This window comes from Pseudomonas sp., from assembly GCF_030150285.1.
Taxonomy (GTDB): domain Bacteria; phylum Pseudomonadota; class Gammaproteobacteria; order Pseudomonadales; family Pseudomonadaceae; genus Aquipseudomonas.
In genome coordinates this window covers 1-57671 of record NZ_JASLGE010000071.1, presented here as the reverse complement: position 1 = coordinate 57671, position 57671 = coordinate 1, and the positions used below count along the sequence as shown (strand labels likewise).

Sequence of the window (57671 nt, the reverse complement as noted above, 5' to 3'; positions counted from 1 at the left end):
TGGCTTCAACCCCCGCCAGGCGCACGCCCTTGGCCGCCCAGTCGCGGGACGAGCCCTGACCATAATCGGCACCGGCAATAATGATCAGCGGCTGCTTGCGATCCATGTAGGTTTCAATCGCTTCCCACATGCGCATAACGGTGCCTTCCGGCTCCAGACGGGTCAGCGAGCCCTGCTTGACCTTGCCGTCCTCGATCACCATTTCGTTGAACAGCTTGGGGTTGGCAAAGGTCGCGCGCTGGGCGGTCAGGTGGTCGCCACGGTGCGTGGCGTAAGAGTTGAAGTCCACTTCCGGCAAACCCATTTTCGCCAGGTATTCGCCGGCCGCACTGTCGAGCATGATGGCGTTGGACGGCGACAAGTGGTCGGTTGTGATGTTGTCCGGCAGCACGGCCAGCGGGCGCATGCCTTTAAGCGGGCGAGCCCCGGCCAATGCCCCTTCCCAGTAGGGCGGGCGACGAATGTAGGTGCTCTGCGGGCGCCAGTCGTACAACGGCTCGACTTTCGGGCCGGTGTCTTCGTGAATGGCAAACATCGGGATATAGACCTTGCGGAACTGCTCGGGCTTGACCGAAGCCTTGACCACGGCGTCGATTTCTTCGTCGCTCGGCCAGATATCTTTCAGGCGAATTTCATTGCCGTTGGCGTCCAGCCCCAACACGTCTTTTTCAATGTCAAAACGGATGGTTCCGGCAATGGCGTAGGCCACCACCAACGGCGGCGAGGCCAAAAACGCCTGCTTGGCGTAAGGGTGAATCCGCCCGTCAAAATTGCGGTTACCCGACAGCACGGCGGTGGCGTACAGATCACGGTCGATGATTTCTTGCTGAATCACCGGGTCCAACGCACCGGACATGCCGTTGCAGGTGGTGCAGGCAAAGGCCACGACACCAAAACCCAGTTGCTCCAGCTCGTCGGTAAGGCCCGCTTCGTCCAGGTACAGCGCCACGGTTTTGGAGCCCGGTGCCAGCGATGACTTGACCCACGGCTTGCGGGCCAGGCCCAGCCGGTTGGCATTGCGGGCGATAAGCCCGGCGGCAATCACGTTGCGCGGGTTGCTGGTGTTGGTGCAACTGGTAATGGCCGCGATGATCACCGCGCCATCTGGCATTTGCCCCGGCACGTCGTCCCACTGACCGGCAATGCCCTTGCTCGCCAGGTCGCTGGTGGCAACCCGGGCGTGCGGGTTGCTCGGGCCGGCCATGTTGCGCACCACCGATGACAAGTCAAAGCTCAGGTTGCGCTCGTACTGCGCACCCTTGAGGCTGTCGGCCCACAGGCCGGTGACCTTGGCGTACTGTTCGACCAGTTGCACTTGCTGGTCTTCACGGCCAGTCAGCTTGAGGTAGTCGATGGTTTGCTGGTCGATGTAGAACATCGCCGCCGTCGCACCGTATTCCGGGGCCATGTTGGAAATGGTGGCACGGTCGCCCAAGGTCAGCGCCGCTGCGCCTTCGCCGTAGAACTCCAGCCAGGCACCCACCACTTTTTGCTTGCGCAGAAACTCGGTCAGCGCCAGCACCATGTCGGTGGCGGTAATCCCCGGTTGCAGTTTGCCGGTCAGTTCCACGCCGACGCTTTCAGGCAGGCGCATCCAGGAAGCACGGCCGAGCATAACGCTTTCGGCTTCGAGGCCGCCCACGCCAATGGCGATCACACCCAGCGCATCAACGTGCGGGGTGTGGCTGTCGGTGCCGACACAGGTGTCCGGAAAGGCCACGCCGTCACGCACTTGAATCACCGGCGACATTTTTTCGAGGTTGATCTGGTGCATGATCCCGTTGCCTGGCGGGATCACATCGACGTTTTTAAAGGCTTTTTTGGTCCACTCAATGAAGTGAAAACGGTCTTCATTGCGGCGATCTTCGATGGCGCGGTTCTTTTCAAACGCCTGCGGGTCATAACCACCGCACTCCACGGCCAGCGAGTGGTCGACGATCAATTGGGTGGGCACTACCGGGTTGACTTGCGCCGGGTCGCCGCCTTGCAGGGCGATGGCATCACGCAGGCCTGCGAGGTCAACCAGGGCCGTCTGGCCAAGAATGTCGTGGCACACCACGCGGGCCGGAAACCACGGGAAATCAAGGTCGCGCTTGCGCTCGATCATTTGGCTCAACGAGGCCGTGAGGGTGGCCGGGTCGCAACGCCGCACCAGGTTTTCAGCCAGCACACGGGAGGTGTAAGGCAGCGTGTCGTAGGCACCGGGCTGGATCGCCTCGACCGCCGCGCGGGTGTCGAAATAATCCAGCCGGGTGCCCGGTAGTGTTTTGCGAAATTCAGTATTCATGGCAGGGGTCTCGATCACGGTTAGGGCTGAGAGTGCCTCCCCGTCTTCTGTAGACGCTTACAGATCGCGAGCAAACTCGCGTCTACAAAGGGCGGGGCGGCACCCTGCGGATCAGCGACGCTCGATTGACACGAACTTGCGCTGCTCAACGCCGATGTATTCAGCGCTTGGACGGATGATGCGGTTGTTGCTGCGCTGCTCAAACACGTGAGCGGCCCAGCCGGTCAGGCGCGAGCACACAAAGATCGGGGTAAACAGCTTGGTCGGAATACCCATGAAGTGGTACGCAGAGGCATGGTAGAAATCCGCGTTGGGAAACAGTTTCTTTTGCGCCCACATGGTGTGGTCGATGGCTTCAGACACCGGGAACAACACCGTGTCGCCCACTTCATCGGCCAGTTTCTTCGACCAGCCCTTGATCACTTCATTGCGCGGGTCGCTGTCTTTGTAGATCGCGTGGCCGAAGCCCATGATCTTGTCCTTGCGCGCCAGCATGCCGAGGGTGCCTTCAACCGCAGCGTCAGCCGAGGCAAAGCGCTCGATCATTTCCATCGCCGCTTCGTTGGCACCGCCGTGCAACGGGCCACGCAGCGAGCCAATGGCCGCGGTAATGCACGAATACAGGTCGGACAGGGTCGATGCGCACACCCGGGCGGTGAAGGTGGAGGCGTTGAACTCGTGCTCGGCATACAGGATCAACGACACGTTCATCACTTTGACGTGCAACTCGCTCGGCTTCTTGCCGTGCAGCAAGTGCAGGAAGTGCCCGCCAATAGACGCTTCATCGCTTACGCAGTCGATGCGTTTGCCGTCGTGGCTGAAGCGGTACCAATAGCACATGATCGCCGGGAAGGCGGCCAGCAGGCGGTTGGTCTTGTCCAGTTGCTGGGAGAAGTCTGTCTCTGGCTCCAGGTTGCCCAGGAACGAACAACCGGTGCGCATCACGTCCATGGGGTGGGCATCGGCGGGGATGCGCTCCAGCACTTCTTTCAGCGCTTGCGGCAAGTCACGCAGGGTTTTGAGCTTGGCGGTGTAGTCTGCCAGCTCGGTTTGGCTTGGCAGCTCACCGTACAGCAACAGGTAAGCCACTTCTTCGAACTGGGCATCGGCCGCCAGTTCACGTACGTCATAGCCACGGTACGTAAGGCCTGCGCCTTCCTGGCCTACGGTCGACAGGGCCGTTTGCCCGGCCACCTGGCCGCGTAAACCTGCACCACTCAATACTTTTGCTTCGGCCATTGCGGTCTCCAATCTTGAATTTTTTAGGGATTCGGCAACTACGGGTTCGGTCTTATCTGTAGGCGCGAGCAAACTCGCGCCTACAGGATCACGGTGTTCTGTTACTTCTTCGCGGCAAACACGGCATCAAGCTTCTGCTCGAAGGCGTGGTAGTTGATAGCGTCGTACAGTTCCATGCGGGTTTGCATGGTGTCGATCACGTTTTGCTGGGTGCCGTCGCGACGAATGGCGCCATACACGTTTTCGGCCGCCTTGTTCATGGCACGGAACGCCGACAGCGGGTAAAGCACCAGCGATACATCAACACTGGCCAGTTGTTCGGTGGTGTACAGCGGGGTCGCGCCAAACTCGGTGATATTGGCCAGAATCGGCGCTTTAACGCGGTCAGCGAACAGCTTGTACATCTCAAGCTCGGTGATGGCTTCGGGGAACACCATGTCAGCGCCCGCCTCGATACAGGCCGCCGCACGTTCCAGCGCCGATTCCAGGCCTTCCACCGCCAATGCATCAGTACGCGCCATAATCACAAAGCTGTCATCGGTGCGCGCATCAACGGCTGCTTTGATACGGTCGATCATCTCTTGCTGCGAGACAATTTCCTTGTTCGGGCGGTGGCCGCAGCGCTTGGCACCTACCTGGTCTTCGATATGAATGGCGGCCGCGCCGAATTTGATCATCGATTTGACGGTGCGCGACACGTTGAAAAACGAGGAGCCAAAACCGGTGTCCACATCGACCAGCAAAGGCAAGTCGCACACATCGGTAATGCGGCGAACATCGGTCAGCACGTCATCCAGGCCGGTAATGCCCAGGTCCGGCACGCCCAAAGAGCCCGCCGCCACACCGCCACCCGACAGGTAAATGGCCTTGAAGCCGGCACGCTGGGCCAACAGCGCATGGTTGGCGTTGATCGCACCGACCACTTGCAAGGGATGTTCACTGGCGACTGCATCACGGAAACGCTGACCTGGACTGTTCTTATTGCTCATGACTCACCTCGTGGAGTGGCTGTCTGCTGGGCGCTGTCTTGGTAATGACGCGCGATATTGCGTTTCGAAGCGCCGATATGTCGGCGCATCAGTAACTCGGCCAGTTCGCCGTCGCGATCGGCAATGGCATCGAGAATGCGGTGATGCTCGGCAAACGCCTGATGCGGGCGGTTGGGGGTGGCGGAAAACTGGATGCGGTACATGCGCACCAATTGGTACAGCTCGCCGCAGAGCATTTGAGTCAGCGTGCGATTACCGCTGCCCTGGATAATCTTGTAGTGAAAATCGAAGTCGCCTTCTTGCTGGTAGTACCCGACCCCGGCCTGAAAGGCCTCATCGCGCTCATGGGTTTCGAGCACACGGCGCAGTTCGGCAATGTCCTCGTCACTCATGCGCTCGGCGGCCAAGCGGCAAGCCATGCCTTCAAGGGACTCGCGAATTTCATAGAGTTCGATCAGCTCGGCGTGGCTCAAGGACACCACCCGCGCCCCGACATGCGGGACCCGCACCAGCAAACGCTGGCCTTCAAGACGGTGAATGGCTTCGCGTAGCGGGCCACGGCTGATGCCGTAGGTGCGGGCCAATTCAGGTTCGGAGATCTTGCTGCCAGGGGCGATCTCGCCCTTGACAATGGCCGCCTGAATGCGCCGGAACACGTTCTCGGAAAGGGTTTCGGAGTCGTCCGGGGTGAACACGTCGGGGGCCAGGGCTTGCAGCATATTGTCGACACCTTTGAAATCAATGGTGTCAAAACTAGCCATTTAAGCCGTTGCAGTCAAAGGATAAATATACATTGTCGACAATCTACCGATTAGACCTTGGTTTAATCGACACACCAACAAGCCGGGCAAAACCGCCGCAACGCTGGCGCCATAAAACCATCATGTTAGAATGCCGACCGCATCCGCCCTGCCCTGTTCACCGGGCAGCCGCACGAGGAAACTTGCACCCCTGCCAGTCGCCTTGAACTGAAGTTTGCAAGAGACGTGCCTCGATTTATGAAATGTTTGCCCCTCTTTACCCTTCTCTGCCTACTGGGCTTGCCCGGCTTGAGCTTAGGTGCCGAGAAGACTGTTTATGGCCTCAATGAATACGCTGAACTGACAGGTATCGACCTGCAAGTAGCGGCCAAACTCGACACTGGGGCCAAAACCGCCTCACTGAGCGCCCGCGATATCAAACGCTTCAAGCGGGACGGCGAAAGTTGGGTGCGCTTCTACCTGGCCATTGATGATGCCCACTCGCACCCCATCGAGCGCCCGCTGGCCCGCGTGAGTAAAATCAAGCGCCGCTCCGGCGATTACGACCCTCAGGCCGACAAAAATTACACCTCGCGGCCGGTCATTTCTCTGGAAATTTGCATGGGCAAAGCTTTACGAACAATAGAAGTGAACTTGACTGATAGAAGTGCGTTCCAATACCCGCTGTTGATCGGCTCCGAAGCGTTGAAACGCTTTGATGCGCTGGTCGACCCCAGTCTTAAATACGCTGCTGGCAAACCTGCCTGCGTCGCCAACGCTAAAACCGCAGAGTAATTGAAATGCGTGCGCTAACCCTTCATCTGAAAATCTTGATCACCGTGCTGGTGGCATTGGGCCTTTCAATTACCGCGTATCAGATTTTTGTTATCGGTATTCCGGTGACCGAAGACGCCACCGACGACCTGTGGAACATTGATGCCAAGGTCGAGTTCGTTGCCAACTCCAAGGATCCGGTCAAGATCCAGATGTTCGTCCCGCCGCTCAACCGCGACTACGTCAGCCTGAACGAAAGCTTCATCTCCAATAACTATGGGGTGAGCGTCAACCGGGTGGATGGCAACCGCAAGGTGACCTGGTCCGCGCGCCGCGTCAGCGGCAAGCAAACCCTGTACTACCGCCTGGTGTTGACCAAGCGCTACTCGGGCGACAAAACCAAGGTTAAAGGCCCGGTTTTCCGCGACAGCATCGCGGTAGAAGGCCCTGAGAAAATCGCCGCTGAAGCATTGCTTGCGCCTATTCGTCAGCACTCGGCTGACGTTGAAACCTTTATCAGCGAAACCATCAAGCGGGTAAACAACCCCAATGATGACAACGTGAAATTGCTGCTGGCAGGCGACCCCTCGACGGCCCACAAGGCGCAGGTCATTGAGCTGCTGCTGTCGATTGCCCACGTACCGATGGAACGCGTCCACACCATCCGCCTGGAGGCCGATCAGCCACAAAGCCCGGAACTGTGGCTGCGCAGCTTTAACGGCAACGACTGGCTGTACTTCAACCCGGAAAGCGGTGCACAAGGCCTGCCGGAGGATCGCCTGCTGTGGTGGATCGGCGATGAACCCATGGTCACGGTCGATGGCGGTAAAAAAGCCAATGTGACGTTCAGCCTGAACAACAGCGAGATGAATGCCATCCGCCTGGCCAAGCTGACGGACGAGAACACCGACGCCAATTTCCTGGAATACTCGCTCTACGGCTTGCCGCTGCAAACCCAGCAAACCTTCATGATCATGGTGATGATCCCGATTGGCGTACTGGTAATTCTGGTGCTGCGCAACCTGATCGGCCTGCAAACGCTGGGCACATTCACCCCGGTACTGATTGCGCTGGCGTTCCGCGAAACCCAACTGGGCTTCGGCATCATCCTGTTTACGGTAATCACGGCGCTCGGGTTAATGCTGCGGTCTTATCTGGAGCATCTGAAGCTGCAGATGCTGCCGCGGCTGTCCGTGGTGCTGACCTTCGTGGTGATACTCATCGCCGCCATCAGCCTGTTCAGCCACAAACTGGGCCTTGACCGTGGGCTCTCGGTGGCCTTGTTCCCGATGGTGATTCTGACCATGACCATCGAGCGCCTGTCCATCACCTGGGAGGAGCGAGGGGCCGGGCATGCGATGAAAGTCGCCATAGGCACCCTGTTTGCCGCCACGTTGGCCTACCTGGTGATGAGCATCCCGGAACTGGTGTACTTCGTGTTTACGTTCCCGGCCGTGCTGTTGGTTCTGGTAGGTTTCATGCTGGCCATGGGTCGCTATCGCGGGTACCGCCTGACCGAACTGATCCGCTTCAAAGCCTTTTTGAAGGCTGACTCCTGATGTTTGGCTTCTGGAAGACCTGGAAGGCCCTGGAAGCCAGGGGCATCATGGGCATCAATCGGCGTAATGCGGACTACGTACTCAAGTACAACAAACGCAGCCTGTACCCGATCGTGGATGACAAGATCATCACCAAGGAACGGGCGATTCAAGCCGGCATCGATGTGCCGGAAATGTACGGCGTCATTTCCACCGAGAAGGAAATCGACAAGCTTGATGAGATCATCGGCGGCCGCAGCGACTTCGTGATCAAACCCGCACAAGGTGCGGGCGGCGACGGCATCCTGGTGATTGCCGACCGTTTCGAAGACCGCTATCGCACGGTGTCGGGCAAGATCATCAGCCACGAAGAAATCGAACATCAGATCTCCAGCATCCTCACCGGCCTGTACTCCTTGGGCGGCCACCGTGACCGGGCGCTGATCGAATACCGGGTCACACCCGATCAGATCTTCAAAAGCATCAGCTACGAAGGTGTGCCGGATATCCGCATTATCGTGCTGATGGGCTACCCGGTAATGGCCATGCTGCGCCTGCCCACCCGTCAATCCGGGGGCAAAGCCAACCTGCACCAAGGCGCGATTGGTGTCGGCGTTGACTTGGCAACCGGCCTGACCCTGCGCGGTACGTGGCTGAACAACATCATTAGCAAGCACCCCGACACCACCAATGCGGTGGACGGCGTGCAGTTGCCCAATTGGGACGGCTTTATGAAGTTGGCCGCGGGCTGCTATGAGTTGTGCGGGCTGGGTTACATCGGTGTCGACATGGTGCTCGACCAGGACAAAGGCCCGCTGATTCTGGAACTCAACGCCCGCCCGGGGCTGAACATCCAGATCGCCAACGACTGCGGCCTGACCTTGCGCACTCACGCGGTGGAAGCCCACCTTGAAGCGCTCGCCGCCAAGGGCATCAAGGAAACCGCCGAAGAACGGGTGCGCTTTGCCCAAGAGCTGTTCGGGCATATCCACCAGGACACCTGATTCGCCCTGAACCTCATGACAACACCGAAGGCCATGCCCTGTGTGCCAGCGCCGTATTGGGTACACGGGCACAGCCTTCGGCAATTACGACAGCATTAGCGTTGCTGTCCTACACAAGACTACAATCTGCACCCCGCCCCACTGGCTGACTGGCTTCGCATGTTGACCTGTTCTGTACATCCCCTGCCTTACTTCGCCAACCCCGCCGATTACTTTGCGCAGATACGTCATGCGCCTGGTGCTGTGCTGCTGGACAGCGGCCGCCCCGCTGCCGACCGCGGGCGCTACGACATCATGAGCGCGTGGCCAAAGCAGACACTGGCAGTGCAACCGGATGAACCGGGCCGCGCATTTTTGCAGCGCTTGCGCGATAGCCTCCAGCAACTGGGCAAAGCAACGCTCCCGGAGGGTCTCGAACTGCCATTTGCCGGCGGCCTGATCGGCTACTTGAGCTACGACTTCGGCCGCACACTCGAACACCTGCCAGCCCTGTCAGAAGACGATATTCAACTGCCTGCAGCCCGGCTCGGGCTATATGCCTGGGCATTGGTCAGCGATCACCGGCTCGCCACCTCGCAACTGGTATTTCACCCAGCTCTGTCAGCGGGCGAACGTGAACGCCTGGTTCAGTTATTCAGCCAGCCACAGCCGTGCGTGAACACCGCCTTTCACCTGAAACAGCCGATGCAACCCGACATCAGTGCCAACCGTTACGAGCAGGCGCTGAACCGCATTCACCAGTACATTCAGGCGGGCGACTGTTATCAGGTCAATTACACACAGCGCTTTAGCGCCGAATGCGAAGGCGATGCCTGGTCCGCTTACTGCGCGTTACGTGCCGCGTGCCCCACACCCTTTTCCGGGTTTATGCACTTGCCGCATGACAACGCCATTTTAAGCCTGTCACCCGAACGCTTTGTGCGCGTCAGCCATCGGCAGGTCGAAACCCGCCCGATCAAAGGCACCCGCCCACGCGGCAAAACGGCTGGCGAAGATGCGGCGAATGCCGCCGAACTGCTAGCCAGTGCCAAGGATCGCGCCGAAAACCTGATGATCGTGGACTTGCTGCGAAATGACCTGGGGCGCACCTGCCGCACCGGTTCAGTCCGGGTACCCGAGCTGTTTACCCTGGAAAGCTACCCCAATGTTCATCATTTGGTCAGCAGTGTCACCGGCGAATTGGCTCCCGGCAAAGACGCCCTGGACTTGATCGGCGATAGCTTTCCTGGAGGCTCAATTACCGGCGCGCCGAAGATCCGCGCCATGCAGATCATCGACGAGCTCGAACCCACGCGCCGCAGCATTTACTGCGGTTCGCTGCTATACCTCGACGTTCGCGGCGAAATGGACAGTTCCATTGCCATTCGCAGCCTGCTGGTCAAAGACCGGCGCATCACGTGCTGGGGCGGCGGCGGCATCGTGGCCGACTCTGACTGGCAAGACGAATATCAGGAATCCATTACCAAAGTGAAAGTGCTGCTCGACACGCTGCGAACCCTGTAGCCCGCGGTTTTTGCTAACATCCCGCCCACTAGAGAGCGCCCAGCGCCATTCACTGTAGGAAGCCGCCTGATGAGCCACCCGTTCGACGTCGCCGAACTCGCCGCGACATACGCCAGCAAATCCCCGCAGGACATTCTCAAACTTGCCTTTGAACACTTTGGCGATGAACTCTGGATTTCATTCAGCGGTGCCGAAGATGTCGTGCTGGTGGACATGGCCTGGAAACTTAACAAAAACGTCAAAGTGTTCAGCCTCGACACCGGGCGCCTGCACCCTGAAACGTATCGTTTTATTGATCAGGTGCGCGAGCATTACAACATCCAGATCGAACTGATCTCCCCGGACCACACGCGACTCGAGCCGTTCGTGAAGGAAAAGGGCCTGTTCAGCTTCTATAAGGACGGGCACGGCGAATGCTGTAGCGTGCGCAAAATTGAACCGCTGCGACGCAAACTGTCGACCGTCAAGGCATGGGCGACCGGCCAACGCCGTGACCAGAGCCCCGGCACCCGCAGCCAGGTAGCGGCCCTGGAAGTCGACGCAGCGTTCTCCACCCCCGAACGCCCGCTGTACAAATTCAACCCGTTGTCGCAAATGACCAGCGAAGAAGTCTGGGGTTACATCCGCATGCTCGAACTGCCTTACAACAGCTTGCATGAACGCGGTTTTATCAGCATCGGTTGCGAACCGTGCACCCGCCCGGTGCTGCCTAACCAGCACGAGCGCGAAGGCCGCTGGTGGTGGGAAGAAGCCACGCAAAAAGAATGCGGGCTGCATGCCGGCAACTTGATCGCCAAACACTAAGCTCGCCTTTTGCAGGAGCGAGCTTGTAGGAACGAGCTTGCTCGTGATCTTTTGATCTTTAAAACGAAAGATCGCGAGCAAGCTCGCTCCTACAGGCCTTACGCCGTGATCGGCCCTTCTTTTTAGATCAAAAACCAGGTCAAAAGCGCGTAGCCGTTCACCTGCCACCTTGCGTTTACCCAGTACTTGCGTACAGAATTAGCAATAATTCTCAATAACATTTGAGTTACGGCTAATGTCTACAGCTGAACCCGCCTTTCAGTCCACGATTACTGAACTCTACAGCGAGCATCACGGCTGGTTGCATGGCTGGTTGCGGCGAAAACTGGGGTGCACACACAACGCGGCCGATCTGGCGCAGGACACGTTTGCGCGAATCCTTAATGCCCGCGAATCGGTGGCGACCCTGCGCGAACCCCGCGCTTTTTTGAGCACCACTGCGCGCCGCTTGCTCATCGATCAAGTGCGACGCAAGAAAATCGAAAACGCCTACTTGCAGGAGCTGGCGCTGACTGCCGAAGCCTTGGAGAGCTTCCAGTCGCCCGAGCAAATCCTGACAACCCTTGAAGCCCTCGAACAGATTGCGTTTATGCTGGAAGGCATGCCGGAAAAGGTACGCCAAGCCTTTGTGCTGTATTACCTGGACGGCACGGCCCAGGCTGAAATCGCTCGGCAGTTGGGACTTAGCGATCGCACCGTGCGCAAGTACCTGATTCAGGCTTTATTGCATTGCAGCCACAGCCTGGACACCTAATGCCTACACCGCGCAGCATTGACGAACAAGCCGCCGAATGGATGCTTCGCCTGCATGAAGAAGGCTTCAGCGAAGCCGTTCGCCTTGAATTCGAACACTGGAAACAGCAAACCCCGCAGCACGCTGCCGCAGCCATACGCATGCAAGAAGCGATTGGCCGTCTGCAAGCCTTGCGCGGGCAAGCGGCACCTGCCAAAGCGGCGCTGAATGCCGCTTTTAGCACACGAAAAAGCCCTCGCCACAAACAGGCCTTGCGTGCGCTGGCAATCGCTTGCGCTGTGGCCTTACCCTCCGCACTGTTCCTGCAAAGCCATTACCCGCAGTACCTGATGGCTGATATCAGCACAGGCCCCAACGACTGGAAAACATTACGCCTGGCCGACGATTCAAGCATTACCCTCAGCGGCACCAGCGCGGTCAATGTGCATTTTGATGATCAACAGCGGCGCATCGAACTCCTGCAGGGCGAAGTGCTGGTCGACGTGGCGCACGACAGCGCTCGCCCCTTTGTCGTGCAGACAGAGCAGGGCAGCATGCGGGCGCTGGGCACCCGTTTTGTAGTGAAACGCGAACAGGACGTCACCGTACTCAGCATGTTGCAGTCACGGGTTGCGGCCCAAAGTGCGGACGAGCAGCACACGCTGGAAGTCGATGCCGGCTCCCGCGCAATGATTACCCAAAACACCGTTGAACGGGCGGGCACCGTCGACCCCGCCGGAGTGAATGAGGCCTGGAAGCACCATCAACTGGTGGTCGATAACCAACCCCTGCCCCATGTACTCGATGAAATTTCCCGCCATCGTCGTGGCTATATCCAGTTCGACCCCGCAGCCCTGGCTCACTTGCAGGTCTCAGCGGTACTGCCGCTGGACGATACCGACCGCGCCCTGCAACTCATCGCCGAAACCCTGCCGCTGAACATCAAACGCTTTACCCCTTGGCTGATCGTGATCAGCACCGCACCGCCTGCTGAAAAATAATTATTCGCATTGGTTCCGCTTTTTCCAGGTCAACCGTCAAGAAAGGTAACAGACCTACAAAGGATTGCGACTCCATGCATACCCCCCTTCACGCCCACCCACGAATCAGGCCCTTGACACTGGCCATCCATCTGGCAGTCGCCTCGGCGGCCGGCCTTATGGGCACCTCATTTGCCCAAGCGCAAACGCAGGCGGCGGTTAAAACCTACGATATTCCAGCCGGCCCCCTGAGCAGTGCCTTGAATCGGTTTGCACAGCAAGCGGGGGTGGCGTTGATTTTCCAATCGCAAAACCTGGAGGGGCTGACCACGCCCGGCCTGCATGGCACCTACAACGAACAGGGTGGCTTCGAAGCACTCCTACGGGGCAGCGGCTATAGGGTCGTCAAAGGTGCCAACGGCTATAGGCTTGACGCCTTGCCCAGCACCAGCGGCAGCCTTGAACTGGGTGCCACCCAAATCAGCGCTAACCAGTTAGGCACGATCACCGAAGGAACCGGCTCTTACACGCCCGGCAGTATTGCCACCGCGACGCGCATGGTGCTGACACCACGCGAAACGCCGCAGTCGATTTCTGTGGTGACGCGCCAGGCCATGGATGATTTCGGCCTCAATTCCATCGACGATGTGATGCGCCATACCCCGGGTATCACCGTGGCTACCTATGACAGCGACCGCACCAGCTATTACTCACGGGGCTTCGCGATCAAGAACTTCCAGTACGATGGCATTCCGATCCTGCAAGACCCGCAATATTCAGCCGGGCATACCCTGACCGATACCGCCATTTACGACCGGGTCGAGATCCTCAAAGGCGCGACCGGCTTACTCACCGGCGCCGGCGGACCGGGCGGCACCATCAATATGGTGCGCAAAAAACCGACGAGTGAATTCAAGGCCCACGCAGAGCTGGGCGCGGGTTCGTGGGACAACTACCGTTCGCAAATCGATGTCAGCGGCCCTTTGACCGAAAGCGGCAATGTACGCGGGCGGGCCGTGGCGGCCTATCAGGACAAACGCTCATTCATGGAGCATTACCAGCGCGACAGTTCGGTTTACTACGGCATTCTGGAAGTGGACCTGACCCCCGATACGTTGCTGACAGTGGGCGCGGACTACCAGGACAACAACCCCAAGGGGTCGAGCTGGTCGGGCAGCGCCTCACTGTTTAACTCCGAAGGTGAGCGCATCAGCACGCCACGCTCCTTCAACAACGGCACAAAATGGAGCAGTTGGGAACAATACACCCGCACCGTTTTTACAACCCTGGAGCACAACTTTGAGAACGGCTGGGTTGCCAAAGCGCAGTACAACCATCAGATCAACGGTTACAACGCCCCTCTTGGTGCGCTGCTAGACCCTGTTGCGAGTACCGGCCTGGCCCCTATCCTCGCTCGCAAGTACACCGGCGAGTACGTCAGCGACAGCGGCGATTTATTCGCCACCGGCCCGTTCAACCTGCTCGGGCGCGAACATGAGTTGGTCATCGGCGGCTCGGCATCCAAATCGCACTGGACCGGCAAGGACTACACCAACGCCAATATGGTCGACAACGCTTACGACTACTACAACTGGAAAGGGGATGCCCGCGAACCGGAGTGGGGCAACGTGACATCGTACAATGATGAGACCACCCGCCAGACGGGCGTTTACGTAACCGGCCGCTTTAGCCTTACAGACGATTTGACACTGTTACTCGGCACCCGCGTAGCCGACTACACGCTGACCGGTACCAGCCAAGCCAAAGACACCGGCAAAGTACTGCCCTATGCCGGGCTTATTTACGACCTCAACGAACACATTTCCGCTTACGCCAGCTACACCGACATTTTTTTGCCGCAGTCCTACTACCGCAATCGTGACAACAAGATGCTCGAACCTGATGAAGGCAAGAATTACGAAGTGGGTTTAAAGGGCGAATTCTTGGATGGACGGCTGAATTCAAGCCTGGCTTACTTTGAAGTCCATCAAGACAACCGCCCTGAAGCGGATACCTCTTACAACGCGCGCCCAACCAACCCGGACATTCAATACGCCTACAAAGGCGTTAAAGCCACCACCAAGGGTTACGAAGCTGAAATTTCCGGCGAACTGTTGCCTGGCTGGCAGTTACAAGCGGGCTATACGCACAAGATCAGTCGCGATCACTCCGGTAAAAAAGTCTCCACTTGGGAGCCTGAAGATCAAATCAATTTGTACACCACCTACAAACTGACAGGGGATCTCGATAAATTGACCCTGGGTGGTGGGGTGCGCTGGCAAGGAACAGGCTGGCAGGTGCTCACCAACTGGGGCAAAGGCGGTGCCCAAGAGAAATTCTCGCAAGACCCGTACTGGCTGGTTGACCTGATGGCGCGTTACCAGATCAGCAAAAACCTCTCGGCCACGGTCAACCTGAACAATGTGTTCGACAAGTCGTACTACACCAACATCGGCTTTTACAACTCGTCGTACTCCGGTGACCCGCGCAATGTGATGGTAAACACACGCTGGGATTTTTAGTCGCATCGGTGTAGCCGCTGCCGCAGGCTGCAAAAAGGGCCGCAGGAGCTTCGTTTTTTTACAGAACAATAACGGGGCGCTGTGCAACCCATCGCAGCCTGCGGCAGCGACTACTGCGTTTTTACGGATGCACAAAAAACACACGCGCACAAAAAAGCCTGCACAAGGCAGGCTCTCTGTGGATCACAAGCGTTCAAGGGGCTTGTATTCCGAATATGGCGCAGCGGACGGGACTCGAACCCGCGACCCCCGGCGTGACAGGCCGGTATTCTAACCGACTGAACTACCGCTGCGCGTAACATTGAAAGCGAATGGTGGGTGATGACGGGATCGAACCGCCGACCCTCTGCTTGTAAGGCAGATGCTCTCCCAGCTGAGCTAATCACCCTTTCACTTCACTCTCGTTGCGGAGCGCATTCTCTCACAATTTTCTTGTAAGTGGTTGTTTTTATTAGGTTTTTTTCAAAACTTTTTAAAAACTTCCGTTTCCTGCACCCAGCCCTTTGACTCAACAGAAACTGTAGAATCGAAGCCTTTCAAGAAAAAGCCCGCATTCAGCGGGCTTTCCCCAACCACAAGCGTTCAAGGGGCTTGTGGCAAAAATATGGCGCAGCGGACGGGACTCGAACCCGCGACCCCCGGCGTGACAGGCCGGTATTCTAACCGACTGAACTACCGCTGCGCGTAACACTGTGAGCGAATGGTGGGTGATGACGGGATCGAACCGCCGACCCTCTGCTTGTAAGGCAGATGCTCTCCCAGCTGAGCTAATCACCCTTTCACTCTCGGTGTGGCGCGCATTCTACGGAGCCACCCAAGGTCTGGCAAGCACTTTTTAAAATAATTTTCCCAAGCACACCAAAGGGTTAGCGCAGGGTTGGCCTATCGCGCCATGAAGCGAATAATGCGTCTTTGTATAAAGGAGTGATTCACCCCATGTGGTTCAAAAACCTGCTTATCTATCGCTTGACCCAAGATCTGCCTTTTGATGCGCAGGTGCTGGAAACTGCACTGGCCACCAAGCTGGCCCGCTCCTGCGCAAGTCAGGAAGTCTCCACCTATGGTTTCGTCGCCCCTTTCGGTAAAGGCGAAGACGCTCCACTGGTACACGTCAGCCAGGACTTCCTGTTGATCGCGGCCCGCAAGGAAGAACGCATCCTGCCGGGTAGCGTTGTGCGCGATGCCTTAAAGGAGAAAGTCGAAGAGATCGAAGCCGAACAAATGCGCAAGGTCTATAAGAAGGAGCGCGACCAGCTCAAGGATGAAATCATCCAGGCCTTCTTGCCTCGCGCCTTTATTCGACGCTCCGCAACCTTTGCCGCCATTGCTCCCAAGCAGGGCCTGATTCTGGTTAACGCTTCCAGCCCGAAACGCGCCGAAGACTTGCTGTCCACGTTGCGCGAAGTGATCGGTTCGCTGCCTGTGCGCCCTCTGGCCGTGAAAGTCGCGCCGAGTGCAATCATGACCGAGTGGGTTAAAACGCAAAAAGCCGCTGACAACTTCTTCGTTCTCGACGAATGCGAACTGCGCGACACCCATGAAGATGGCGGGATCATCCGCTGCAAACGTCAGGACCTGACCAGCGACGAGATTCAGTTGCACCTGAGCACGGGCAAAGTTGTGACCCAGTTGTCACTGGCGTGGCAAGACAAGCTGTCCTTTGTGCTGGACGACAAACTGGTGGTCAAACGCCTGAAGTTTGAAGACTTGTTGCAAGACCAGGCGGAACAAGATGGCGGTGACGACGATCTGGGCCAGCAAGACGCCAGCTTCACGCTGATGATGCTGACGTTCGGTGAGTTCCTGCCGCAGTTGTTTGAAGCCCTGGGCGGCGAAGAAACCCCACAAGGCATTTGATTTAGCCCTTGAGCCGTGCGAGCTCGACCGCGATCAGCGCGATAAAGCCGGTCCGATAAGTGAAATAAACCCTTAGCCGACTGAACGTTCGGGGTTGTCCGTCAGAATAATCTTGTGCACTATAGTGCGCACAGTGAGGACGACCTCGCGACTCATCGAGTGATTATTCTGGGGACGACCCCATCAATTGATGGAGACAATCATGTCCTGGATTATTCTGTTCTTCGCGGGTTTGTTTGAAGTGGGCTGGGCGGTCGGTTTGAAATACACCGACGGTTTCACTCGGCCCTTGCCTACCGCCCTTACGATTGCCGCAATGGCTGTTAGCTTGGGCCTGTTGGGCCTGGCCATGAAAGAGCTGCCATTGGGCACCGCTTATGCCATCTGGACCGGTGTCGGTGCCGTGGGTACCGTGATCGCCGGGATTATCCTGTTCGGTGAGTCCATGGCTTTGTTCAGGCTGGCCAGCGTTGCGCTGATCATTGCCGGCCTGGTCGGGCTCAAGATAAGCGCCTGAATGTAAACACGTAGTCGCAACTGCCGCAGGCTGCGGGCCTTGATTTCAGATCAAAGCCCGCCGCTTCGCTGGTTACAGGTTCTCCCCGCGCAATTCGGCGACCCGCTCGCGCAACCGTTTCTGCGTCGCTTCAGTGGCCGCTATCGGCTCCCCCGCCACCAACGTCACACGCGACCACAACCGGCGAAACACCCCCTTGCCCGGATCGCGACTGAAAAAACTGCCCCACAGCCCTTGCAGCGCCATCGGTACAACGGGTACGGGCGTACGCTCCAGGATCTTTGTTATTCCGGCCTTGAACTCATTGATCTGACCATCTCCGGTGAGCTTGCCTTCAGGGAAGATGCACACCAACTCGCCATCGTTCAGGTACTCGGCAATCTTGCGAAAGGCGCGATCGTAAATAACCTCATCTTCAGCACGCCCAGCGATCGGAATCGTGCCAGCGGTGCGAAAGATAAAATTAAGCACGGGCAAGTTGTATATTTTGTAATACATCACAAAGCGAATCGGACGACGCACTGCGCCGCCGATTAATAACGCATCCACAAACGAAACATGGTTGCACACCAGCAACGCCGCACCCTCATCAGGAATATTGTCCAGGCCTTTGTGCTGCACGCGGTACATGGAATGGCTGAGCAGCCAGATCATGAAGCGCATGGTGAACTCAGGGACAATTTTGAAGATGTAGGTGTTGACCGCGATATTCATCAACGACACCACGAGAAACAACTCGGGGATCGTCAACTTGGCCACGCTTAACAACACAATCGTGAGGATGGCCGACACCACCATAAACAGCGCATTGAGAATGTTGTTGGCCGCGATAACCCGCGCTCGCTCGTTCTCGGCGGTACGCGACTGAATCAACGCATACAGCGGCACAATGTAGAACCCGCCGAACACCCCCAGCCCCAAAATATCGAACAACACCCACCACGCCTGGCTGAATCCCAGCACACCCAGCCAATCGTTGGCCTGAATGTTCTGCGGCATATGCCCCGAATGCCACCACAGCAGCAGGCCAAATAGCGTCAGCCCGAACGAGCCAAACGGCACCAGTCCGATTTCAACCTTACGCCCCGAGAGCTTTTCACAGAGCATCGAGCCCAGCGCGATACCGACGGAGAACACTGTCAGAATCAGGGTCACAACCGTTTCATCACCGTACAGCCACTCTTTGGCGTATGCCGGAATCTGCGTCAGGTAAATAGCACCGACGAACCAGAACCAGGAATTGCCCACGACAGAGCGTGACACCGCAGGCGTCTGATTCAACCCCATGCGCAAGGTGGCCCACGACCCACTGAAAATGTTCCAGTTCAGGCGCAAACCCGGCGTGTCGGCCGGCGCACTCGGTATGGCACGGCTGGCCAGGTAGCCCAACACGGCAACCGAGACGATAACCACCGACACCGCCACTGTGTAATTGCTGGACGACAGCATGATCCCGGCCCCAATGGTACCCGCCAGGATCGACAGAAACGTCCCCGTTTCGACCAGGCCGTTACCACCGACCAGTTCTTCTTCGCGCAGGGTCTGAGGCAAAATCGAATATTTGACGGGCCCAAAGAGCGCAGAGTGCGTGCCCATTGCAAACAGCGCGATCAGCATCAGCACCAAATGATCGAAAGCAAAACCGATGGCTCCGACCACCATGATGGCGACCTCGCCCAGTTTGATCAGGCGAATCAACCGGTCTTTGGCGTATTTCTCACCAAACTGACCGGCCAGGGCAGAGAACAAAAAGAAGGGCACGATAAAAAGCAGTGCGCATACATTGACCCAAATCCCCCGATCCCCTTCGATACTCAACTTATAAAGGATGGCGAGAATCAGCGACTGCTTGAACAGATTGTCGTTGAGCGCCCCCAAAGACTGGGTCACAAAGAATGGCAGAAAGCGACGCTTGCCCAACAGGCTGAACTGCGAAGGGTGACTCATCATCCAGGTACTCACGTTGCGCCAGAGGCTTTTTCATTGGAATGCTGTTTTAACACTCAAGACACAACCTTACTCAAGTTCTGCAACTGAGACTGCGATGCTCAGCACTTTCGTACAGCCCATGACGTCAGCGCCCTACTTCTTTAGCCCCGCAATGCAAGGCGACACAAACAGCTCACCGCGCCAGGCCCCTTTAACGGTTCGTACCCCCACAACCAGCCACATCAGCGTCAGCATTATCACCAGCACACAGCCGACGACCTCAAAGAAACCCAAGTGCAACACCTTACCCAGATGCAGCGTGGTCAAAGCGTAGACCCCCAATGGGAAGGTAAACCCCCACCAGCCCAGATTGAACGGGATGCCTGCGCGAAAGTACCGATGGGTGATGAGCAGGGCCATCAACATCCACCACAAGCCAAACCCCCACAGAGCAATACCCGAAATCAACCCCATGCCCTCGGCGATCTCACCGACCCGGGCAAACCCATTGGCGGCAAAAATGGCCGGCGAATCGGCCCCCAACAGCAATAACCCCAGCGCACCCGTACCAATCGGCCCCAACGCCAGCCAACTGGAAGCGGCCATATTTTCATGGGGCAGTTTATGCAGCGCCATTCGCAGCATAAGGATGGTCAAGATGCTGAACGCGACCGGCACCGAGAACGCCCACAGCACATAGCTGGTAATCACTACATGGAACTGCGCCACCGGATCGCTCAGGTGTGGAGCCAAGAGCCCGCCACTGGCTGCCGCCACCTCGGCCGCCACCACTGGCAGCAGCCAAACCGCTGTCATTTGGTCAATACTGTGTTCCTGACGGGTGAACATCATGTAGGGAATCATCACCCCAAATGCCAGCGACATCGCCACGTCCAGCCACCACAGCACATGCGCGACCTGCACCATGTCACTGCCCCAGCGCTCGACGCCAAACAATAGAAAGCCATTAATGATAGTCGCTAGCCCCATCGGGATGGTGCCGAAAAACATCGACACGATGGAGTGCCCGAAAATGCGCCGCGCTTCATCGAAGTACAGCACCCAACGCAAGCCATAGAGCACGCTGAATAAAATGAACAGACCGATGTTGAACAGCCACAGGCCTTCGGCAACGGCGTGTATGCCAGGGATGAACACGGGCAACTGGGCCAGCGCCAATGCCAGAACTCCGGTGCCCATCGTTGCGGCAAACCAGTTGGGCGTGAATTGACGGATCACTTCGCGCGGGTGCTGCAACTGGCTAAAGGGCCGTAAACCGGTGCGGGATGTAGGGGGGCAAGTCATGGGTTCCTCCTGTTCCTCGTATGAGGTAAAAACAGCATAGAACCCGAACGCATATCTATATAACGGGTAATATCTCTAACCATAATCTATTTTTCTTATATACAAGGGGTGTGACGCCCGGTCGCGCTCAGACCATCGTCGACACTGACGGCGTACAGACATCATGCGAGACTAGTCCTCCAGAGCGGGATTGCTCGGGACTCATTTATTCAGGAGCCTCCATGTCGTTGTCCAGCGGGCTAATCGCCGCCGTCGCCCTGGCCTATATGGCCATTATGTTTGCCATTGCCTTTTATGGTGACCGGCGCAGCAAACCGCTGCCGCCGCGGGTGCGCGCGTGGGTATACAGCCTGTCGTTGGCGGTGTACTGCACCAGCTGGACGTTCTTCGGCGCTGTAGGGCAAGCCGCCGAACAGTTGTGGGCATTCCTGCCGATCTATCTGGGACCCGTACTGCTGCTGGTGTGCGCACCGTGGGTCTTGCAAAAAATGGTGATGATCAGCAAGCAAGAGAACATCACCTCGATTGCCGACTTTATTGCTGCGCGTTACGGCAAATCTCAATCGCTGGCGATTGTCGTGGCACTGATCTGCCTGGTGGGGGTGCTGCCTTATATCGCCCTGCAGCTCAAAGGGATTGTGCTTGGTGTCAACCTGCTGATCGGTGCCGGCGCAGATGCGACCGGCTCGCGGGTTGAAGACACAGCCCTGATTGTGACGCTCATTCTGGCGCTGTTTACCATTCTGTTCGGCACACGCAACCTCGACGCCACTGAACACCACCGCGGCATGGTACTGGCCATTGCCTTTGAATCGCTGGTCAAGCTGCTGGCCTTTCTTGCTGTCGGGGCCTTTGTAACCTTTGGCCTGTATGACGGCTTCGATGATTTGTTTAATCAGGCCATGCTCGCCCCACGGCTGGAGGAGTACTGGAAAGAAACCATCAATTGGCCTTCGATGGTGGTGCAAACCGGTGTTGCGATGATGGCGATCATCTGCCTGCCGCGCCAATTCCATGTCACGGTGGTCGAGAATATTGAGCCCCAGGACCTGCAACTGGCCAAATGGGTGTTTCCGGCGTACCTGATTCTGGCAGGCCTGTTTGTGGTGCCGATTGCATTGGCCGGCCAAATGTTGCTGCCCAGCTCCGTACTACCCGACTCGTTCGTAATCAGCTTGCCGCTGGCCCAAGCTCACCCTGCCCTGGCACTCCTGGCCTTTATTGGCGGCGCATCGGCCGCCACCGGCATGGTGATCGTCGCCAGCGTGGCACTGTCGACGATGGTGTCCAACGACATGCTGTTACCGTGGTTATTGCGCCACAAAAACGCCGAGCGCCCGTTTGAAGTTTTCCGTCACTGGATGCTCTCGGTGCGACGCGTCTCGATTGTGGTGATTTTGCTGTTGGCCTACGTGAGCTATCGCCTGCTGGGGCCTACCGCCAGCCTCGCCACCATCGGCCAAATCGCGTTTGCTGCCGTCACGCAACTGGCCCCGGCCATGCTCGGGGCCCTGTACTGGAAACAAGCCAACCGTCGTGGCGTATTCGCAGGGTTGGCGGCAGGCACTTTTATTTGGTTTTACACCCTGGTACTGCCACTGGCAGCCCATGGCATGGGCCTGACGCTGGCGCATTTCCCGGGGCTGAGCTGGTTGCACAGCAACCCGCTGGGCTTGCCAATCACCCCCCTGACCCAGGGTGTGGTGTTGTCACTGGCGGGCAACTTCACCCTCTTTGCCTGGGTGTCTGTGCTGTCACGCACCCGCGTGTCGGAACACTGGCAAGCTGGCCGGTTTATCGGTCAGGAAATCAGCAGCCACCCCAGCTCCCGCTCGATGCTCGCCGTGCAAATCAATGACCTGTTGACCTTGGCGGCGCGCTTTGTCGGTGAAGAGCGCGCCCATCAGAGCTTCATTCGTTTTGCCTACCGCCAAGGCAAGGGTTTCAACCCCAATCAGAACGCCAATGGCGAGTGGATCGCTCACACCGAGCGGTTACTGGCTGGCGTATTGGGCGCATCGTCGACAAGGGCCGTGGTGAAAGCGGCTATTGAAGGCCGTGAAATGCAACTTGAGGACGTCGTCCGCATCGCTGACGAAGCCTCGGAAGTTCTACAATTCAACCGTGCCCTGCTTCAAGGCGCGATCGAAAACATCACCCAAGGCATCAGCGTCGTCGATCAGTCGCTGCGGCTTGTGGCGTGGAACCGCCGCTACCTGGAGCTGTTCAACTACCCGGACGGGCTGATCAGCGTGGGCCGGCCTATTGCTGACATCATTCGCCACAATGCAGAACGCGGCCTGTGCGGCCCGGGCGAAGCTGAAGTGCATGTCGCCCGTCGCTTGCACTGGATGCGCCAAGGCCGCGCGCACACTTCCGAGCGCCTGTTCCCCAATGGCCGCGTGATCGAGCTGATCGGCAACCCCATGCCGGGCGGCGGGTTTGTCATGAGTTTCACCGACATCACCGCATTCCGGGAGGCCGAGCAGGCCTTGACCGAAGCCAACGAAGGGCTAGAACAACGTGTCGCCGAGCGCACGCACGAGCTGTCGCAACTCAATCAGGCGCTTACCGAAGCCAAGGGCGTGGCCGAGACCGCAAACCAGTCCAAGACCCGTTTTCTGGCCGCCGTCAGCCATGATCTGATGCAACCGATGAACGCCGCCCGACTGTTTTCGTCGGCGCTTTCTCATCAGGACGAGGGGCTTGGCCCGGAAGCCAGAAAGCTGGTTCAGCATCTGGACAGCTCCTTGCGCTCCGCCGAAGACTTGATCAGCGATTTGCTGGATATTTCACGCCTCGAAAACGGGAAAATCACCCCGGACATCAAGCCGTTTGCCATTAATGAGCTGTTCGACACCCTGGGCAATGAATTTACCGCCCAGGCCCATGAGCAGGGCTTGAACTTCCGGGTTCGCGGCAGCCGTTTACGGGTCAACAGTGATATCAAATTACTGCGCCGCATTCTGCAGAACTTTCTGACCAATGCCTTTCGTTATGCCAAAGGCCCGGTACTGCTGGGCGTGCGCCGGCGCAACGGCCAGTTGTGCCTCGAAGTGTGGGATCGCGGCCCGGGCATTCCGGCGGACAAACTTCAGGTCATTTTTGAAGAGTTCAAGCGCCTGGACAGCCATCAGACCCGTGCAGAAAAGGGGCTGGGGTTGGGGTTGGCGATTGCTGACGGCCTGTGCCATGTGCTCGGGCACACCCTGCAAGTGCGCTCGTGGCAAGGCAAGGGCAGCGTATTCAGTGTCAGCGTGCCGCTAGCCAACAGCCAAACGCCACCTCAGCCGGTCGCCACCGAACAGAACGGGCAGCCCGTGAATGGCGCGCAGATACTCTGTATCGATAATGAAGACAGCATTTTGATCGGGATGCAGAGCCTGCTGACACGCTGGGGCTGCAGAGTCTGGACCGCACGCAACCGTGACGAGTGTGAAGCGTTGCTCAATGAAGGGGTGCGCCCCCAGCTCGTGCTGGTGGATTACCACCTGGATGACGGTGAGGTTGGCACAGACCTGATGCGCTGGTTGCGAGCCCGCCTGGGCGAACCGGTGCCCGGTGTGGTCATCAGCGCGGATGGGCGCCCCGAAATGATCGCCGAGGTGAATGCCGCCGGGCTGGAATACCTGCCCAAACCCGTGAAGCCGGCGGTGCTAAGGGCGATATTGAGCCGGCATGTGCCTTTGTGAGGGCCGGTCCTTAAACGCGTGCGCCCAGGAGACGCACGGGTAGTCGGACGTCGACCGGTTGCCCCTACAGAGGGTCGGCGTCTGATTCCGCAGGGTGAGCGACGCCATCCACATCCGTCATTGCCCGCTCCAGCAAATCTGCTGGCAAACTTTTACTGGCGCGCGCCCCCAGCAATTTGAGTTGCTCGCTGCGGCTGACCAGATTGCCACGCCCTTCTGTCAGTTTATTGCGAGCACCAGCGTAGGCCTTGTCCAACTGCTGCAGGCGATTGCCGACCTCGTCCAGGTCCTGAATAAACAGCACAAATTTGTCGTACAGCCAGCCTGCGCGCTCGGCAATTTCCCGGGCATTCTGGCTTTGCCGCTCCTGCTTCCAAAGGCTGTCGATGACCCGCAAGGTCGCCAGCAACGTGGTGGGGCTGACGATCACAATATTGCGGTCAAAGGCTTCCTGGAACAGGTTCGGCTCAGCCTGTAACGCCACCGAAAACGCAGCCTCGATCGGCATAAACAACAGTACAAAGTCGAGGCTGTGTAACCCTTCGAGCCGCTTGTAGTCTTTACCGGCCAAGCCCTTCACGTGATTGCGCAACGACAGCACGTGCTGTTTGAGGGCCGCCTGACCGATCACGTCGTCATCAGCCACTACATATTGCTGGTAAGCCGTGAGGCTGACCTTCGAGTCGATGACCACCTGCTTGTCTCCCGGCAGCATAATCAGCACATCAGGCTGAAAGCGCTCACCGTCAGGTCCCTTGAGGCTGACCTGGGTCTGATATTCACGCCCTTTCTCCAGCCCCGCGTGCTCCAGCACGCGCTCCAGAATCAGCTCCCCCCAGTTACCCTGGGTTTTCTGACCTTTAAGAGCACGGGTCAGGTTGGTCGCCTCATCGCTCAAACGAAGATTGAGCTGCTGCAGGCGCTCCAGCTCTTTGCTCAGCGAAAAACGCTCGCGAGCCTCTTGCTGGTAGCTTTCTTCGACTCTTTTTTCAAAGGACTGGATGCGTTCTTTCAGCGGGTCCAGCAATTGCCCGAGGCGCTCATTGCTGGTTTCGGCAAACCGCTGTTCGCGCTCATCAAAGATCTTGCCGGCCAATTCAGCAAACTGTGCTCGCAACTCATCACGCGAACCCTGCAGGTCACTCAGGCGTTGTTGATGGCTGTCTTGCTGCTCACGCAGCTCTGCGCTCAATGCCGACGCATGGGCGTCCAGACGGCGCAGTTCTGTTTCTTTCAGCCCGCGCTCAAGGTTCCAGGCATGGGCCGCATCGCGGGCATTGTCGCGCTCAACCTGCAGCAACTCGACCTCTCGGCGTAGCGCAGCACGCTCCGCCTGCTTCGCCGCATTGGCCTGCCCCAGGTCGCTGATCTCATCGCGGCACGCATCAAGTTGCGCACTCAGGCCTTCCTGAGCCAATAGAGCCATGCTCAGACGCTCGTTAAGTAGGACGAGTTCAGCACTGTGGCCAGCAGCCCGGCGCTGCAATTGCCAGAGAATCGCCAACAAAGGCACGCCGGCTATCACCAAGCCCAGCAAGAGGCTGTTCACATCCAGGGCCATACCCACTCCGCACCAGGTAAAAGAGCAAGGTTAACCAAGCGGCTGCGCCGAAGACAGCTCAGTCTTCGATCTTGCCCAGTTCCTGTTGCGCTACACGATCTCCAGCACGGGCCGCCTGGCGTAAAAGCTCATGGCCAATGCGCTGGTCGCGGGCGCTGCCACAATCACGGCACATCAGTTGGCCCAAACGGCTTTGTGCCACTACTACACCTTGGCGTGCGGGCTGTTTGAGCAGATGGCCGGCCACTTGCTTGATGCTGGGGTTAGCCCCCAGCCGAGGGTTGTCGAGCAACCAAAGAGCAACCCGCAAGGTAAAACGCTTGGGCGCTTCAACAGGCGTGCTTGGGCGAGTAACAGAAGAAATGGTGGTGCGAAACTTCATACGACACTGTAGGGTAGAACGGAAGGCGCGCAACTCTACTCCTTTTTTCGCTGCCGTAAAGCCGAAAAAAGTCTATACCCGCGTTCTAGTGCAAGCGCGCGGGACAATCCACAGATCCTGTGGATAAGTCAGTGGACAACCCACTATTAACCCGCTCAAACGCCCAGCGCGCGGGGCTCAAGGTCAAACTGGCGCTTTTTTCACCAATTAAAAAAAACGATGTTTTTCATTGACTTAAATTTTATGGACAGGCTAGGCCTTGCTACCTGCTTGCCGCTGAGAAGGCTTTTGCAGCCCTACCACAAATGTGCACAAGTTGGCATTCAGGGCAAGAAACTGTGGCTTGGCAGCCCAAAAAATGTAGGACTGGGCACTGACACGAGCCATCGTTTAGAAGGCTGAACAGCCATGGCGGCGGCGCTTCCCGGCACTGGAAAAGCGCTAATCTTCAGCTAGTGACAGCCTTTAAAAAAACATACATCTGCTTGGCTATCGGCCATTTCCTGTCATGCCCTCTACCTTTTCGAAGTTTTCTGGTTCATACGCTTGCAATTAAAAAGCCAATTCGTTATGATCCACAGCGTTAGTACCAAGCTGAAAGTCAATTCGGGTCGAACACATCCCCCAGCCTTATTCTTCACTATGAAGTCAGGCTGACACATACGGGACCGACCCCCTCGATGGTTTCCAGGTAAATGCCGCGCCGATAAGGCCTTTGAACAAACAAAGGTATCGTGATGCTGCTTACTCTGACCGAACCAACCTGCAGATTGATCAGGATCTTCACCCGGAGCACGGAACCCAAGCTCCTGTTGTGATTGCCTGCCCTCCTAAGTACCTACCTGCCAGCCCAAGCGCCACATACTGAATGCGCAACAACTGGCGGCTTTGTTCCAGTCAGGTTCTTCGTCCCGCCAAAGATGGCTCGACGTCACTGGAACGTTTTAACGCTGCACGGATCATATCCGTGTCATTTGTAGGAACATCTAATAACTATGTCGACTCAAATCCATGCTCAGGATGCCATTCGCACCCTAACCAACGCTTTTGCTCCCATGAACTGCCTGATTATGGCCGCTCGCAAAGGCTGCTTCAGCTTCACACTGGTCAACGAACACGGCATCGCTCGTCACAGCGAACGCCTGTACCCCGATCAATATTCCAGCGCAGAACCTCTGCAAGCTGTGATCGAGCGTACTCGTCAGGCACTCACTGCCTGAACACCCCAGAAGTGCCCACACAAAAAGCCCTGCCTGAATAGCAGGGCTTTTTGCTTTCAGAAGTTTCAGAAATATCCGACATACCTTAAGTGCTTACTGATCTATAACGACTGGATCAAAGATAGAAATGTTTTAAAAACATGATATTGCCATCGATAGATAACACTACACTTCAACTTAAGCGGCATGATCCGCTGCCGGCGTACACACCCCACTCACGGCTGCCAAGCACCGGGGTGTGGCCGGCCACCTTCAGGCTACGCGTGCGACCGGGCATCACTGCCAAGGCGCTGAGGCCGAGAAACTGGCCGTCACCCGCGTTTAATTTGCGCTATTTCAGCGTCATCGCCCGATGGCTGTTTGAACACCAAAAACAAGCCGGCCTGACGCCCAATGGCGCTCCATGTACGGCCAAAGCCTGATGCCAAGCCTTTGAACCACAAGGATGTTTACCCAATTCTGCTAATACGTGGCGTACCCACCTTACTCCCCCCACCTGGTTGGTTTGAGATTCAGTCGCCCCGCAAGAATTTTCAAATGCTTCAATTATGGTCGGATTGTCCTACAAAACATCGCTATCTTCTGCGAATTAGCCTATAGCGCTCTCACAAAAATGTTGGTAGTTTTCGTCCGGTGATCATAAGGAGTTCTAATAATGAAAAAAGTAATGCTCAAGACCACACTTAGCCTCGCTGTCACCCTGGCTTCCAGCCAGATCTTCGCCAGCGGCTTCGCCCTCAACGAACAAAGCGTGAGCGGTATGGGGACCGGTTTCGCAGGTCGCTCATCTTCTGCTGACGATGCAAGTACCGTATTTGGTAACCCTGCCGGTATGTCCCGCCTACAAGGTCAGCAAGTGACTGGCGGTATTGCAGTGATTGATGCAACCACAAACATCAAAGATGCCGATGGCAACGCCTCTGGCACCAACAAAGGTGACATGGTGCCGTTCACGGGCGTACCCATGGGCTTCTACACCAACCGCCTGAACGACCAGTGGGCAGTCGGTGTCGGCGTATACGCACCGTTTGGCCTGGCCACTGAATACGAAAAAGGCTTTAAAGGCCGTGCTTTCGGTAGCACCAGCGACGTGGCGGTTGTGACCATCCAGCCAACCGTCAGCTATGCGTTCAATGACAGAGTCTCGATCGGCTTTGGCCCGACCATTAACCGTATCTCCGGCAAGCTGGAATCGGACCTGTCAGTTATGCCCGGACGACTGCCTGAAACCCATGTCAAGATCAAAGGCGACGACACTGCTCTGGGCTTCAACGCCGGTATTCTGGTGCAAGCCACAGACACCACCCGCGTGGGCCTGACCTATCACTCAAAAGTCAGCTACAAACTCAAAGGGCACACGGACATTGAGCCAGGCCCAGGCACTCCAGCTGGAACGATCAATAGCAACCGCTATGATGCATCGCTGTCGATTGACACCCCGGAATCCTGGGACCTGTCCGTCACACAAGACCTGTCCGACGCCTGGAAAGTCTATGCCGGTTCTACCTGGACCCGCTGGAGCCGCCTGAAAGACATTACCGTTGAAAACAAAGGTGTTAATGCCACCACTGCGGGCAACGTGGGCGCTGTAGCGTTCGGCACCATCAAGGAAGATCAGAACTGGCACGACACCTGGGCTTACGCCATCGGTACCTCGTATCAGTTGAACAAGCAGTGGGTACTGCGTACTGGCCTGACATGGGACCAGTCGCCGACCAACAACACCAACCGTTCGCCACGCATCCCTACCGGTGACCGGACAATCTTCAGCCTGGGTGCCGGCTATGCCGTCACTGATGACCTGACCATTGATGTGGCCTACTCATACCTCAAGGAAGAGTCCGTCAAAGTCAATGATGTAAAAGGTGCCAACCGCTACAGCGCCAAATACGAAAACAGTGCAAACGGTTTTGCTCTGGGCGCGACCTACAAGTTCTAATTCACTACGAGGCTAAAACCCTCGCTGGCTGAATCAAAAAAGCCCTGCGCTCTTAATGAGCCAGGGCTTTTTTATGTCTAGCGTAATCAGCTTTTTGAGGCGATGGCTTTTTCTATTGCCTCAATCAATTCAGGGCTGTCAGGCTTGGTCAGGCTGGAAAAGCTGGCAACCACTTTGCCCTGGCGATCCACCACGTACTTGTAGAAGTTCCACTTCGGCGCGCTGCTCTGCTGCGCCAGCACCTTGAACAAATGCGTAGCATCAGCACCTCGTACCGGTTGTGGCTCGGTCATGGTAAAGGTCACGCCATAGTTGACGTAGCAGACCTTGGCGGTCTCCTCACCGTCCTTGGACTCCTGCTTGAAGTCATCCGATGGCACACCAATCACTTCCAGCCCCTGGCCTTTAAAGCGCTGGTTCAGCGCCTCCAGCCCTTTGAACTGTGGGGCGAAGCCGCAAAAGCTCGCCGTGTTCACAATCAATAAAGGCTTGCCAGAAAAACGCTGGCACAGATCAATCGATTCCTTTGCACGCAGCTTGGGTAATGAACCTTCCAACAAGGCCGGACAATCGGCAGCCCATGCCGATCCGGTAAAGGCCACAAGCAGCATGGGCATCGCAATCCAGCGTTTTAGCATGATTTGAGTCCTTTAAAGAGGGGCAGACACAGAACTTACTCGCCCTGGTCGCGCACTAGCAAGCGCCCATGCCCAACTGCATCAGCGCCAACCCGCCCTGATGCCAGCCCCACCAGGCCAACGCCAGCAGCAAACCGCCGGCACTGACGCCACCTACCCAAGCCCACGTAGAACTCACGCCACACTCCCTTGCGCCTGCAGACGCGCCACAGGACGCTCACGCACCGGCCAATTCAAGGCCGCCGCCATCAAACTCAACAGGATCGAACCCTGCCAGATCAAATCGTAGCTACCGGTTTGATCATAGACCACGCCGCCCAGCCAGCCGCCCAGAAAGGCTCCCAACTGATGGAAAAGAAACACGATACCGCCCAGCATCGACAGGTTGCGCACGCCGAACATGGTGGCAACCGTGCCATTGGTCAACGGTACCGTCGACAACCAAAGAAAGCCCATGGCCATGCCAAACAGGTAGGCACTGAACTGTGTTACCGGTGCCCACAAAAACAGCACAATCACCACTGATCGCGCCAGGTACAACCCGGTAAGCAAGCGCGGTTTGGAGAACCGCCCTCCCAGCCACCCCGCCGTGTAGGTCCCAAAAATATTGAACAGGCCAATCAAGGCCAGCACCGTTGTGCCCACCGTGGCAGGTAGATGCTGATCCACCAGGTAAGCCGGCAAATGAATACCGATAAACACCACTTGGAACCCGCAGACAAAAAAGCCGAACGCCAACAGCCAAAAGCCGGAATGCGAGCACGCCTCGTGCAGCGCCTCTTTAAGGCTTTGCTCACCGCCCAGGCTGGGCAGTGGGCGATCCTTGAGCAGCCCCACCAAAGGCACGATCAGGGCCACGAGCAACCCCAATACCAGCAATGTCGAAGACCAGCCCAACCAGCCGATCAGGCCAAGTGTTCCGGGCAGCATTGCAAACTGCCCAAACGAACCTGCCGCGCTGGCGATCCCCATGCCCATACTGCGCTTTTCAGGTGGCAAGGCACGGCCCACAACCCCCAGGATCACCGAAAACGACGTCCCGGACAGGCCAATGCCAATCAACAGGCCCGCACTGAGTGACAGCGTTAGCAAAGAGTCCGATAGCCCCATCAGCACCAGCCCTACGGCATACAGCACACCGCCAACAATCACCACCTTGGCAGCGCCAAAACGGTCAGCCAATGCACCGGTAAACGGCTGCGCCAGGCCCCAGATCAGGTTCTGCAGAGCGATCGCGAGGGCAAAGACCTCACGCCCCCAGCCGAACTGTGCACTCATGGGCGGCAGAAACAGCCCGAAGCCATGCCTGACTCCCAGCGACAAGGCCAAAATCAACGCGCTGCCAAGCAGCACCCACCCGCTGGTACGCCACACCGATGTCATTCTTATTCTCCCAATGCGGGTATATACCCACTTTTAACCGTAAAACTGGCGCTCAGTCAGCGCCAGCCAATTCATCCAATAATGCCAAGAGTTGCGCACGCCGAGCGTCACCCAAACGATCCATCAAACGCTGCTGCGCCGCTTCCCAGGCCGGAAAGGCCGCCTTGAGCCGTTCTTCGCCTGTCTGCGTCAAGCAGATAACGCGATTACGCTGGTCTTCACCCTCCGACAGCTTGACCAGCCCGGCACCTTCGAGCACCCGCACATTCCGCCCCAACGTACTGCGGTCGAGCCCCATCGCTTCGGCCAAGGTGGAAATGCTGGGTTGATCGAGGCGCTTGAGGTTGCTCAGCAACGAATATTGGGCAACGTTGATACCGAAGCCATCAAGGGCTCCGTCGTAATGCCTGCTCACGCCACGTGCCGCACGCCGCAGATTGATGCATAAACACTGAGTCGGTAACATTATGTATGTATATACCCGCAATAAAACAGAATCAAGGTTTAAAAAGGCCGCTAACGCCTACGACGCCCCTCAAATCAACGCCAACCCTACCAGCATCAGCACTTCCAGCAGTTCCAGCAACGCGCCAGCCGTATCACCCGTGGTGCCACCCAAGCGCCGCATCATCACCTGACGCAGCCACACAAACCCGGCCACTGCCAGCCCCACCGCCCAAAGGCCGGGCACACCCGCCAAGCCGACACAGGCCACGGCGCTGAGCGCTAGCACCCACCACCCCGCACGGCGCGGCAGATGATCCGCCAGGGCCTGACCCAAGCCGCCAGCGCGGACATAAGGCGTGGTAAGGAACACACCGAGCAAGGCACTGCGCCCGATCAGCGGCACAATCAGCAAAACGGCACCGCGCGAGTGTTCGATCAACGCCAGCAGCGCGCAGAATTTGAGCAGCAGCACCAATACCAGTACAACCACCGCAATCGGCCCGCTGCGCGGGTCTTTCATGATGGTCAGGGTTCGTTCGCGATCACCAAAGCCACCCAACCAGGCATCGGCGCTATCTGCCAGGCCATCCAGGTGCAGACCGCCGCTGAGGAACACCCAGGCGCTCAACAGCAAGGCGGCCTGTAGCATCAGCGGTGCGCCCGCCAGTAGCGCGTTCAGCCCCCATAACAAGACACCGAACAGCAGCCCCACCAGCGGGTAAAACAGCAACGAGCGCCCCAATTCCTGAGGCTGCGGCATGCCCGGCAAACGAATCGGCAAACTGCTTAAAAACTGCAGGGCGATCCAGAATGGCAACATGCTCAGCCCTCCTCGCTCAACACACCGCCCGCCGCGACCTGCAGTGAAAACAGCGCGCCATTGGCCACCGTCACCTGCAGCAGTTGCTCTCGCGGCAACCCTCGGGCCTGCGCCAGCAGCAGCTTCATGACGCCGCCGTGACACACCACCAGCACGCGCTCACCTGAATGGGCCTGCTGCAACCGGGTAACCGATGCCAACACCCGCGCGGAAAATGCCGCCACGGGCTCGCCCTGCGGCGGGGTAAAACTATAAGGGTCCGCCCAGAACTGCCCGAGCGCGTCAGCATCGGTTTCCATCAACTCGGCGGCGCTGCGCCCTTCCCAGGCCCCAAAATGCAACTCTTGCAGCCCCTTTTCGAACTGCACCGACAGCTTCAGCGCGTCGCCCAACTCGCGGGCAAACGCTGCGCAGCGCTGCAACGGTGAGCTGACGATACGGTCCCAGGGGCCGCCATCCTTGACCGCTTCGCGCATCTGCGCCCACCCCAATTCGGTCAATGCATCGTCAAGGCTGCCCCGCAAACCGCCGCCCAACTCGGTTTCACCATGACGCAACAGGTCAAGGTGCACCGTCATGCCGGACGATCCGCCACGGCGGCCTCCGCAAACGTGGCCATCTGACCGTGCAGCTCACACGCCAGGCGCACCAGCGGCACCGCCAGCGCAGCACCACTGCCTTCACCCAGGCGCAACTCCAGATCGAGCAACGGCTGCGCCTGCAAACTGTCCAGCACGCGGCGATGCCCAAGCTCGGCTCCGCGATGACCAAACACCAGCCACTCGCGGCAGCCCGGGTTCAAGCGCACAGCCACCATGGCCGCGACCGTGCAGATAAACCCGTCAACCAGCGCCACCACGCCTTCTTGCGCACACGCCACATACGCGCCCGCCAGCGCAGCAATCTCAAAACCGCCCAGGCGAAACAGCGTTTGCAACGGGTCATCCAGGTAGCCGGCGTGGAATGCCAGAGCTCGCTCAATCACCTGCGCCTTGTGGCTGACGCCCGCCGCGTCCAGCCCGGTGCCCGGCCCGGTTAACGCCGAGGCCGGGCAACCCAGCAAGGCACTGGCCACGGCACTGGCCGACGCGGTGTTGCCGATGCCCATTTCGCCGCCAATAAACAGTTCACTGCCCGCCGCCCGCGCTCGCACCACGCAGTCACGCCCGGCCTGAAGGGCTTTTAGGCCCTGAGCGTCAGACATGGCAGGCCCGGTCGCAAAATTGGCCGTTCCAGCACCCAGTTGCAAATGCCGCACACCCGCCAGGTCAAGCATGGGCGTAACGGTGCCCAGGTCCACCACGTCCAGTTGCGCGCCCAATTGACGGGCCAGTACGCTGATTGCCGCGCCGCCGTTCACAAAGTTATGCAGCATCTGCCCGGTAACGGCTTGCGGATAAGCCGAGACACCTTCCGCGACCACACCGTGATCACCGGCGAAAATGGCAATGGTGACGTGATCAGCACGGGGCTTGAGCCGCCCCTGCAAACCGGCCAGTTGCACCGCCAGCGCCTCCAGCCGGCCCAGCGAACCGGCCGGCTTGGTCAGTTGTTGCTGGCGGGCATCGGCCGCCGCCAAGACCTCAAGGTCAGACGGTTTACACAGCGCCAACCACCATGGGGTACTCATCATGCAGATCCTTTCAACGTCAGGGGCAGGCCTGCCACGGTCAACACGACTCGCTGACAACGCTCGGCCAGGGCTTGATGCAACCAACCGGCTTCATCGACATAACGGCGAGTCAATTCGCCCAGCGGCACGACACCCATTCCGGTCTCGTTGCTGACAAAAACGATATCGCCCGGCAGTTCAGCCAGGCACTGAAGCAGCGCATCGCGTTCAGCAATCAGGCGCTGCGGGTCTTCCAGCATCAGCAGGTTGGTCAGCCACAGCGTCAGGCAGTCCACCAGCACAAACGTGTCGGGCCGGGCGTGGTCGCGCAACACCCGGGCCAGTTCAATCGGCTCTTCAATCAACCCCCAGTGCTGGGGGCGACGCTCACGATGAAGGCGCAGGCGCTCATTCATTTCGCCATCCAGCGGCTGGCTGGTGGCAATGTAGGTCACGGCCCGGCCCGATTCGGCCGCCAGGGTTTCGGCCAAGCGGCTTTTACCGGAACGCGCGCCCCCCAAAATCAATTGCTGCATGCCAATAAACCTCTAGAAGACGGTGTTTACTCCTGTAGGCGAGCACGCTCGCGCCTACAGATTTAGATCCTGCACAGTTGCCGAAGCAGGTCGGTGTCCAGGTGGTTCTCCACCAGGTCCGCCAAACGCTCGATATCGCGCTCGCGCAGGGCGTGATAGTCCACCGCTTGCACATCCTGCAACCCGGCCCAGCGCAATAAGGCACTGCACGCCGCCGGGGACTCGAACAGCCCGTGCAGGTAGGTGCCCAGTATTTGCCCGTCAGCACTCTGCGCACCGTCACAGCGGCCATCGTCCAAGTGCACGGCCGCCCGCTCAAGCGCCGCGCCTGTGGTCACGCCAGCGTGGATTTCATAGCCACTGACTTCGGCGTTTTCGAGGCTTAAATGCCCCCGCACATTGCGCAACTGCTTCTCGGCTTCCAATTGAGTGCTGAACGCCAGCAGACCCAAACCGTCACTGGAACCCGGCGCTCCTTCAAGCCCCAGCGGGTCATGGACCTGTTCGCCCAGCATTTGCAAACCGCCACAAATACCCAGCACTTTGCCACCGTAACGCAGGTGACGGCTGATGGCCGTGTCCCAGCCGTTGGCGCGCAAGTAGGCCAGGTCGCTGCGCACACTTTTGGAGCCCGGCAAAATAATCAGGTCAGACGGCGGAATGGGCTGGCCCGGCCCTACGAACTGCAAGGCCACCTGCGGGTGCAGGCGCAACGGGTCGAAGTCGGTATGGTTGCTGATGCGCGGCAGCACCGGCACCACCACGCTGAGCACCTGGTCGGCCTTCTCGGTCTGCCGTTGATCAAGGCCGTCCTCGGCTTCAAGGTGCAAGTCCATCACATAAGGCAGAACGCCGATCACCGGCTTGCCGGTGCGTTTTTCCAGCCAGTCGAGCCCCGGTTGCAGCAAGGCAATGTCACCGCGAAAACGGTTGATGATAAAGCCCTTGACCCGCGCTTGCTCTGTCTCGGAGAGCAATTCCAGGGTGCCCACCAAATGCGCGAAGACACCGCCGCGATTGATGTCGGCAATCAGCACCACCGGGCAATCCACCGCTTCGGCAAAGCCCATGTTGGCAATATCCCCGGCGCGCAGGTTGATCTCGGCGGGCGAGCCCGCCCCTTCGACCACCACCACCGGGTACGCGGCACTCAAACGTTGATGCGACGCCAGCACGGCCTGCAGGGCGATGGCCTTGTAATCGTGGTACGCCACCGCGTTCATGGTGGTGACCGCCCGCCCATGAATGATTACCTGCGCGCCCGTATCGCTGTTGGGTTTAAGCAACACCGGGTTCATGTCGGTATGAGGCTGTAGCCCGGCCGCCTGGGCCTGCACGGCCTGGGCACGACCAATCTCGCCGCCTTGCGCCGTCACCGCACTGTTAAGCGCCATGTTCTGCGGTTTGAAGGGCACCACCGACACGCCTTCGCGAAGCAGCCAGCGGCACAGCGCCGTCACCAGCGTGCTCTTACCGGCATCGGACGTGGTGCCCTGCACCATCAATGTGCTCATGAAATTTCCTGGGTAAAGGCCAGCAACGCGCTTTCAAGCCGCTGCCAGTCGGCTTCGTCGGCGGGCAAGCCGAACCGCACGCTGCTGTTGTGGGTAAACAGGCGCAGCAGAATCGCGCGCTGCGCCATAAATTCGTAAAGCCGCTCGGCCTGGGGCGTGATGAGCCATTGGAACAACGCGCAACCGCCCTGAGGGGCCAAGCCATGCTGATGCAGCAAGCGCTCCAGCCGTGCGCTGGCCAGGTCACTGCGCTCACGCTGGCGGGCGTGAGCGTGTGTGTCGAGCAGGCACGCCTGGCCCACCACCCGGGTCGGCCCGCTGACCGCCCAGGGTCCGACTTGTTCGGCCAGCAACCTGAGCAGCTTGGGCTCAGACAGTACAAAACCCAGACGCACGCCCGCCAGGCCAAAAAATTTACCGAAGGAGCGCAGCACAATCAGCCCGGTACGCTGGCTTTGGGCGGCCAGGCTCTGCTCAGGGGTGTTGTCCATAAAGGCTTCGTCCACCACCAGCCAGCCTCCGCGCTGTGCCAGTCGAGCATGCCACTCCAGCAGGCGCTCGGGTGTCAGCTTCAAACCCGTGGGATTATTGGGGTTGACCACCACCAGCACATCCAGCGAGTCGAGATAGAAATCGATTTCCTGATCGAGCATTTCACGCACGATATGGCCACTGCGCCGCCATGCCTCGGCGTGCTCGGCGTAACACGGCGACAGCACGCCTACCTTGCCCTGACGCCGTAAACGCGGGAGCAACTGGATCGCACACTGCGAGCCAGGCACCGCCAGCACACTCGGAGCCCCGTAATAGCCGCTGGCTGCCTGCTCCAGGCCGTCATCGGCCTCGGGCAAGCGCGCCCAGGCCCGCTCGGGCACCGCAGCAATTGCAAAGGGCCAGGGCGCAAGGCCCGTGGACAAGTCCAGCCACTGCGCTTGGGCAATACCGTAATGCGCAGCCGCCTGACGCAAGCGTCCGCCGTGTTCAAGCATAAAACTCACCCCCCACGCACAGGATCAATAACCACAGCCACACACCACGCCGCACCAACTCCCAACCCCGATCAATTGAGTCGGCATCGGCCGGCACGCCTTCGCCCAATGTCGGACGCTCATGCAATTGGCCGTGGTAAATCGCCGCGCCCCCCAACTCCACACCCAGCGCACCGGCACCAGCGGCCATGACCGGCCCCGCATTAGGGCTGTCCCATTGCGGGGCCTGCTGACGCCAGCAGCGCATGGCAAGCCGGGTTTTACCCAGTACGGCGTAGGTCAACGCGACCAGGCGGGCAGGAATATAGTTAAGTACATCGTCGATGCGGGCGGCGGCCCAGCCAAAGCGCTCGAAACGCTCATTGCGATAGCCCCACATGGCATCCAGGGTATTGCTCAAACGATAGAGCACCACCCCCGGTGCGCCCGCCACTGCAAACCAGAACAGCGCCGCAAACACCGCGTCACTGCCGTTTTCCAGCACAGATTCCGTGGCCGCACGCGCCACTTCGGTGGCGTCCAGCTCGCTGGTCTGGCGGCTCACCAAATACCCGACTCGGGTACGGGCCTCATCCAGGTCATTGGCGCGCAAGGCTTGCGCAACTGGCTGCACGTGTTCGCCCAGGCTGCGCATGCCCAGCGCGCAATACAGCGCCAGAATGTCCACCCACCAGCCAATATAAGGCAACCACGACAGGGCCGTGGCCAGAAGGGTCAGCGGGATGACGGCCAACACCCAGGCCGTGACCCCGTGGCTGCGCCAGCCGCGGCCGCCGGAATTGAAACGTTGCTCGATACGATCAGCCATACGGCCGAACGCAACCAGCGGATGCCAGCGCTTGGGCTCACCGAACAGCGCATCAAGCGCCACCCCGGCGACGCACAGCAAGGCCACACTCATGGACGCACTCCCCAATAATTTTCGTAAACCAATTCATTCAGCGGACGCGCCTGAGCCCACCCTTCGAGCACCAGCATCGGTGCCGGATAAAACGCATCGACCGGGCCCAGGCACAGCACCGCCAAAGGTTTGGCCCCGGCAGGCAACCCCAGCAGATCCGCCAGCGCCTGCGGCTCGAACAATGACACCCAACCCATACCCAGCCCCTCGACGCGGGCGGCCAGCCACAGGTTCTGGATGGCACACGACAACGAGGCCATGTCCATTTCCGGCAAGGTGCGGCGACCAAAGATATGCTTTTCGCGGTCGTCCATCAGCGCCGCCACCAGCACTTCGGCGCAGTCGTTGATGCCTTCGACTTTGAGGGTCATGAATTGATCGGAACGCTCGCCCAACGCATCGGCGGTGCGCACCCGCTCTTCTTCCACCAGCCCTTGAATCTGCCCGCGCAAGGCCCGGTCGGTAATGCGAATAAACCGCCACGGCTGCATCAACCCCACACTGGGAGCCTGATGCGCGGCTTCAAGCAGGCGCGACAGCAATTCAGGGGCCACCGTGCCACCACTGAAATGGCGCATGTCGCGGCGCTCGGCAATGGCCCGGTAAACTGCCGCCCTATCTTCAGGGCTGAACGCGTTGTGGTTCATGGCACCTTCACAGCACACGGTGCGAACAATGCCGCAATGGCCTGGGGGTTGGACGGAAAGTAAAAGTGCACATAAGACGCGGTCATCCGCCCGTCGCGGTACACCGCTTCGGCACCGCGCCCGCCATTAGGGCTCACACCCCGCGCAATCGGCTGAAGTTCAGTGCGGGTCAGCGAATGATGGTAGGTGTGACCGCGCAGCAACCCCTCAGGCAGGTCTACGGCCTGCAATGCCAGTGCAGCCAGGCGCTTTTGCATAGTCGCTTCACCTGCCAGCAACCCCACCAGCTCGGCACGCTGACCGTCCACATCGGTCAAGGTATCAAGCAGGTACAACATGCCGCCGCACTCGGCCAGCAGCGGCTTGCCTGCCGCGTGATGCGCACGGATCGAAGCCAGCATCGAGTTATTGCGTGACAACTCAAGGTGATGCAGTTCCGGGTAGCCGCCCGGTAAGTACAGACTGTCGGCCTCGGGCATCTGCGCATCGCGAATCGGCGAAAAGAACCGCAGCTCGGCCCCCATATCACGCAACAGAGCCAGGCTCGCGCCGTAGGTGAACGCGAAGGCTTCATCGCGGGCCACGGCAATGCGTACCCCCGCCAGCAAGGGCTCAACCTCGACCGGCTCAGGGGCCGCAAACGCTACGGCTGGCGGCAACGCGACTTCACAGGTGCTGGCCAGGGCTTGTGCGGCCGCATCCAGGCGCACATCCAGGTCGTTAAGCTCGCTGGCTTGCACCAGCCCCAGGTGCCGGCTCGGCAATTCGATACCCGTCTCGCGGGAGAGCGCGCCGTACCAGCGCAAGCCTTCGGTCAGGCTACCTTCGAGCAATTGCGCGTGCCGCACCGTGCCAACCCGGTTGGCCAGCACGCCGGCAAAGGGCAGATCGGGCTGATAGCGCGCCAGCCCCAGGGCCAGTGCGCCAAAGGTTTGCGCCATGGCGGTGCCGTCAATCACACCCAGCACCGGCACACCGAAGTGGCGGGCCAAATCGGCGCTGGATGGCGTGCCATCAAACAGCCCCATCACACCTTCGATCAGGATCAGGTCCGCTTCGCCGGCCGCTTCCCACAGCAGACGACGGCTTTCATCCGCGCCCACCATCCACAAATCTACTTGATACACGGGCGCACCACTGGCGCGCTCCAGGATCATGGGGTCCAGAAAATCCGGACCGCATTTAAACACCCGCACCTTGCGGCCCTGATTGCGGTGCAATCGGGCCAGGGCAGCGGTGACGGTGGTCTTGCCCTGACCGGAGGCCGGTGCGGCGATCAATACCGCCGGGCAATGACGCGACTCTCTCATGCTTGAACACTCACAATTCGATGCCTATCTGGGCTTTGATCCCGGCCTGGAAGGCATGCTTGACCACGCCCATTTCCGTCACGGTATCGGCCAGGTCAATCAGTTCAGGTTTGGCTCCGCGCCCGGTAACGAGCACATGCTGCATGGCAGGACGAGCCTGCAGGTCGGTGAGCACTTGCTCAAGGTCGAGGTAGCCGTGCTTGAGCGCGATATTCAGCTCATCCAGCACCACCAGCCCGATAGAAGGGTCACGCAGCATCTCACGGGACACCTGCCATGCCGCTTCAGCCGCGGCGATATCACGCTGGCGGTCCTGGGTTTCCCAGGTAAAGCCCTCGCCCATCACATGAAAGCGGACCTGCTCGGGAAAACGGCGGAAGAACAGCTCTTCGCCCGTGCTGTTACGCCCTTTGATAAATTGCACCACGCCGCATTGCATGCCGTGGCCCATTGCGCGGGCCAGCATGCCAAACGCCGAACTGCTTTTACCTTTGCCATTGCCGGTCAACACCAACAACAGCCCGCACTCATTGGGGGCACTGGCAATGCGTTCGTCCATGATGGCTTTTTTGCGCAGCATGCGCGCCTGGTGACGTTCGTCGCGTTCGGGGGATTCATTCATGGCAGCTCTCCGTTGGGGCTGAATAAAGCAAACGGGGGGCGGGGGACATTCAAGGCAGTCACACCGCATCGCCCGCCGCGAGGGTGCTGGCTGGTTCAGGCCGGTCTCCGGGCTCATAAGCGGCACCGACCTAAAAGGGCAGCACCTGACGCGTACCTTCCCATGTCATGGACACAGTGGCATTCAGCGCGACGTTGACTTATTTACCGTTGCGGGGGCAGCGCCGGGATCGTAGCGGTCGTGTCTTCAACACGCCCTCACCGGCTTCCCTGTTTCACTCTGCCAACAATACGTTACAGAGCACCTGAAACAAGCCGCGAAGGTTAGAGGGTTGGGGATGGAGCGTCAATTAAAGCCCGTCGAGGAGGATGCATCAAAAAACCATGAGTGCCCGCAATGTGCCTACAAGGAAAACTCATTTTACGAGTCGCAATAGGCATGAATACTCTTGGGTAATGAATAAAAACAGGCTATCCCATGCACCTGATCAAGCCCAACCTCAGCCGCATGCCACCGACTGCCCACAGTAGCAAGGGCAGCGTTATTTATACCGATGACAACAAAAGAATACTCGACGCCAGTTCCGGCGCAATCGCTTGCTCGCTGGGCTACGGTCACGAGTACGTCATAGGCAAAATGCTGGAACAAGCGCACCGAATGAGCGCGGCCTATCGCACACAGTTTGTGAACATCCCGGCGGAGCAGTTGGCAGAAAGACTGTGCAGCAAACTCAGTTATTCCGGTGCTTTTTTTGTCAATAGCGGGTCTGAAGCTGTAGAGGCCGCATGCCGCGTCGCGATTCAATATTGGGACGAGAAGGGGCTACCCAAGAAAAAACACATCCTGAGCAGAACCATCAGTTATCACGGCTCCACCAAGGCAACCCTGTCACTCTCCGGTCACTGGCCCAGGCGCAGAGGCATTAGTAACCCAGCAGAACGCCCTACTGTCCCTACGCCTTACTGCTATCGCTGCCCTTACGGGAGAACCCCTAAAACGTGCCAACTCGCCTGCGCCAATGCTTTGGAAACTGAACTGAGTAACGTAGGAAGCGACGATATTGCCGCGCTGTTGATTGAACCCATAACGGGTGCTTCGGGTGCAGCGATTGTTCCACCCGCTGGTTATCTCGAAAAAATCAGAGACATATGCACTCGACACAACATCCTGCTCATCGCAGATGAAGTACTCACAGCAATAGGCAGAACCGGCAAATGGCTGGCGAGTGAGCACGGACACATCAAGGCGGACATCTGTATTTTAGGAAAAGGCTTGAATGCAGGCTACTTCCCAATATCCGGCATCCTCGTTTGCGAACCTATTAAAGAAGCGATCGAACTGGGTTCAGGAATATTTTCCTATGGCCACACTCACTCCAATCACCCCGTGGGTGCCGCAGTGGCAAACGCCGTGCTGGATATGATTGAGGCCGAAGAGTTAGTGGCATTATCCGCAGAACGTGGATCGACTATCGAGTCACATTTGCGCCGCTGTATGGCGACCTCTTCCTTGATCGGTGATATACGCGGTAAGGGAATGTTCTGGGGCATAGAAATAGTTAAAGACAACGTAGAGAAAAACACATTTTCGAAAAACTTATCTGTCGCCGACAAGCTCATCGAACATGCGATCTCTAAAGGACTGAACCTCTACCCGGCCAGCGGGTTTGCTTCTCACGCACACGGTGACGCCCTGATTTTCGCCCCACCCCTTAATACGCCTCCCATCATTTTCAATGAGATGCTCTCACTGTTAAGCGATGTCCTGTATAGCGCTCCCGAGTTCCTGAGAAAGGAGTCAGTGTATGCCTGACACTATCGGAAAAATCGGGCTTATTGTGCATACGGTTAAACCTGCCGACTTGGCCACTTACTGGAAAAATGATATTCCTGTTCTAGCAACACCCATACTGCTCTGGCTCGCAGAACTGGCCTCAATGAAAGCCGTAGAGGGATTGTTTAACGCCTCTAAAATGACCGTCGGCATTGCTCATAACAGCCAACACCTGGCACCTACACCGGTCGGATTCACCGTTAAAATCCGCGCCACCGTAAAAAGCGCAACAGCCAAACGCATCCTCTTTGATGTCGAAGCCACTGACGGGTTAGAGATCATTTTATCAGGGACGCACACCAGAGCCATCGTTGATCGAGAAATATTCGCGCAGCACACATGCAGTAAAGAGGCTCGAAAACCGGCATGAAACAGAATCATGCAAGCCTGACAAAAAACGTACTTATCTTGCTACTGGTGGCCGGAGCGTCTTTATTGGGAATCGCTCCCGTAATCGTCAAGGCGTTGCCCTTTGACGCCGAAGTATCTGCTTTTTATCGGGTGTTTCTAGCAATACCATGCATGGTATTAATGTGCGTTTTAAATAGGGACAATTTAGCACTACACCCCAAAGACAAGTGCTTCGTCTGGCTGATCCTGCTGGCCGTTTTATTCTTTTCTGCTGACTTGACTGTTATGCATTTTGCCATCCGGCGTACCGATGTGGCGATTGCAACACTGCTAACCAATTGCGCGCCCTTCTTCGTTGTTCTCATGGGAATGGCGGGTATTATCGAAAAACCTAAATCATGGGAAATAGGTTGCCTGCTACTGGCAATGGGCGGAATGTATGTTCTTTGCGCAATGGACAAAACCGTCAGCCGCGACTACTGGGGAGAGGTATTGGCGCTACTGGCCGCTTTTTTTTATGCGGCGTATATCGTTACCATAAAAAAGGTCCGAGCCTACAATTGTCCAGCATCCGTCATAATGCTCTACATCACCCTGGGATGCAGCTTGGTGCTACTTCCTGCGTTCATTTTCTCGGGTACTCCGTTACCATTGAGCTTGAGCACATGGACCTTACTTTTGGCATTAGTTCTGTGCGGACAGGTGTTCGGCCAGTTGTTGGTCACCCTCTCTATGAAGGGGTTGTCGGCATCGTTCAGCTCAATAGTGTTGCTATTGCAACCCATTATTGCCGCAGCACTCTCATGGGCTCTACTGGGTGAAACCTTGACACTTACTGAACTCACAGGGATGGCTATCGTATTATCAGCAATACTTGTAAGTTCTTTAAGAATCAAAAACTAGCCACGCAAAATGAAATAGCACCAATAAAAACGGTTAAATCTTACACGCAAGAAAGAATATCCTTACAGACAAGAGTAACTACACGAATTAAAACTGCGCCTATCCCCCCTTCAACATAAACAATAACCATGAAACTCACCAATATCGACATCGACCTATTGAGAGCGCTAGTTTTTGTCAGCAATGCTAAAGGCTTTACCAAAGCGGCGGAAAAACTTTTCCGCACCCAGTCGGCCATCAGTCTACAAATCAAAAAACTTGAGAACATCACCAATACCAAATTACTCGAACGAGGCAAGGAGATCCGGCTAACACCAGCAGGTCTAAAAGTTTATGAGTACGCACTAAAAATACTCACACTTAATGACGACCTAATCAATACACTCAGTTTTGACAGCGTGCTATACGAGTACAAAATTGGCCTACCTGAATACCCTAACTCCACACTGCTAAAAACCATAATCAAAAGTACATTACACTCGAAAAAACCGTGCGTTTTTTCAAGCCACTCATCAACCCATTCTTGTAATTTAATTGAGCAACATTTGTTGGATATAGCCTTTATTCTTCAAACAGAACTAACCGATGGCGTTAAATTAGCGGCTTCGCCGCTAAGCTGGGTAGCTGCCAGCGGATCAGATATTTATCAAAAAAACTGCCTTGCGCTCGTGCTCCCACCTGAAGGCAGCTTTGTCCGCTTGCTTGCGCAAAAAACGCTCAACGATCACGCTCGACCATCCATCGTTGTTTGCTCAGCAGCAGAATTCGTAACACTCAACACCTTTATTAGTGCAAATATAGGTATCGGCGTAATGCCTTCCCATGCAATCCCTAACGGCTGCTGCATTGTCACCGATGAACACCTGCCCCGCTTGCCTGACACCCACTTATTTATAAAACTTCCGACGCACGCCAATGCGTATACCAAACAGCTCGCCAGCAAAATATTGGAAGCCTGCGACAAGCAAACAGTTTTTATGTAACGGCGTTATTTTTTAGCATCTGATTAAAAATATTGATCCGTTGTATGTCATTTGTCCCACCCGCGATTTTCATACCCGCTGCATCACGGACATACTTCCCTATCATCGGATCCGAATAACCCAGATGACCGTAGATCTGCATTAGGCTATCGGCCGACACCACCAATCTTTCAGCCGCCTGATATTTAGTTGAGGAACAAACCAAGGAAGCTTCAGGGCTTTTCCCCTCCAGAAGCCTCAGCGACTCATAAGTCAGACTTCTGCAGATCACCGAAGACATTTTCATTTCCGTCAATCGCCCCTGAACATATTGATACGAACCGATCATATGGCCAAATGCGTGCCGAGAAAGAACTCGCTCCATCGCGGATCGAGTCATGCACTCGACAAGACCGGCCGCGATGACGCCATACAAAGCCCGTTCAAATGAAATGATCTCATATAAAATTTTTAACCCATCACCAGGAGCCCCCATAATATTTCCTTCCACGATACTGAAGTTTTCAATTTCTATATCCGCCGTGGGGCTCGTTCGTAATCCTAAGTTATGCTCCGTCGGCCCAATGCAAACACCCGGCACATCCAGATCAATAAAGAACAACGTAATATCTTTTTTAAATCCTAAAGCAGGCATTCGCCCAGCCAGCATACCCATTGTTGCAATAGGGGCATTGGTGATATGTTTTTTATGGCCATCCAATCTGTAACCGTCTGCCGATCTGATTGCAACCATTTGCATTTTCGACAAATCAGAACCCCCTGAAGACTCCGTCATTGCTGTCACTGCAATTTCCCCCTTCATCAACCGAGGTACCCAGCGCTGTATTTGCTCCGGGTTGCCATAATCACAAAGGAGACGTAACGAACCGATATGACCAAGGCTTGTGATCAAAAAACCCAAGTCCTCGCACTCTCTTGCCACCTCTTCCAAACATTCCACGCACTCAACCCACGTTCCCCCCAAGCCGCCATACCGGCGATCCACAGGAATTTTCCAGATGCCCAGTTCGGCCATCGCTTGCCAACTGACCTGATCTAATACCCCCTCACAGTCATTGAACAATGCGCGCTCTGAAACGGACCGCCCCACCGCTCTGAAAACAGACTTATCAATCACCCCGCCACGGCCTGAATGAAACATCGCCGACCTTCCTAATTATGGGCCTGGAAAGGTTATGGACTTCAAACACAGGTTCTGCCAAACGAGTTTTGATAATCCACGAATAACAAAAGCCAATACGCGCTGACATGGCTTTGCCAGCTGGATTGGCTGAGGGCGATAAAAGTCAGACTCTGCGAGGGGTTTTATAGTTGCTGATGATGTCGACAGCCAGGTAAGGCTGGGTCGGGGAGGTAAGCCTTTAGCTCTAATCGACGCTCACCTGAAGGGCGGTGAGCGTCGCTTTTGACTTTTAAGGAATGCGCGCCAGGTGTTGCTCAGTGGGCAATACGCGCTTGGCGTTCAAATAGGCTTTTTGCCAATAAGCTTTGCCCAGGCTGTCCAGTTTGACCGTACCACCCGTGGCCGGTGCGTGGACAAAACGGCCCTCACCGACATAGATGCCCGCATGGCTGACTTGAGAGCCGCCATTGGTGGCGAAGAACAGCAAATCACCCGTTTGTAGCTTGTCCTGACCGACTGTCTGCGCCGGCATCACGATCATCTCGCGGGTCGTGCGCGGCAGCGAGATGCCTGCCATATCGTGGTAGACGTACTTGATCAGGCCGCTGCAGTCAAAACCCGAATCCGGTGTATTGCCGCCCCAACGGTAAGGCGTACCCACCAAACCCAAGGCACGGAACAGCACATCCGACGCAACCGGCGACGCTTCATCGGGCGTGGAGAACACGGCTTTTTGAACGACCACAGGGGCTGGCGGGGTGCGATTGGCGCAGGCACTCAGTAGAGCGGCCAAGGACAGGAGAGCTACGCGGGCTAGGGTCGACATAAACAGAATGTTCCTGATTCTGGATACGGCTTCTTAGCCGCGAAACCCAAAGCCGCGACAGGGGTTAGCTTCGCGGCTTCAGGAATTTAACAATGCGACTAAATTCTAGCCCTTAGGAGCTAAACTTCAAGTAAGACTTTAACTTTACTGTCGAGCAATAACGCTGCTGGGGGCCATGGCGAGTGCGCGTTTGGCTTCCATGAAGGTTTTGTTCCAGTAGCTATCACCCAGGCTGTCGATACGCACACCACCGCTGCGGCGGCTGCTGGAGTGAATAAACTGGTCATCGCCCAGGTAAATACCGGCATGGCTGACTCGGCCGCGGCCGTTGGTGCTGAAGAACAGCAAGTCACCGGGTTTGAGGTTATTTCGTGCGACCAACGGTGCTTTTACGTTGATCATTTCACGCGTTGAGCGCGGTAATTGCAGCCCGGCCTCTTCGCGGAACAGGTAACCGATAAAACCGCTGCAATCGAAGCCTGCTTCCGAGGTGCCGCCAAAACGGTAACGGGTACCGATCAAGGACATACCGCGCTCAAGAATGCTGTCAGCCAGTGCTGGCAGTTCATAAGGCTTGCTGTTTGCGGAAAATTGCGCCAGTTCTTTTTCAGTCGCCAGTTCTTCTTGGTAAAGAGCAGAAGTTTGGGACGACGATGAACGTTGAACCTGTTGTTCGACCACTTGCTGGGACACTGGCGTGTGTGCAGCGCAGCCAAATAACAGGGTGACGAGTGCGAGAGGCACGAGGGGTGCGAAGCGCTTTAGCATGGGCACGACCGTGGCTTGTAGGAAAAGTAGACGCGACTATGCCATCTATGATCCTCATTTGCAAAATCAATCGATACCAATGTGACTCAGACGTTTCCACGGGACATCTAAGGGTTTATACCCCTGACGATAAGATTTGTGCACGCGACCACGCTGAAGCGCAGGCTTTCTGACGCCTGTGCCTTGTCACTCAACGGAGTAGAGGGTGGCTTTACCAGCCGAGGGTTTCTTTCAAGAACGGGATGGTCAGCTTGCGTTGCGCCTGCAGTGATGCCTGATCAAGACGCTCCAGCAATTCGAACAGCGCACTCATGCTGCGCGTACCGCGGGTGAGAATGAAATGCCCCACTTCGTCGGTGAGGTGCAAGCCACGACGCGAAGCGCGAAGCTGCAAGGCCCGTAATTTGTCTTCATCAGAGAGCGGGCGCATCTGAAAAATCAGCGCCAGGGTCAGGCGAGACTTAAGGTCTGCCAACTTGATCGGTAATTCACGGGGGGATGCCGAGGCGGCAATCAGCAAACGACGCCCGCTGTCGCGCAAGCGGTTGAACAGGTGAAACAGCGCCTCTTCCCAGTCAGCCCGGCCAGCAACCACCTGAAGGTCATCCAGGCACACCAGTTCGTACTGCTCAAGGTTATCGAGGATTTCAATGCCCCGATCCAGCAACTCGGCCAGCGGCAAATACACCGCGGGCTCACCCATTTGCTCAAACCGCAAACACGCCGCCTGCAACAAATGCGTGCGACCTACTCCGTGCTTGCCCCACAGGTAGATCAGGCTTTCGGTCCACCCGGCGTCGGCTTCGCACAGACGCTCAACATAGCCGAGTGCAGCGGCATTAGCGCCTGGGTAGTAGTTAATAAAGGTAGCGTCATCACGCAGACGCACACCTAGGGGCAGCTGAATCGGTTTCATGCTGACTGAACAGTTCAAATGAACCGTTAGTGGCCTCTGTATAAAGTGTTCAAAGTCTATACCCGTGTTGCCGGGCGCACAATGTAACAGACCATGAGAAAAATCAAAGGTTTGCGTTATCCCTTTGAGTTTTATCAGATTTAAGAAATACCCGCCCCTGCTCCCTGAACGGCCCTGCCACTGATCCGGACTGTCATTTCTATCAGTATTTGATGACCTGCCCCTCTGCGTAAACTCAGTGGATCCCCTGATCACTCTGACACAGTTGAGGTCGCCATGAACAAGCAGTTGGATGTATGGGCTGAGATGAAAGGTGCCAACATCATTTCGGATCGAGACGCACTGCCAGGGGAGGTCATCTGTGCATACGCTATCGATAATGACAATGGCCGTGTTTTGAGCCGGGTTGACTATGCCCCCACCACAGCCGAGCAAAGCCAATACACTTGGCCGAAGTTCTTCTCTGACACCCTCAACCAAACCTCAGCCATCATCCGCGCCGGTGAAAAAGAGGGTGAGCGTTTCAAAACCCATTACAGCGGTTACCTCAATGCACTGTGGTATGCCAGTTTTCTGAATGTACGGGTATTCACCACCGCCTGCCATTTGAAGAACTGGCTAAATTCAGGCCTGATTGAATCCTCGGGCAACCTGCTGCCGGGCGCGTCAATAACCCTACAGGTGATGGACCCCTCCAGCGCAAAGGTTATAGAGACTTTGACTTTTAACCCCACGCCCGTCGAATCCTCGCGGTACAACTGGCCCTACTTTCTGAGTCGCTACATCAATGCCAATAGCCCCTTGTTGCGCGCAGGTGAAAAAAACCAGGAAACCCGCCAGATCACACCTCAATACAGCGGATACCGGAATGTGCTCTGGCTGCCCGCCCTGTCGGGGTTGACGGTCACGTTGCAGCACATACTGCCTGAGCACATTAAACACAGTGCCGAAACGGTGCACGCTCAGTTGATTGCTAAGCACAGCGCCATACCGCCCGAGCATGCGGACATCGAACAATGGGTTCTAGCTTGCCAAAATGGTCGTTTCAACGACATCGACTACCCGCCTGAAGGCAAACAGGACATCGACCCGGCACCACTCTATTTACACATTGATAGAGTCAAGGCCATGGCCGATTACATTGCCCGATACCAAGACGCTACGCCCGAACGCTTTAGCCTATGCGCAGTAGATGCCCTGAATTTTTATGGCCAGCAAGATTACGACCCTATCAACTGGTGGGACCGGCATATTGGCCTCGGTAAAAAAGCATCGATTGCCGCACTTTTACTGTCGACCCTGATGCGCAATGACAGCCTGAAGGTATTCTTTGATTACATCAAAAAAACCACCCACGCAGACGCCCCTGAAACAGGTGCCAACCTGGCCGACTATTGCTATATACAGTTGATCTGGAGCCTTGCTGACTGGAAGACCCAAGGGTCCACATTTGCCCTGCAAAGCACCTACGCTGCTTACCAGATGCTGTCGACCTTGTGCTTCCCGGTGGAGCGCCATGGCAAGGAGAACGGAGAAGGCATCAGCCTCGACAATTCCTATAGCCAGCACAACCCAGGTGACGGGCAATATTCGCAACTCTATGCCAGCGCCTACGGCACTGAATTACTGGGCCGCATATTCGAAAGCCTTTCAGTGTCCAGCGGAATCTTTTCACTCTCATCACCGGCGCTACGTTCGCTGGAGCAGTTCATCATTGAGGGCATGGGCTGGATGGGCTACGCCTATACCTTTGATATGCACACACGCGGCCGATCCATCAGTGAAGGGCTGAAAAACATCTCATCCCTTGCAAGCTGGGCCAAACAACTGTTGAAGAGTGGACCGCTTTACCCGGATGCCTTAGCAGAACTGATAAAACGCGCCAACGGCGATGAAGCACAAAACTCGTTTTACATCGGTAACCGCGCCTTCTGGGTCAATGACTATATGACTCACTTCACTTCTGAATTCGGGCTCTTTGCCAAGTGCATTTCCAACAGGACAGTGGGGTGCGAAAGTGGCAACGGTGGAAACTTGAAGGGCTACTATGTCGGCAACGGCTCCTGCTTCATCTATCGACATGGCAATGAGTATCGCGACATACAACCCGTGTGGGACTGGCAAAAACTCCCTGGAACCACCGTCGAGCAGAACCCGGACTTTAAGTTTCCGCTGATCAACTGGGGCGTCGGCGCTTGGGGCAGCCACGCTTATGCCGGCGGGGCCAGTGATGGACGCTGCGGCATTAACAGCATGACGCTGACAAAAGGCAATATCAGCCATGCGCAAAAAAGCATCATCGCCTTACCCGAACGCGCTGTATTCATCGGTTCGAATATTGATACCGCAGCCGCCTCAGCCCCCGTTACAACTCAAGTCAATCAGTGCCTGCTAAATGGAACGGTCACGGTCAAGTTACGCGATGGAACCTCGCACACCGCCACCTTGCCTTACACACTCAGCTCATCATCGATTGCTCAAATAGAGCATGACGGTCTTTATTACAGATTCTTTGACATTGAACCCGTCACTTTGCAAATCACTGAGCAAACTGGCCGCTGGAGAGACATTAATACCTTTGGCAGCACGGACCTTATAAAAGCCCCCGTGTTTTCAGTGTGGATCACACACCCTTGCACTCAAGAAGCCCGCTATCACTATGAAATAGGGCCACTGTCCAGCCTCAGCGATGCGCACTACGTCATCATCAATCGCTATGGCCATGCCGCGGTCACCCAAACCCCGCCCCGAGCGATCGGCGCCGTCTTTAACGGTGAAGTGCCGCTGACCGTTTCACTCACCAGCACACTGTCCGTCACCCCGCTGGACACCGTGTCGTTTATTTGTGAAAAGAAAGGTGCCCATCTCGTCATAACCTGCGCGGACCCCACTCAAGCCCTTGCCGAAGCCAGGTTCATTGTGGCGTCCAGCGCCAGTAAAGAGGGTTCATCCCCTTTGCTGGCGACAATCACGATCACCTTACCCACGGGAGACGACGCCGGTAAAAGTGTCACGCACCTTCAATCACTGGCATAACCTCGCTGCCTCCCGCCAAGGCCCCTCGTCAGCCATGACCAGGGGCTACAGTTGCGGGTCTTCTTCGCGCTTGTAAACTTGCGATTCTTTATACAAATCGTGCACATGGCGCACCAGCACCATGATCACGGCCGCCACCGGCAACGCCAGCAATACGCCGGTAAAGCCAAACAGCTCACCGCCGGCCAGGATCGCAAAGATGACCGCAACCGGGTGCAGGCCGATCCGGTCCCCCACCAGCAGCGGTGTGAGCACCATACCTTCCAACGCCTGCCCGACCATAAACACCGCCACGATGCCCAGCATCGGGTACAAGTCACCACTGAACTGGAATAGCCCTGCGATCAGTGCTGCGCCAATCCCCACGACAAAACCCATATAAGGCACGATGGCCGCCAGCCCCGCCATCAAGCCAATCAACAGCCCCAGTTCCAGACCCAACAGCATCAGACCAGCCGAGTAGATCACTCCCAGCGCCAGCATCACCAACAGTTGCCCGCGAACAAACGCACCGAGCACGTCGTGACACTCCTTGACCAACGACACAATCTGCGGTTCACGATCACGGGGCAGTAAACCGCGAAGCTTGGCCAGCAAGACATCCCAGTCACGCAGCAGGTAGAACGCCACCACCGGAATCAGCACCAGGTTGGCCAGAAAGCCAATCAGCGCCAAGCTCGAAGCCGTGGCCTGGGACAGCACCACACCGACGATATCGGTGGTCTGACCCATGTGCGCGGTGATCGCGGCCTTGATCTTGTCGAACTTCCAGAAACCGTCACTCAAGCCTAACTTGGCCTGCGCCCAGGGCATGGCGGTGTGCTGCAACCAGTCCAGAATCAACGGCGCGAGTTCATAGAGCTTCATCAATTGCTTGGCCAGCAGCGGCACCAGCACCAGTATCAGGGCCACCACAATCACGGTGAATAACGCAAACACCGTGACCGTGCCCCAGGTTCTGGACAGGCCGAAACGTTCCAAACGCCCAACGACAGGGTCGAACATATAGGCCAACAAGATCGCGACCAGAAACGGCGTGAGGATCGGACGCAACACATAAATAAAGAGGCCCAGCGCCAGGGCTACCCCCCACCACACCCATCGCCGTGAGTCCGTCATAGTCAGCCATCCTTTATAGAGAGAAGAAGCAACCTACCAGCTAAACCGCAACTGCACGCCGGGTGATGCACTCGCCTGCCCATCGACCTGTGCAACGGGCACCGAATCGGCAGGCACTTCATGCAACTGGGCCAGCCCCAACTGAGAACGCAGTTGCTCGGCGCTACCGTTCACCTGGTAGACAATTCGATCACCACTGACGCTTTTAAGCTGGCCGCCAAACGGATCCAGCAAATGCCCCAACTGCGCATAACGTTCCAGCGTCATGCCCTGCACTTCGAGCAACTGGTCTGAGGATACGCCGGGCTTGACCGCATAACGCGGGGCCAGGCGCTCACTGACCGCGAGCATCACCGCATCGGCCAAGGCAGCTTGATCTGCCGCCTGTACACGGCCTTGCTCTTGCTGATCGCCTTGCCACAAACGCCATTGCGCTTGCCATTGACCGTCACCTTCGCGGGCGTGGACCGCCAGCAGCCCATCCGCACCGTAACGTTCAGAAGCCTCCTTCAAAGGTGCCGGGTCTGCACCCTCAAGGTTTTCGGCAGTGCCCACCAGTTGCTCACCCAGGTCCGCCAACGGCAAACGCAACGGCAAGCCGCGATGCTGAGCAGCCCTTCGCAAGGGTTCAGCCGCCGACTGACCATCACCCACCAGGCTTGAGCCCTCAACCGAATCGCTCAACCACCAGCCCAGCAGCGCTGGCCGGTTACTGCCCCACAACGATAGCCCAGCCTGACGCAAAGCCCGGTCGGTGCTCACCGCATCGAAGTCGACACGCAAAGCCTCAGGGGGGCCGGCGTCATAACCGTATTGGCTGATTATTTGCTGCGGGTCTTTGCGAATGGCTTCCAATGCCGGGCTCTGAATCGCCTTGGCATCACCGGTAAGGCGCAGCACCAGCGTCTCCAAGGCTTTTTGCGTGGCCTGAGAACGCTCTTCTGGCGATTGGCTGGTAACGGGTTCTCGGACTTGATAAAGGTCGGTCAACACCTGGGCATGACTGGCAAGACTGAACAATGACAAACAGCCCACTGCAACACATTGATAGAAACGCATGAAGAATTCCCGGTGACAAAAGGCAGTATTAAAAGGCCATACAAGAACACTCGATAAAGCTTCTGACAGGGCCGTGGCCAAATCATTCAGACCTTCTGCGAAGTTTTCATACAGTCATAAAAAATCAAAAGTGAAGCGCTATACCTTATACAGACCCGCGCGTAGCAGCCAGCACGACTAAAAAAGGTTTTTTTCACTCGATATAACCCTGCCCGTCGGCCCGAGGATGGCCGCTGCCCCTCAAGCCTGATAAAATCGCGCGCCTTCGCAGACCGGCAACAGCCGGGCCTCCTGAAAAGGCTCTGATTGCATCGATGAGCACTTCTTAACGAGCCCCCTGAGATCGGTCGATACCCCCGAATCCCCCCTAAAGGCCTGGATTATGAGCAAGCAACCATCCCTGAGCTACAAAGACGCCGGTGTAGACATCGACGCCGGTGAAGCATTGGTCGAACGCATCAAGAGCGTGGCCAAGCGCACTGCACGCCCGGAAGTGATGGGCGGCCTCGGCGGTTTTGGCGCCCTCTGCGAAATTCCGGCCGGCTACAAACAGCCTGTGCTGGTTTCCGGCACTGACGGCGTGGGTACCAAACTGCGTTTGGCACTGAACCTGAACAAACACGACAGCATCGGCATCGACCTGGTGGCCATGTGCGTTAACGACCTGATCGTGTGCGGCGCAGAACCGCTGTTCTTCCTTGACTACTACGCCACCGGCAAGCTCAACGTTGAAACCGCCACCCAGGTGGTCACCGGTATCGGCGCTGGCTGCGAACTGTCGGGCTGCTCGCTGGTAGGCGGCGAAACCGCTGAAATGCCGGGCATGTACGAAGGCGAAGACTACGACCTGGCCGGTTTCTGCGTCGGCGTTGTCGAAAAATCTGAAATCATCGACGGTTCCAAAGTGGCTGCCGGTGACGCCCTGCTCGCGCTGCCGTCTTCGGGCCCGCACTCCAACGGTTACTCGCTGATCCGTAAAATCATCGAAGTGTCCGGTGCCGACATCGAAAACATCCAGCTCGACGGCCAACCACTGACCGATCTGCTGATGGCCCCGACCCGCATCTACGTCAAGCCGCTGCTCAAGCTGATCAAGGACACCGGCGTCGTCAAAGCCATGGCCCACATCACCGGGGGTGGCCTGCTGGACAACATCCCGCGCGTGCTGCCCAAAGGCGCACAAGCCGTGGTTGACGTGGCCAGCTGGCAGCGCCCGGCCGTCTTCGACTGGCTGCAGGAAAAAGGCAACGTCGCTGAAACCGAAATGCACCGCGTGCTGAACTGCGGCGTTGGCATGGTGATCTGTGTGGCCCAGGCCGACGTTGAAACCGCACTGAACGTGCTGCGTGAAGCCGGCGAGCAACCGTGGGTGATCGGCCAGATCGCAACAGCCGCCGAAGGTGCTGCGCAAGTTGAGCTGCAAAACCTCAAGGCGCACTAATGCCCGATACCTGTGATGTAGTGGTACTGCTGTCTGGTACAGGCAGCAACTTGCAGGCCTTGATCGACAGCGATGACGTCCAGGCAAGCCCGGCCAGAATCCGCGCGGTGATTTCCAACCGCGCCGATGCCTACGGCCTGCAACGCGCCAAAGACGCGGGTATCGACACCCGCGTACTGGATCACACCGCCTTCGAGGGCCGCACGGCCTTCGATGCGGCACTGATCGACGTGATCGACACCTTCAAGCCGCAATTGGTGGTTCTCGCCGGGTTCATGCGTATCCTCAGCGCCGATTTCGTGCGTCACTATCAAGGCCGCCTGCTCAACATCCACCCCTCGCTTCTGCCTAAATACAAAGGTTTGCACACGCATCAGCGGGCGCTGGAAGCCGGCGATCACGAGCACGGCTGTAGCGTGCACTTCGTCACCGAGGAACTTGATGGCGGGCCTCTGGTCGTACAAGCCATGTTATCGGTAGCGCGTGACGACACGGCCTCCACTCTGGCACAACGGGTTCACGCTCAAGAACACCAGATTTACCCGCTTGCAGTGCGCTGGTTTGCCGAAGGTCGCTTGTCACTTGACGAACGTGGCGCATTATTAGACGGTCAATTACTTGCGGCCAGCGGCCACTTGATACGAACCTAGGAGACATTATGCGTCGTGCCCTGCTCCTCGCCCTCAGCCTGCTGGCCATTCCAGCAGTGCAAGCGGCCGATCTTCAGCCTTTCAACGCCAGCTACACCGCAGACTGGAAGCAGTTGCCGATGAGCGGCTCTGCCGAACGCAGCCTGACCCGAGACGCCAACGGCACCTGGACCCTGAACTTCAAGGCTTCGATGCTGGTGGCCAGCCTGAACGAAGAAAGCACCCTCAAGGTTGAAAAGGACGCGCTGATCCCGCTGACTTACCACTTTGAACGGGGTGGTCTGGGCAAAAAGAAAAGTATCGATCTGGACTTCGACTGGTCGGCCAAAATGGTCACCGGTACCGACCAGGGTGACCCGGTCAAACTCCCGCTGCTGAGCGGCATGCTCGACAAGTCCACCTACCAACTCGCGTTGCAACGTGATGTGGCGGCGGGCAAAAAGAGCATGAGCTATCAGGTGGTGGACGATGACAAGATCGACACCTACGACTTCCGCGTCATCGGCCCGGAGAACGTAGAGACCAAGGCTGGCAAGATCGACGCCATCAAGGTTGAACGTGTACGCGACCCGACACAGAACAAGCGCATCACACAAATGTGGTTCGCCAAGGACTGGAGTTCATTGCTGGTCAAACTGCGCCAGGTCGAAAAAGACGGCAAGGAATACAACATCGTGTTGCTGGATGGCACGGTGAGTGGCAAAACTGTTAAAGGCAGTTGATTCAGCGGCAAGCCTTAAGCAGCAAGCTCCAAGAAAACCTCGCTTCGGCGAGGTTTTTTTGGCTCGTGTGAATGCCCTGTTGTCACTGTCTTCACACCTCAGCAGCGACTGCTGGAGCCTGCTTTCATGAAACTTTTGTCATAAAACTATTGGAAGAAACCGTAAACACCACGCCGTTACAGGGCTGCAGCGTTTCAGGCTTTTTCACAAACATGACACCACGCCGACAGGGTATTTACTTAGGAAGCTAACAGATTCTATAAAGAAGGCCTGCGACGTCTTGCCGCAGGCCCATCAGAATTTGGAGCAAGCAGATGACTATCAAAGTAACTGAACGCGACGATTCACGTATGTTCCACCAGCTCGTTGCCCATGGGGTGCACCTCTGGGATGTTCATCAACAAGACGTGTTGGTGGGCATGTTCCACCGCGAAAGTGACGCGCAGGACTACAAAGCCGAGTTGGAAAAGCTGGAAGCGCAAAATCGCCAGGCCTGAACCCTGAGACCACCCTCTTGAAAACACAAACCCCGCCGAAGCGGGGTTTGTTTATGTCATTTGGATCAAAAGATCGCGAGCAATCGAGCGTCGACGGGCTGCTCCTACGCATGGCACGGGGCAGAGTTTGTAGGAACGAGCTTGCTCGTGATCTTTTGATCTGGTTTTTGATCCAAGGGCCCCCTTAAACCACGCTGGCCGAACGCAGGTTTTGCGCAGTGGGTAACCCGGCAGGACGCCGGGTTAGCCGCGACACGGCCAGGGAGGGCCGATCGCGGCGGGCCCACGGAGCAATGCCTGTGTGAGGGCATGCCGAGCCCCAGCGAGGCACCGAGTGGTAGGGGCATGAGCGTTTGGCCACTTTGCGCTTTTGTACAGACCGGACACATGGTTGACACATGTGCGGGGACATAGTGGACACATTATGAACCGTAATCTGGCTTGTTCACGTCGATAGTTCGCAAAAAGTGATGGCAGAAGTAGACGTCAAACAGTTGATCGCTTTCTGGG

Annotated in this window: 50 protein-coding genes, 4 tRNA genes and 1 riboswitch (1 of these 55 running past the window's edge); of the genes, 22 read left to right on the top strand and 32 right to left on the bottom strand. The window is 57.3% G+C overall.

Annotated elements, in window-relative coordinates; all coding sequences use genetic code 11:
• The 4 genes from acnD to Q1W15_RS16265 form a co-directional block, all read right to left on the bottom strand.
• A protein-coding gene (gene acnD / locus Q1W15_RS16280; protein ID WP_300730210.1) for a Fe/S-dependent 2-methylisocitrate dehydratase AcnD crosses the window boundary here: on the bottom strand, positions 1-2287 show its 5' portion. The gene continues 305 nt to the left of window position 1, outside the view; 2287 of the gene's 2592 nt are visible here — the first part of the coding sequence; its start codon is at positions 2285-2287; the stop codon falls past the left edge of the window.
• Positions 2288-2398: 111 nt separating this feature from the next.
• Complete coding sequence (gene prpC / locus Q1W15_RS16275) at positions 2399-3526, bottom strand: 2-methylcitrate synthase (RefSeq protein ID WP_300730209.1); 1128 nt, start codon at positions 3524-3526, stop codon at positions 2399-2401.
• Between the two features lie 101 nt (positions 3527-3627).
• Complete coding sequence (gene prpB, locus Q1W15_RS16270; protein WP_300730208.1) at positions 3628-4515, bottom strand: methylisocitrate lyase; 888 nt, start codon at positions 4513-4515, stop codon at positions 3628-3630.
• On the bottom strand, positions 4512-5234 hold the full coding sequence (locus Q1W15_RS16265; RefSeq protein ID WP_300730228.1) for a GntR family transcriptional regulator: 723 nt from the start codon (positions 5232-5234) through the stop codon (positions 4512-4514). Before Q1W15_RS16265 ends, prpB begins: the two co-directional genes overlap by 4 nt.
• Before the next feature lie 279 nt (positions 5235-5513).
• Between Q1W15_RS16265 and Q1W15_RS16260 the strand changes: the two genes are divergently transcribed.
• The 8 genes from Q1W15_RS16260 to Q1W15_RS16225 all read left to right on the top strand — a co-directional run bounded on the left by Q1W15_RS16260 (position 5514) and on the right by Q1W15_RS16225 (position 15113).
• A complete protein-coding gene (locus tag Q1W15_RS16260; RefSeq protein WP_300730207.1) occupies positions 5514-6050 on the top strand; it encodes an ATP-dependent zinc protease in 537 nt (178 codons plus the stop codon).
• A gap of 5 nt (positions 6051-6055) precedes the next feature.
• Positions 6056-7588 (top strand): inactive transglutaminase family protein, encoded by a 1533-nt coding sequence (locus tag Q1W15_RS16255; RefSeq protein WP_300730206.1) that lies wholly within the window; start codon positions 6056-6058, stop codon positions 7586-7588.
• Positions 7588-8571: an alpha-L-glutamate ligase-like protein gene (locus tag Q1W15_RS16250; protein WP_300730205.1), complete on the top strand. Its 984-nt coding sequence runs from the start codon at positions 7588-7590 to the stop codon at positions 8569-8571. Before Q1W15_RS16255 ends, Q1W15_RS16250 begins: the two co-directional genes overlap by 1 nt.
• A gap of 159 nt (positions 8572-8730) precedes the next feature.
• The gene (gene pabB / locus Q1W15_RS16245; protein ID WP_300730204.1) at positions 8731-10074 is read left to right on the top strand and encodes an aminodeoxychorismate synthase component I; all 1344 of its coding nucleotides are present in this window, start codon (positions 8731-8733) and stop codon (positions 10072-10074) included.
• A gap of 69 nt (positions 10075-10143) precedes the next feature.
• Complete coding sequence (locus Q1W15_RS16240; protein WP_300730203.1) at positions 10144-10878, top strand: phosphoadenylyl-sulfate reductase; 735 nt, start codon at positions 10144-10146, stop codon at positions 10876-10878.
• Positions 10879-11113: 235 nt separating this feature from the next.
• Complete coding sequence (locus tag Q1W15_RS16235; RefSeq protein ID WP_300730202.1) at positions 11114-11632, top strand: sigma-70 family RNA polymerase sigma factor; 519 nt, start codon at positions 11114-11116, stop codon at positions 11630-11632.
• Positions 11632-12612: a FecR family protein gene (locus tag Q1W15_RS16230; RefSeq protein WP_300730201.1), complete on the top strand. Its 981-nt coding sequence runs from the start codon at positions 11632-11634 to the stop codon at positions 12610-12612. The genes Q1W15_RS16235 and Q1W15_RS16230 overlap by 1 nt, the downstream gene beginning before the upstream one ends.
• 74 nt (positions 12613-12686) lie before the next feature.
• Positions 12687-15113 (top strand): TonB-dependent siderophore receptor, encoded by a 2427-nt coding sequence (locus Q1W15_RS16225; RefSeq protein WP_300730200.1) that lies wholly within the window; start codon positions 12687-12689, stop codon positions 15111-15113.
• A 216-nt stretch (positions 15114-15329) separates the two neighbouring features.
• On the opposite strand, the gene Q1W15_RS16220 is transcribed toward Q1W15_RS16225, so the two are convergent.
• The 4 genes from Q1W15_RS16220 to Q1W15_RS16205 all read right to left on the bottom strand — a co-directional run bounded on the left by Q1W15_RS16220 (position 15330) and on the right by Q1W15_RS16205 (position 15890).
• Positions 15330-15406: transfer RNA gene (locus tag Q1W15_RS16220), tRNA-Asp, on the bottom strand.
• A gap of 19 nt (positions 15407-15425) precedes the next feature.
• A tRNA-Val gene (locus Q1W15_RS16215) sits at positions 15426-15501 on the bottom strand.
• Between the two features lie 217 nt (positions 15502-15718).
• Positions 15719-15795, bottom strand: a tRNA-Asp gene (locus Q1W15_RS16210).
• A 19-nt stretch (positions 15796-15814) separates the two neighbouring features.
• Positions 15815-15890 (bottom strand) — tRNA-Val (locus tag Q1W15_RS16205).
• Between the two features lie 159 nt (positions 15891-16049).
• Here Q1W15_RS16205 and rdgC point away from each other — a divergent pair.
• Positions 16050-16970, top strand: a complete 921-nt coding sequence (rdgC, locus tag Q1W15_RS16200; protein ID WP_300730199.1) for a recombination-associated protein RdgC — start codon at positions 16050-16052, stop codon at positions 16968-16970.
• Positions 16971-17172: 202 nt separating this feature from the next.
• Positions 17173-17487: a quaternary ammonium compound efflux SMR transporter SugE gene (gene sugE / locus Q1W15_RS16195; protein ID WP_300730198.1), complete on the top strand. Its 315-nt coding sequence runs from the start codon at positions 17173-17175 to the stop codon at positions 17485-17487.
• Positions 17488-17559: 72 nt separating this feature from the next.
• Here the strand turns inward: sugE and Q1W15_RS16190 are convergent, their stop codons facing one another.
• Together Q1W15_RS16190 and Q1W15_RS16185 are read right to left on the bottom strand one after the other, a co-directional pair.
• Positions 17560-19434 carry an MFS transporter gene (locus Q1W15_RS16190; RefSeq protein ID WP_300730227.1) on the bottom strand — a complete coding sequence of 625 codons (1875 nt, stop codon included), beginning with the start codon at positions 19432-19434 and terminating at the stop codon, positions 17560-17562.
• 135 nt (positions 19435-19569) lie between these two features.
• Positions 19570-20721: a TDT family transporter gene (locus Q1W15_RS16185; RefSeq protein WP_300730197.1), complete on the bottom strand. Its 1152-nt coding sequence runs from the start codon at positions 20719-20721 to the stop codon at positions 19570-19572.
• Between the two features lie 221 nt (positions 20722-20942).
• On the opposite strand from Q1W15_RS16185, the gene Q1W15_RS16180 reads away from it, so the two are divergent.
• The gene (locus tag Q1W15_RS16180; protein ID WP_300730196.1) at positions 20943-24413 is read left to right on the top strand and encodes a PAS domain-containing hybrid sensor histidine kinase/response regulator; all 3471 of its coding nucleotides are present in this window, start codon (positions 20943-20945) and stop codon (positions 24411-24413) included.
• 64 nt (positions 24414-24477) lie between these two features.
• Here the strand turns inward: Q1W15_RS16180 and rmuC are convergent, their stop codons facing one another.
• Positions 24478-25839: a DNA recombination protein RmuC gene (gene rmuC / locus Q1W15_RS16175; RefSeq protein ID WP_300730226.1), complete on the bottom strand. Its 1362-nt coding sequence runs from the start codon at positions 25837-25839 to the stop codon at positions 24478-24480.
• Positions 25840-26032: 193 nt separating this feature from the next.
• Positions 26033-26356, bottom strand: a complete 324-nt coding sequence (locus Q1W15_RS16170; protein WP_300730195.1) for a sel1 repeat family protein — start codon at positions 26354-26356, stop codon at positions 26033-26035.
• Between the two features lie 995 nt (positions 26357-27351).
• Between Q1W15_RS16170 and Q1W15_RS16165 the strand changes: the two genes are divergently transcribed.
• Together Q1W15_RS16165 and Q1W15_RS16160 are read left to right on the top strand one after the other, a co-directional pair.
• Complete coding sequence (locus tag Q1W15_RS16165; RefSeq protein WP_300730194.1) at positions 27352-27576, top strand: hypothetical protein; 225 nt, start codon at positions 27352-27354, stop codon at positions 27574-27576.
• Between the two features lie 655 nt (positions 27577-28231).
• A complete protein-coding gene (locus tag Q1W15_RS16160; RefSeq protein ID WP_300730193.1) occupies positions 28232-29515 on the top strand; it encodes an OmpP1/FadL family transporter in 1284 nt (427 codons plus the stop codon).
• 86 nt (positions 29516-29601) lie between these two features.
• Here Q1W15_RS16160 and Q1W15_RS16155 read toward each other — a convergent pair whose 3' ends face one another.
• From Q1W15_RS16155 to cobO, 14 genes are all read right to left on the bottom strand, one after another.
• Positions 29602-30153: a glutathione peroxidase gene (locus Q1W15_RS16155; protein WP_300730192.1), complete on the bottom strand. Its 552-nt coding sequence runs from the start codon at positions 30151-30153 to the stop codon at positions 29602-29604.
• A 55-nt stretch (positions 30154-30208) separates the two neighbouring features.
• Positions 30209-30331, bottom strand: a complete 123-nt coding sequence (locus tag Q1W15_RS16150) for a hypothetical protein (RefSeq protein WP_300730191.1) — start codon at positions 30329-30331, stop codon at positions 30209-30211.
• Positions 30328-31527: an MFS transporter gene (locus Q1W15_RS16145; protein WP_300730225.1), complete on the bottom strand. Its 1200-nt coding sequence runs from the start codon at positions 31525-31527 to the stop codon at positions 30328-30330. The genes Q1W15_RS16150 and Q1W15_RS16145 overlap by 4 nt, the downstream gene beginning before the upstream one ends.
• 61 nt (positions 31528-31588) lie before the next feature.
• Positions 31589-32002, bottom strand: coding sequence for a MarR family winged helix-turn-helix transcriptional regulator (locus Q1W15_RS16140; RefSeq protein ID WP_300730190.1), 414 nt, complete (start codon positions 32000-32002; stop codon positions 31589-31591).
• Between the two features lie 69 nt (positions 32003-32071).
• Complete coding sequence (locus Q1W15_RS16135; protein WP_300730189.1) at positions 32072-32803, bottom strand: adenosylcobinamide-GDP ribazoletransferase; 732 nt, start codon at positions 32801-32803, stop codon at positions 32072-32074.
• A gap of 2 nt (positions 32804-32805) precedes the next feature.
• The gene (gene cobC, locus Q1W15_RS16130; protein WP_300730188.1) at positions 32806-33381 is read right to left on the bottom strand and encodes an alpha-ribazole phosphatase family protein; all 576 of its coding nucleotides are present in this window, start codon (positions 33379-33381) and stop codon (positions 32806-32808) included.
• The gene (gene cobT, locus Q1W15_RS16125) at positions 33378-34433 is read right to left on the bottom strand and encodes a nicotinate-nucleotide--dimethylbenzimidazole phosphoribosyltransferase (protein ID WP_300730187.1); all 1056 of its coding nucleotides are present in this window, start codon (positions 34431-34433) and stop codon (positions 33378-33380) included. The genes cobC and cobT overlap by 4 nt, the downstream gene beginning before the upstream one ends.
• The gene (cobU, locus tag Q1W15_RS16120) at positions 34433-34951 is read right to left on the bottom strand and encodes a bifunctional adenosylcobinamide kinase/adenosylcobinamide-phosphate guanylyltransferase (protein ID WP_300730186.1); all 519 of its coding nucleotides are present in this window, start codon (positions 34949-34951) and stop codon (positions 34433-34435) included. Before cobU ends, cobT begins: the two co-directional genes overlap by 1 nt.
• A gap of 62 nt (positions 34952-35013) precedes the next feature.
• Positions 35014-36465, bottom strand: coding sequence for a cobyric acid synthase (locus Q1W15_RS16115; RefSeq protein WP_300730185.1), 1452 nt, complete (start codon positions 36463-36465; stop codon positions 35014-35016).
• A complete protein-coding gene (cobD, locus tag Q1W15_RS16110; protein WP_300730184.1) occupies positions 36462-37454 on the bottom strand; it encodes a threonine-phosphate decarboxylase CobD in 993 nt (330 codons plus the stop codon). The genes Q1W15_RS16115 and cobD overlap by 4 nt, the downstream gene beginning before the upstream one ends.
• Positions 37447-38355 (bottom strand): adenosylcobinamide-phosphate synthase CbiB, encoded by a 909-nt coding sequence (gene cbiB, locus Q1W15_RS16105; RefSeq protein WP_300730183.1) that lies wholly within the window; start codon positions 38353-38355, stop codon positions 37447-37449. Before cbiB ends, cobD begins: the two co-directional genes overlap by 8 nt.
• Positions 38352-39002 (bottom strand): 5,6-dimethylbenzimidazole synthase, encoded by a 651-nt coding sequence (bluB, locus tag Q1W15_RS16100; protein ID WP_300730182.1) that lies wholly within the window; start codon positions 39000-39002, stop codon positions 38352-38354. The genes cbiB and bluB overlap by 4 nt, the downstream gene beginning before the upstream one ends.
• Positions 38999-40312, bottom strand: a complete 1314-nt coding sequence (locus Q1W15_RS16095; RefSeq protein ID WP_300730181.1) for a cobyrinate a,c-diamide synthase — start codon at positions 40310-40312, stop codon at positions 38999-39001. Before Q1W15_RS16095 ends, bluB begins: the two co-directional genes overlap by 4 nt.
• A 10-nt stretch (positions 40313-40322) precedes the next feature.
• A complete protein-coding gene (gene cobO / locus Q1W15_RS16090; protein ID WP_300730180.1) occupies positions 40323-40934 on the bottom strand; it encodes a cob(I)yrinic acid a,c-diamide adenosyltransferase in 612 nt (203 codons plus the stop codon).
• A gap of 80 nt (positions 40935-41014) precedes the next feature.
• Positions 41015-41257, bottom strand: a riboswitch (cobalamin riboswitch).
• A gap of 154 nt (positions 41258-41411) precedes the next feature.
• Between cobO and Q1W15_RS16085 the strand changes: the two genes are divergently transcribed.
• From Q1W15_RS16085 to Q1W15_RS16070, 4 genes are all read left to right on the top strand, one after another.
• Positions 41412-42746, top strand: coding sequence for an aminotransferase class III-fold pyridoxal phosphate-dependent enzyme (locus Q1W15_RS16085; protein WP_300730179.1), 1335 nt, complete (start codon positions 41412-41414; stop codon positions 42744-42746).
• Positions 42739-43137 (top strand): hypothetical protein, encoded by a 399-nt coding sequence (locus tag Q1W15_RS16080; protein ID WP_300730178.1) that lies wholly within the window; start codon positions 42739-42741, stop codon positions 43135-43137. Before Q1W15_RS16085 ends, Q1W15_RS16080 begins: the two co-directional genes overlap by 8 nt.
• Positions 43134-44021: a DMT family transporter gene (locus Q1W15_RS16075; RefSeq protein WP_300730177.1), complete on the top strand. Its 888-nt coding sequence runs from the start codon at positions 43134-43136 to the stop codon at positions 44019-44021. Before Q1W15_RS16080 ends, Q1W15_RS16075 begins: the two co-directional genes overlap by 4 nt.
• Before the next feature lie 128 nt (positions 44022-44149).
• The gene (locus Q1W15_RS16070; protein WP_300730176.1) at positions 44150-45004 is read left to right on the top strand and encodes a LysR family transcriptional regulator; all 855 of its coding nucleotides are present in this window, start codon (positions 44150-44152) and stop codon (positions 45002-45004) included.
• Here Q1W15_RS16070 and Q1W15_RS16065 read toward each other — a convergent pair.
• The 4 genes from Q1W15_RS16065 to hda form a co-directional block, all read right to left on the bottom strand.
• Entirely contained in the window at positions 44997-46145 is a 1149-nt protein-coding gene (locus Q1W15_RS16065) for an acyl-CoA dehydrogenase family protein (protein WP_300730175.1), read from the bottom strand. The genes Q1W15_RS16070 and Q1W15_RS16065 overlap by 8 nt on opposite strands.
• 271 nt (positions 46146-46416) lie before the next feature.
• The gene (locus Q1W15_RS16060) at positions 46417-46953 is read right to left on the bottom strand and encodes a C40 family peptidase (protein WP_300730174.1); all 537 of its coding nucleotides are present in this window, start codon (positions 46951-46953) and stop codon (positions 46417-46419) included.
• A gap of 144 nt (positions 46954-47097) precedes the next feature.
• Entirely contained in the window at positions 47098-47721 is a 624-nt protein-coding gene (locus Q1W15_RS16055; protein ID WP_300730173.1) for an NlpC/P60 family protein, read from the bottom strand.
• Between the two features lie 211 nt (positions 47722-47932).
• On the bottom strand, positions 47933-48637 hold the full coding sequence (hda, locus tag Q1W15_RS16050) for a DnaA regulatory inactivator Hda (protein ID WP_300730172.1): 705 nt from the start codon (positions 48635-48637) through the stop codon (positions 47933-47935).
• Positions 48638-48913: 276 nt separating this feature from the next.
• Here hda and Q1W15_RS16045 point away from each other — a divergent pair, with 276 nt between their 5' ends.
• Entirely contained in the window at positions 48914-51673 is a 2760-nt protein-coding gene (locus Q1W15_RS16045) for a polysaccharide lyase family 8 super-sandwich domain-containing protein (RefSeq protein WP_300730171.1), read from the top strand.
• Positions 51674-51718: 45 nt separating this feature from the next.
• On the opposite strand, the gene Q1W15_RS16040 is transcribed toward Q1W15_RS16045, so the two are convergent.
• On the bottom strand, positions 51719-52792 hold the full coding sequence (locus Q1W15_RS16040; RefSeq protein ID WP_300730170.1) for an AI-2E family transporter: 1074 nt from the start codon (positions 52790-52792) through the stop codon (positions 51719-51721).
• Between the two features lie 33 nt (positions 52793-52825).
• Positions 52826-53851: a DUF2066 domain-containing protein gene (locus Q1W15_RS16035; RefSeq protein WP_300730169.1), complete on the bottom strand. Its 1026-nt coding sequence runs from the start codon at positions 53849-53851 to the stop codon at positions 52826-52828.
• Positions 53852-54233: 382 nt separating this feature from the next.
• Between Q1W15_RS16035 and purM the strand changes: the two genes are divergently transcribed.
• From purM to Q1W15_RS16015, 4 genes are all read left to right on the top strand, one after another.
• On the top strand, positions 54234-55292 hold the full coding sequence (purM, locus tag Q1W15_RS16030) for a phosphoribosylformylglycinamidine cyclo-ligase (RefSeq protein ID WP_300730168.1): 1059 nt from the start codon (positions 54234-54236) through the stop codon (positions 55290-55292).
• Positions 55292-55942, top strand: coding sequence for a phosphoribosylglycinamide formyltransferase (purN, locus tag Q1W15_RS16025; RefSeq protein WP_300730167.1), 651 nt, complete (start codon positions 55292-55294; stop codon positions 55940-55942). The genes purM and purN overlap by 1 nt, the downstream gene beginning before the upstream one ends.
• A gap of 8 nt (positions 55943-55950) precedes the next feature.
• Complete coding sequence (locus Q1W15_RS16020; protein WP_300730166.1) at positions 55951-56664, top strand: DUF3108 domain-containing protein; 714 nt, start codon at positions 55951-55953, stop codon at positions 56662-56664.
• A 314-nt stretch (positions 56665-56978) separates the two neighbouring features.
• Complete coding sequence (locus Q1W15_RS16015) at positions 56979-57161, top strand: hypothetical protein (protein ID WP_300730165.1); 183 nt, start codon at positions 56979-56981, stop codon at positions 57159-57161.
• The last annotated feature ends 510 nt before the right edge of the window (positions 57162-57671 follow it).

Coding starts and splice junctions, on each gene's coding strand:
- prpC (WP_300730209.1), bottom strand. CDS start 3,526: ATGGCCGAAGCAAAAGTATTGAGTGGTGCAGGTTTACGCGGCCAGGTG.
- prpB (WP_300730208.1), bottom strand. CDS start 4,515: ATGAGCAATAAGAACAGTCCAGGTCAGCGTTTCCGTGATGCAGTCGCC.
- Q1W15_RS16265 (WP_300730228.1), bottom strand. CDS start 5,234: ATGCTGCAAGCCCTGGCCCCCGACGTGTTCACCCCGGACGACTCCGAA.
- Q1W15_RS16260 (WP_300730207.1), top strand. CDS start 5,514: ATGAAATGTTTGCCCCTCTTTACCCTTCTCTGCCTACTGGGCTTGCCC.
- Q1W15_RS16255 (WP_300730206.1), top strand. CDS start 6,056: ATGCGTGCGCTAACCCTTCATCTGAAAATCTTGATCACCGTGCTGGTG.
- Q1W15_RS16250 (WP_300730205.1), top strand. CDS start 7,588: ATGTTTGGCTTCTGGAAGACCTGGAAGGCCCTGGAAGCCAGGGGCATC.
- pabB (WP_300730204.1), top strand. CDS start 8,731: ATGTTGACCTGTTCTGTACATCCCCTGCCTTACTTCGCCAACCCCGCC.
- Q1W15_RS16240 (WP_300730203.1), top strand. CDS start 10,144: ATGAGCCACCCGTTCGACGTCGCCGAACTCGCCGCGACATACGCCAGC.
- Q1W15_RS16235 (WP_300730202.1), top strand. CDS start 11,114: ATGTCTACAGCTGAACCCGCCTTTCAGTCCACGATTACTGAACTCTAC.
- Q1W15_RS16230 (WP_300730201.1), top strand. CDS start 11,632: ATGCCTACACCGCGCAGCATTGACGAACAAGCCGCCGAATGGATGCTT.
- Q1W15_RS16225 (WP_300730200.1), top strand. CDS start 12,687: ATGCATACCCCCCTTCACGCCCACCCACGAATCAGGCCCTTGACACTG.
- rdgC (WP_300730199.1), top strand. CDS start 16,050: ATGTGGTTCAAAAACCTGCTTATCTATCGCTTGACCCAAGATCTGCCT.
- sugE (WP_300730198.1), top strand. CDS start 17,173: ATGTCCTGGATTATTCTGTTCTTCGCGGGTTTGTTTGAAGTGGGCTGG.
- Q1W15_RS16190 (WP_300730227.1), bottom strand. CDS start 19,434: ATGAGTCACCCTTCGCAGTTCAGCCTGTTGGGCAAGCGTCGCTTTCTG.
- Q1W15_RS16185 (WP_300730197.1), bottom strand. CDS start 20,721: ATGACTTGCCCCCCTACATCCCGCACCGGTTTACGGCCCTTTAGCCAG.
- Q1W15_RS16180 (WP_300730196.1), top strand. CDS start 20,943: ATGTCGTTGTCCAGCGGGCTAATCGCCGCCGTCGCCCTGGCCTATATG.
- rmuC (WP_300730226.1), bottom strand. CDS start 25,839: ATGGCTCTATTGGCTCAGGAAGGCCTGAGTGCGCAACTTGATGCGTGC.
- Q1W15_RS16170 (WP_300730195.1), bottom strand. CDS start 26,356: ATGAAGTTTCGCACCACCATTTCTTCTGTTACTCGCCCAAGCACGCCT.
- Q1W15_RS16165 (WP_300730194.1), top strand. CDS start 27,352: ATGTCGACTCAAATCCATGCTCAGGATGCCATTCGCACCCTAACCAAC.
- Q1W15_RS16160 (WP_300730193.1), top strand. CDS start 28,232: ATGAAAAAAGTAATGCTCAAGACCACACTTAGCCTCGCTGTCACCCTG.
- Q1W15_RS16155 (WP_300730192.1), bottom strand. CDS start 30,153: ATGCTAAAACGCTGGATTGCGATGCCCATGCTGCTTGTGGCCTTTACC.
- Q1W15_RS16140 (WP_300730190.1), bottom strand. CDS start 32,002: ATGTTACCGACTCAGTGTTTATGCATCAATCTGCGGCGTGCGGCACGT.
- Q1W15_RS16135 (WP_300730189.1), bottom strand. CDS start 32,803: ATGTTGCCATTCTGGATCGCCCTGCAGTTTTTAAGCAGTTTGCCGATT.
- cobC (WP_300730188.1), bottom strand. CDS start 33,381: ATGACGGTGCACCTTGACCTGTTGCGTCATGGTGAAACCGAGTTGGGC.
- cobT (WP_300730187.1), bottom strand. CDS start 34,433: ATGAGTACCCCATGGTGGTTGGCGCTGTGTAAACCGTCTGACCTTGAG.
- cobU (WP_300730186.1), bottom strand. CDS start 34,951: ATGCAGCAATTGATTTTGGGGGGCGCGCGTTCCGGTAAAAGCCGCTTG.
- Q1W15_RS16115 (WP_300730185.1), bottom strand. CDS start 36,465: ATGAGCACATTGATGGTGCAGGGCACCACGTCCGATGCCGGTAAGAGC.
- cobD (WP_300730184.1), bottom strand. CDS start 37,454: ATGCTTGAACACGGCGGACGCTTGCGTCAGGCGGCTGCGCATTACGGT.
- cbiB (WP_300730183.1), bottom strand. CDS start 38,355: ATGAGTGTGGCCTTGCTGTGCGTCGCCGGGGTGGCGCTTGATGCGCTG.
- bluB (WP_300730182.1), bottom strand. CDS start 39,002: ATGAACCACAACGCGTTCAGCCCTGAAGATAGGGCGGCAGTTTACCGG.
- Q1W15_RS16095 (WP_300730181.1), bottom strand. CDS start 40,312: ATGAGAGAGTCGCGTCATTGCCCGGCGGTATTGATCGCCGCACCGGCC.
- cobO (WP_300730180.1), bottom strand. CDS start 40,934: ATGAATGAATCCCCCGAACGCGACGAACGTCACCAGGCGCGCATGCTG.
- Q1W15_RS16085 (WP_300730179.1), top strand. CDS start 41,412: ATGCACCTGATCAAGCCCAACCTCAGCCGCATGCCACCGACTGCCCAC.
- Q1W15_RS16080 (WP_300730178.1), top strand. CDS start 42,739: ATGCCTGACACTATCGGAAAAATCGGGCTTATTGTGCATACGGTTAAA.
- Q1W15_RS16075 (WP_300730177.1), top strand. CDS start 43,134: ATGAAACAGAATCATGCAAGCCTGACAAAAAACGTACTTATCTTGCTA.
- Q1W15_RS16070 (WP_300730176.1), top strand. CDS start 44,150: ATGAAACTCACCAATATCGACATCGACCTATTGAGAGCGCTAGTTTTT.
- Q1W15_RS16065 (WP_300730175.1), bottom strand. CDS start 46,145: ATGTTTCATTCAGGCCGTGGCGGGGTGATTGATAAGTCTGTTTTCAGA.
- Q1W15_RS16060 (WP_300730174.1), bottom strand. CDS start 46,953: ATGTCGACCCTAGCCCGCGTAGCTCTCCTGTCCTTGGCCGCTCTACTG.
- Q1W15_RS16055 (WP_300730173.1), bottom strand. CDS start 47,721: ATGCTAAAGCGCTTCGCACCCCTCGTGCCTCTCGCACTCGTCACCCTG.
- hda (WP_300730172.1), bottom strand. CDS start 48,637: ATGAAACCGATTCAGCTGCCCCTAGGTGTGCGTCTGCGTGATGACGCT.
- Q1W15_RS16045 (WP_300730171.1), top strand. CDS start 48,914: ATGAACAAGCAGTTGGATGTATGGGCTGAGATGAAAGGTGCCAACATC.
- Q1W15_RS16040 (WP_300730170.1), bottom strand. CDS start 52,792: ATGACGGACTCACGGCGATGGGTGTGGTGGGGGGTAGCCCTGGCGCTG.
- Q1W15_RS16035 (WP_300730169.1), bottom strand. CDS start 53,851: ATGCGTTTCTATCAATGTGTTGCAGTGGGCTGTTTGTCATTGTTCAGT.
- purM (WP_300730168.1), top strand. CDS start 54,234: ATGAGCAAGCAACCATCCCTGAGCTACAAAGACGCCGGTGTAGACATC.
- purN (WP_300730167.1), top strand. CDS start 55,292: ATGCCCGATACCTGTGATGTAGTGGTACTGCTGTCTGGTACAGGCAGC.
- Q1W15_RS16020 (WP_300730166.1), top strand. CDS start 55,951: ATGCGTCGTGCCCTGCTCCTCGCCCTCAGCCTGCTGGCCATTCCAGCA.
- Q1W15_RS16015 (WP_300730165.1), top strand. CDS start 56,979: ATGACTATCAAAGTAACTGAACGCGACGATTCACGTATGTTCCACCAG.